This window comes from Winogradskyella sp. 4-2091 (genome assembly GCF_045765065.1).
Lineage (GTDB): Bacteria > Bacteroidota > Bacteroidia > Flavobacteriales > Flavobacteriaceae > Winogradskyella.
Map to the genome: position 1 here is coordinate 1 of NZ_JBJKOD010000012.1, position 57671 is coordinate 57671.

Annotated in this window: 50 protein-coding genes (1 of these 50 running past the window's edge); 33 read left to right on the plus strand and 17 right to left on the minus strand. The window is 32.2% G+C overall.

The annotated features are described in order from the left end of the window. Positions 1-387 precede the first annotated feature (387 nt). From ACJBCC_RS13945 to ACJBCC_RS13960, 4 genes are all read left to right on the plus strand, one after another. Entirely contained in the window at positions 388-1257 is an 870-nt protein-coding gene (locus tag ACJBCC_RS13945) for a hypothetical protein (RefSeq protein ID WP_407557526.1), read from the plus strand. After that, a complete protein-coding gene (locus ACJBCC_RS13950) occupies positions 1254-5624 on the plus strand; it encodes a fibronectin type III domain-containing protein (RefSeq protein WP_407557527.1) in 4371 nt (1456 codons plus the stop codon). The genes ACJBCC_RS13945 and ACJBCC_RS13950 overlap by 4 nt, the downstream gene beginning before the upstream one ends. A gap of 75 nt (positions 5625-5699) precedes the next feature. Beyond that, on the plus strand, positions 5700-6509 hold the full coding sequence (locus ACJBCC_RS13955) for a DUF1853 family protein (protein ID WP_407557528.1): 810 nt from the start codon (positions 5700-5702) through the stop codon (positions 6507-6509). 3 nt (positions 6510-6512) lie between these two features. Next, positions 6513-7082: a pseudouridine synthase gene (locus ACJBCC_RS13960; protein ID WP_407557529.1), complete on the plus strand. Its 570-nt coding sequence runs from the start codon at positions 6513-6515 to the stop codon at positions 7080-7082. Here the strand turns inward: ACJBCC_RS13960 and ACJBCC_RS13965 are convergent. Beyond that, complete coding sequence (locus ACJBCC_RS13965; protein ID WP_299099868.1) at positions 7072-7821, minus strand: hypothetical protein; 750 nt, start codon at positions 7819-7821, stop codon at positions 7072-7074. The two genes, ACJBCC_RS13960 and ACJBCC_RS13965, sit on opposite strands and share 11 nt — an antisense overlap. Positions 7822-7930: 109 nt before the next feature. Beyond that, on the minus strand, positions 7931-9445 hold the full coding sequence (locus ACJBCC_RS13970; RefSeq protein WP_299099866.1) for a DEAD/DEAH box helicase: 1515 nt from the start codon (positions 9443-9445) through the stop codon (positions 7931-7933). A 137-nt stretch (positions 9446-9582) separates the two neighbouring features. On the opposite strand from ACJBCC_RS13970, the gene ACJBCC_RS13975 reads away from it, so the two are divergent. Continuing rightward, positions 9583-10140, plus strand: a complete 558-nt coding sequence (locus ACJBCC_RS13975; RefSeq protein WP_407557530.1) for an ExbD/TolR family protein — start codon at positions 9583-9585, stop codon at positions 10138-10140. 1 nt (position 10141) lies between these two features. Here the strand turns inward: ACJBCC_RS13975 and ACJBCC_RS13980 are convergent, their stop codons facing one another. The 3 genes from ACJBCC_RS13980 to ACJBCC_RS13990 all read right to left on the minus strand — a co-directional run bounded on the left by ACJBCC_RS13980 (position 10142) and on the right by ACJBCC_RS13990 (position 15520). Beyond that, positions 10142-10558: a 3D domain-containing protein gene (locus ACJBCC_RS13980; RefSeq protein WP_407557531.1), complete on the minus strand. Its 417-nt coding sequence runs from the start codon at positions 10556-10558 to the stop codon at positions 10142-10144. A gap of 401 nt (positions 10559-10959) precedes the next feature. Further along, positions 10960-13278 carry a T9SS type A sorting domain-containing protein gene (locus ACJBCC_RS13985; protein ID WP_407557532.1) on the minus strand — a complete coding sequence of 773 codons (2319 nt, stop codon included), beginning with the start codon at positions 13276-13278 and terminating at the stop codon, positions 10960-10962. Between the two features lie 241 nt (positions 13279-13519). Next, entirely contained in the window at positions 13520-15520 is a 2001-nt protein-coding gene (locus tag ACJBCC_RS13990) for a dehydrogenase E1 component subunit alpha/beta (RefSeq protein ID WP_299099857.1), read from the minus strand. 147 nt (positions 15521-15667) lie between these two features. Here ACJBCC_RS13990 and ACJBCC_RS13995 point away from each other — a divergent pair, with 147 nt between their 5' ends. The 5 genes from ACJBCC_RS13995 (at position 15668) to ACJBCC_RS14015 (ending at position 19734) form a co-directional block, all read left to right on the plus strand. Continuing rightward, positions 15668-16618: an isopenicillin N synthase family oxygenase gene (locus ACJBCC_RS13995; RefSeq protein WP_299099855.1), complete on the plus strand. Its 951-nt coding sequence runs from the start codon at positions 15668-15670 to the stop codon at positions 16616-16618. 75 nt (positions 16619-16693) lie between these two features. Further along, on the plus strand, positions 16694-17023 hold the full coding sequence (locus ACJBCC_RS14000) for a translation initiation factor (RefSeq protein WP_299099853.1): 330 nt from the start codon (positions 16694-16696) through the stop codon (positions 17021-17023). Positions 17024-17028: 5 nt separating this feature from the next. Beyond that, positions 17029-17970, plus strand: coding sequence for a DUF1835 domain-containing protein (locus ACJBCC_RS14005; protein ID WP_407557533.1), 942 nt, complete (start codon positions 17029-17031; stop codon positions 17968-17970). Continuing rightward, positions 17960-18832: a nucleoside phosphorylase gene (locus ACJBCC_RS14010; protein ID WP_407557534.1), complete on the plus strand. Its 873-nt coding sequence runs from the start codon at positions 17960-17962 to the stop codon at positions 18830-18832. The genes ACJBCC_RS14005 and ACJBCC_RS14010 overlap by 11 nt, the downstream gene beginning before the upstream one ends. A 47-nt stretch (positions 18833-18879) precedes the next feature. Continuing rightward, on the plus strand, positions 18880-19734 hold the full coding sequence (locus ACJBCC_RS14015; RefSeq protein ID WP_407557535.1) for a substrate-binding domain-containing protein: 855 nt from the start codon (positions 18880-18882) through the stop codon (positions 19732-19734). A gap of 317 nt (positions 19735-20051) precedes the next feature. Here the strand turns inward: ACJBCC_RS14015 and ACJBCC_RS14020 are convergent, their stop codons facing one another. Continuing rightward, positions 20052-20726: a uracil-DNA glycosylase gene (locus tag ACJBCC_RS14020; RefSeq protein WP_407557536.1), complete on the minus strand. Its 675-nt coding sequence runs from the start codon at positions 20724-20726 to the stop codon at positions 20052-20054. A 136-nt stretch (positions 20727-20862) separates the two neighbouring features. On the opposite strand from ACJBCC_RS14020, the gene ACJBCC_RS14025 reads away from it, so the two are divergent. Beyond that, positions 20863-23028: an endonuclease MutS2 gene (locus ACJBCC_RS14025; RefSeq protein ID WP_299099844.1), complete on the plus strand. Its 2166-nt coding sequence runs from the start codon at positions 20863-20865 to the stop codon at positions 23026-23028. Between the two features lie 49 nt (positions 23029-23077). Here ACJBCC_RS14025 and ACJBCC_RS14030 read toward each other — a convergent pair whose 3' ends face one another. Next, complete coding sequence (locus ACJBCC_RS14030) at positions 23078-24700, minus strand: hypothetical protein (RefSeq protein ID WP_407557537.1); 1623 nt, start codon at positions 24698-24700, stop codon at positions 23078-23080. Positions 24701-25098: 398 nt separating this feature from the next. Here ACJBCC_RS14030 and ACJBCC_RS14035 point away from each other — a divergent pair, with 398 nt between their 5' ends. The 3 genes from ACJBCC_RS14035 to ACJBCC_RS14045 all read left to right on the plus strand — a co-directional run bounded on the left by ACJBCC_RS14035 (position 25099) and on the right by ACJBCC_RS14045 (position 29655). Next, entirely contained in the window at positions 25099-26883 is a 1785-nt protein-coding gene (locus ACJBCC_RS14035) for a hypothetical protein (RefSeq protein WP_407557538.1), read from the plus strand. 22 nt (positions 26884-26905) lie between these two features. Next, a complete protein-coding gene (locus ACJBCC_RS14040; protein ID WP_407557539.1) occupies positions 26906-27328 on the plus strand; it encodes a thiol-disulfide oxidoreductase DCC family protein in 423 nt (140 codons plus the stop codon). A 389-nt stretch (positions 27329-27717) separates the two neighbouring features. Further along, a complete protein-coding gene (locus ACJBCC_RS14045) occupies positions 27718-29655 on the plus strand; it encodes a mucoidy inhibitor MuiA family protein (protein WP_407557540.1) in 1938 nt (645 codons plus the stop codon). A 151-nt stretch (positions 29656-29806) separates the two neighbouring features. On the opposite strand, the gene ACJBCC_RS14050 is transcribed toward ACJBCC_RS14045, so the two are convergent. The 5 genes from ACJBCC_RS14050 to aroC form a co-directional block, all read right to left on the minus strand. Then, the gene (locus ACJBCC_RS14050; protein ID WP_407557541.1) at positions 29807-30142 is read right to left on the minus strand and encodes a hypothetical protein; all 336 of its coding nucleotides are present in this window, start codon (positions 30140-30142) and stop codon (positions 29807-29809) included. 18 nt (positions 30143-30160) lie between these two features. Then, a complete protein-coding gene (locus tag ACJBCC_RS14055; RefSeq protein WP_407557542.1) occupies positions 30161-30967 on the minus strand; it encodes a sulfurtransferase in 807 nt (268 codons plus the stop codon). An 87-nt stretch (positions 30968-31054) separates the two neighbouring features. Beyond that, positions 31055-32380, minus strand: coding sequence for a dicarboxylate/amino acid:cation symporter (locus tag ACJBCC_RS14060; protein ID WP_407557543.1), 1326 nt, complete (start codon positions 32378-32380; stop codon positions 31055-31057). Between the two features lie 71 nt (positions 32381-32451). Continuing rightward, the gene (locus ACJBCC_RS14065) at positions 32452-32700 is read right to left on the minus strand and encodes a hypothetical protein (RefSeq protein ID WP_407557544.1); all 249 of its coding nucleotides are present in this window, start codon (positions 32698-32700) and stop codon (positions 32452-32454) included. Between the two features lie 11 nt (positions 32701-32711). Then, positions 32712-33776 carry a chorismate synthase gene (aroC, locus tag ACJBCC_RS14070; RefSeq protein ID WP_299099825.1) on the minus strand — a complete coding sequence of 355 codons (1065 nt, stop codon included), beginning with the start codon at positions 33774-33776 and terminating at the stop codon, positions 32712-32714. Positions 33777-33984: 208 nt separating this feature from the next. Here aroC and ACJBCC_RS14075 point away from each other — a divergent pair, with 208 nt between their 5' ends. Then, positions 33985-34866 (plus strand): UDP-2,3-diacylglucosamine diphosphatase, encoded by an 882-nt coding sequence (locus tag ACJBCC_RS14075; RefSeq protein ID WP_299099823.1) that lies wholly within the window; start codon positions 33985-33987, stop codon positions 34864-34866. Here the strand turns inward: ACJBCC_RS14075 and ACJBCC_RS14080 are convergent. Then, positions 34858-37785, minus strand: a complete 2928-nt coding sequence (locus ACJBCC_RS14080; RefSeq protein WP_407557545.1) for an FAD-binding and (Fe-S)-binding domain-containing protein — start codon at positions 37783-37785, stop codon at positions 34858-34860. The two genes, ACJBCC_RS14075 and ACJBCC_RS14080, sit on opposite strands and share 9 nt — an antisense overlap. 140 nt (positions 37786-37925) lie before the next feature. Between ACJBCC_RS14080 and ACJBCC_RS14085 the strand changes: the two genes are divergently transcribed. Both ACJBCC_RS14085 and ACJBCC_RS14090 read left to right on the plus strand, forming a co-directional pair. Beyond that, positions 37926-38381: a hypothetical protein gene (locus ACJBCC_RS14085; protein ID WP_299099819.1), complete on the plus strand. Its 456-nt coding sequence runs from the start codon at positions 37926-37928 to the stop codon at positions 38379-38381. 65 nt (positions 38382-38446) lie between these two features. After that, positions 38447-40159, plus strand: coding sequence for an FAD/NAD(P)-binding protein (locus tag ACJBCC_RS14090; RefSeq protein ID WP_407557546.1), 1713 nt, complete (start codon positions 38447-38449; stop codon positions 40157-40159). 1 nt (position 40160) lies between these two features. On the opposite strand, the gene ACJBCC_RS14095 is transcribed toward ACJBCC_RS14090, so the two are convergent. Further along, entirely contained in the window at positions 40161-40934 is a 774-nt protein-coding gene (locus tag ACJBCC_RS14095) for a TIGR03915 family putative DNA repair protein (protein WP_407557547.1), read from the minus strand. Continuing rightward, positions 40935-42197, minus strand: a complete 1263-nt coding sequence (locus tag ACJBCC_RS14100) for a putative DNA modification/repair radical SAM protein (RefSeq protein WP_299100584.1) — start codon at positions 42195-42197, stop codon at positions 40935-40937. 231 nt (positions 42198-42428) lie between these two features. Between ACJBCC_RS14100 and ACJBCC_RS14105 the strand changes: the two genes are divergently transcribed. Further along, entirely contained in the window at positions 42429-42998 is a 570-nt protein-coding gene (locus tag ACJBCC_RS14105; protein ID WP_407557548.1) for a hypothetical protein, read from the plus strand. A gap of 84 nt (positions 42999-43082) precedes the next feature. On the opposite strand, the gene ACJBCC_RS14110 is transcribed toward ACJBCC_RS14105, so the two are convergent. Continuing rightward, complete coding sequence (locus ACJBCC_RS14110) at positions 43083-44609, minus strand: GH3 auxin-responsive promoter family protein (protein ID WP_407557549.1); 1527 nt, start codon at positions 44607-44609, stop codon at positions 43083-43085. A 21-nt stretch (positions 44610-44630) separates the two neighbouring features. Then, positions 44631-44948, minus strand: coding sequence for a four-helix bundle copper-binding protein (locus tag ACJBCC_RS14115; RefSeq protein ID WP_407557550.1), 318 nt, complete (start codon positions 44946-44948; stop codon positions 44631-44633). A gap of 202 nt (positions 44949-45150) precedes the next feature. On the opposite strand from ACJBCC_RS14115, the gene ACJBCC_RS14120 reads away from it, so the two are divergent. From ACJBCC_RS14120 to arsB, 15 genes are all read left to right on the plus strand, one after another. Beyond that, positions 45151-45660, plus strand: a complete 510-nt coding sequence (locus ACJBCC_RS14120) for a DUF421 domain-containing protein (protein WP_407557551.1) — start codon at positions 45151-45153, stop codon at positions 45658-45660. A gap of 67 nt (positions 45661-45727) precedes the next feature. After that, positions 45728-46810: a glycine cleavage system aminomethyltransferase GcvT gene (gene gcvT, locus ACJBCC_RS14125; protein ID WP_407557552.1), complete on the plus strand. Its 1083-nt coding sequence runs from the start codon at positions 45728-45730 to the stop codon at positions 46808-46810. Between the two features lie 22 nt (positions 46811-46832). Beyond that, positions 46833-47666 (plus strand): sugar nucleotide-binding protein, encoded by an 834-nt coding sequence (locus ACJBCC_RS14130; RefSeq protein ID WP_407557553.1) that lies wholly within the window; start codon positions 46833-46835, stop codon positions 47664-47666. 71 nt (positions 47667-47737) lie between these two features. Further along, positions 47738-48025 (plus strand): 4a-hydroxytetrahydrobiopterin dehydratase, encoded by a 288-nt coding sequence (locus ACJBCC_RS14135; protein WP_407557554.1) that lies wholly within the window; start codon positions 47738-47740, stop codon positions 48023-48025. A 113-nt stretch (positions 48026-48138) separates the two neighbouring features. Continuing rightward, the gene (locus ACJBCC_RS14140) at positions 48139-48885 is read left to right on the plus strand and encodes a YebC/PmpR family DNA-binding transcriptional regulator (RefSeq protein WP_299099800.1); all 747 of its coding nucleotides are present in this window, start codon (positions 48139-48141) and stop codon (positions 48883-48885) included. Positions 48886-49057: 172 nt separating this feature from the next. Continuing rightward, entirely contained in the window at positions 49058-49657 is a 600-nt protein-coding gene (locus ACJBCC_RS14145; RefSeq protein ID WP_299099798.1) for a GNAT family N-acetyltransferase, read from the plus strand. A 279-nt stretch (positions 49658-49936) separates the two neighbouring features. Beyond that, positions 49937-50707, plus strand: coding sequence for an SDR family NAD(P)-dependent oxidoreductase (locus ACJBCC_RS14150; RefSeq protein WP_299099796.1), 771 nt, complete (start codon positions 49937-49939; stop codon positions 50705-50707). Between the two features lie 52 nt (positions 50708-50759). Then, positions 50760-53078, plus strand: coding sequence for a chondroitinase-B domain-containing protein (locus tag ACJBCC_RS14155; RefSeq protein WP_407557555.1), 2319 nt, complete (start codon positions 50760-50762; stop codon positions 53076-53078). A gap of 14 nt (positions 53079-53092) precedes the next feature. Next, positions 53093-54346: an NRAMP family divalent metal transporter gene (locus ACJBCC_RS14160; RefSeq protein WP_407557556.1), complete on the plus strand. Its 1254-nt coding sequence runs from the start codon at positions 53093-53095 to the stop codon at positions 54344-54346. Between the two features lie 3 nt (positions 54347-54349). Beyond that, entirely contained in the window at positions 54350-55297 is a 948-nt protein-coding gene (locus ACJBCC_RS14165) for a TIM barrel protein (RefSeq protein WP_407557557.1), read from the plus strand. Between the two features lie 14 nt (positions 55298-55311). Next, complete coding sequence (locus tag ACJBCC_RS14170) at positions 55312-55887, plus strand: DUF1080 domain-containing protein (protein WP_407557558.1); 576 nt, start codon at positions 55312-55314, stop codon at positions 55885-55887. A 107-nt stretch (positions 55888-55994) separates the two neighbouring features. Then, positions 55995-56324, plus strand: coding sequence for an ArsR/SmtB family transcription factor (locus tag ACJBCC_RS14175; protein ID WP_407557559.1), 330 nt, complete (start codon positions 55995-55997; stop codon positions 56322-56324). 51 nt (positions 56325-56375) lie between these two features. Then, the gene (locus tag ACJBCC_RS14180) at positions 56376-56843 is read left to right on the plus strand and encodes a DUF6428 family protein (RefSeq protein WP_407557560.1); all 468 of its coding nucleotides are present in this window, start codon (positions 56376-56378) and stop codon (positions 56841-56843) included. Positions 56844-56860: 17 nt separating this feature from the next. Continuing rightward, on the plus strand, positions 56861-57493 hold the full coding sequence (locus ACJBCC_RS14185; RefSeq protein ID WP_407557561.1) for a low molecular weight phosphatase family protein: 633 nt from the start codon (positions 56861-56863) through the stop codon (positions 57491-57493). Between the two features lie 3 nt (positions 57494-57496). Beyond that, positions 57497-57671 carry the beginning of an ACR3 family arsenite efflux transporter gene (gene arsB / locus ACJBCC_RS14190; protein WP_407557562.1) on the plus strand. The gene runs 878 nt beyond the window's last position, so the window shows 175 of its 1053 coding nt (coding positions 1-175); its start codon is at positions 57497-57499; its stop codon lies off the right edge, out of view.

The following is a 57671-nucleotide window of genomic DNA, read 5'->3' on the forward strand; positions in this document are numbered from 1 at the left end:
ATATTTCATATCTACCTATAATGAAGCATTTTAAATTGTGTGTCATTTTTTTTTTAAAACTATAGTTCTCCTAACTGATTTATTCTCATTAATGAGAATTTACATTAATTCCAAGACCTCATTTGTGTAAACACTACAAAACCACAGTATCACTTTTATCGTATATATAAGCATTTCAACAAATATTATTAAAATTCGTATATCTAAATGTGACTTAGTAATTTTTTGTGTCTCAAATATATTGTACGAAAATTACAATATTACCCTAAAATTACACCTAAAAATAATGCTTAAAGTCGTATACCTATTCAGTTTAAAGGATATTTAGTCTATTAATCGATTATTAAATTCTATTACTATCAGAATAGTTAATTTTAAGCGCTCTAAATGAATAAGATAAAATTAATATCGCTTATAAAGATTTGTGCATTTACCGTTTTTTTAGGTAGAGCATATCAATTGTATTTTTTTGGTGGTCCTTATCGCGCATTTTTATGGGATGAAAGTTTACTAACGCCTATTGTAGAAGGTGTTTTTAATTACAAGTGGTTTGATTATGCGACGAGTTCAATAGTAAACAGTTGGATTGACGGGTTTACAAGATTCAACAGTATTGTTTTCTTTCTCGCAGCTATATTCAGTTTGTTTTGGAATCAAATAAAATGGATTAAAATAAAGCGTTTTGTAATGGGCTTGGGATTAATATTATTATTTATTCTGGGTATTTGCATGGTTAAGGATAAAAATTATGATATTCTTCAACTGTTTGAAATGAGTATTCAATTAACAGCTCCATTTTTATTATGGAAAAACATTAACGTGAATCCTAATAATAAAAACTTAATTCGAGGTCTAAAAATAGCGATAGCGCTAACATTCATTCCTCATGGCATGCTAGCAATGGGCTTTCCTTATCGTCCTGGCCATTTCATTGATATGACTATTATGATTCTTGGCACTAATGAAACACAAGCCTCACAATTTTTATTTGTAGTAGGGTTTTTAGACGTTTTATGTGCAGTGTTAGCATTTGTTCCAAAAGTATCAAAGTATGCACTTTGGTATATGATTATTTGGGGTTTTGCTACAGCATTCGCCAGATTAGCTTCTGGTTTTAATATAAATTTTGTTTCACAAACATTACATGGTTCAAGCTATTTAACAATATATAGATTGGCACATGGAATACTTCCCTTAATAGTTCTTTTGTTAGAAAATAAAAGGACTATCACAACCCCTAAAATTCGCATAGCATGAAAAATAATTTACTTTTAACTTGCTTAATACTCTTGCTGAGTATTTCCTTAGGTTTTGCAAACAATGATAAATATCGTATAATGATTATGGATGATCCTTCTACGACTATTACTATTGGGTGGAATCAAATTTCAGGTACTTCACCGATAGTACACTATGATACAGTAGATCATGGAACAAACCATTTACTGTATGCAAATTCTAAAGCTGTAGATAGAACTGTATCTTTTAAAGGTATGGATAATCGTTTTGTACGTTTAACCGGTTTAACTGCAAACACTAATTATTATTTTGTTATTAATGATAGTGACGGTACAAGTCAACGCTTTTGGTTTAGAACAGCTCCAAATGATTTAAGTCGATTGTCATTTATTGCGGGTGGTGATTCAAGAAACAATAGAACACCAAGACAAGATGCCAATACACTTGTTAGTAAATTAAAGCCTCATGCTGTATTCTTTGGTGGTGATATGACAGACTCTAACAGTTCTGGTCAATGGCAAAACTGGTTTGATGATTGGCAATTAACTATTGCAAGTGATGGACGTATGTTTCCGATTGTACCAGCTAGAGGAAATCACGAATCTGATTCTGAAACAATTTATAAATTATTTGATACACCAAATGCAGATTCTTATTATTCAGTAACTTTTGGTAACGATCTTATTAAAGCGTATACACTTAATTCAGAAATTTCTGTTTTAGGAAATCAAAAAACTTGGCTAGAGAATGACTTAAGTACAGCCTCTACTAGTTTAAAATGGAAAATGGCGCAATATCATAAACCGATGCGACCTCATACCGATAATAAGGCAGAAAACAATTATTTATACGATGCTTGGGCACAATTATTTTATGATGAAGGTGTACGTTTAGTAGTAGATTGTGATTCTCATATGGCAAAGACCACATGGCCAGTAGTTCCGTCTGCAGATTCTGGCAATGATGAAGGTTTTGTAGTGGAACAAGTAAACGGTACCGTTTATACTGGAGAAGGATGTTGGGGAGCACCGATACGTGATAATGATGATGATAAAACATGGACTAGAAATTCTGGTAGTTTCAATCAATTTAAACTCATATTCGTTGACGAATTTAAAATTGAATTAAGAACGATTGAAGTTGATAATCCAAGTACAGTCGGCTCAGTGTCTAATACGGATCCATTTACATTACCGGCAAATTTAAATGTTTTTAACCCTCCAACAGGAGATGTAGTAACCATATCTAATTCTCCAGATATTAGTTGTCCGCCTCGAGGTGTTGTTTGTGATGATAATGATCCTACCACTATTTATGATGAAGAAGATGGTAACTGTAACTGTATTGGAGTGGATCAGGCAACTACAACTAATGAAACTTACAGTATTGTAAATAAAGCTGATGATGCAGAAGAATTTATTTCTACAGGAGCTGTAGATATTATTAGTACAGATTTAGAATTGGTAAGTGACGGTGGTTCAGATCAAATTATAGGATTGCGATATAAAGATTTTAATGTACCTAAAGGTGCAACAATTCATCGTGCTTATATTCAATTTCAAACTGATGAGATTAGCACTGACGTTACCAATTTAACATTTCATGGAGAATTAACCGATGATAGTAGCGGCTTTACTACAGCCACAAATAATATTTCTTCAAGATCACTAACTAGCAATTCTGAGACTTGGAATAATGTAGAGACTTGGGATAATATTAGTGAAAAAAGTTATAAACAGCGTTCTCCATATTTACAATCCATTATAACTGAGATCATAACTCAACCAGGCTGGCAAATGGGAAATTCGGTAACATTTGTTATTTCCGGGTCAGGAAAACGTGTAGCTGAATCAAGAAATGGATCAGTAAATGATCATCCAAAATTAATAGTATATTATAATTCTAACTGCCCTATTCTTGACGTTTCACCTAGCGGAATGCCAACATGTGATAGTAATAATGATACATATTCTCAAGATTTAATAGTTAATTATAATGTTGCTCCAAGTACTGGCTCTTTGGTAGTAAATGGTCAAACATTTGCTATAGGTTCAAGTCCTCAGACGGTAACGCTTATAGGATTAACAGCGGATGGAATTGATGTAGATATAAATGCCTATTTTACAGATGAAGCTTGTACTTACAATAAAGAAAGAGGTTTTGAAGCTCCAAGCAAGTGCAGTTTAAATGGCATACCTGACAATGTACCCGATGATAATTCTAACCTAGCCTTACTATCAGAAGCTACGGTATATGGATCAATAAGTAATGGACGTGGAGTACCAACTGATATACTATACGATCCTGTAATTGATGATTATAGAACTGTAACAGCATATAACGAATATGGTGTTAATTATAATGAAAACCTTGGACTTCCCGGAGTTGATGATGGTTTTAAATGGCAAGTTAACTGGCCTAATGTAAAATATATGAATTATATTACATTTGGAGGCTCTTATGCTAATCAAGATCAATCAGATTCTATGTGGATAATTAGTCACAGAAAAGATGGAGTATGGACCATTCTAGATCAAGGTCAAGGTGGTTGGATTGATGATGGTATTTATGAATGGGGAGGACCAAATTTTGATCCAATTGAAGCAGATGCGTTACGTGTTCAAGTCTATAGTGATGGCTCCAATAGCTTAGTAAGCATACATTTAAGAGCTAGAGGTGGTGTTGCAAATAATAACAATGATAGTGCTACAACACCTAAGGCAACACTAATTCAATATTTATCACCTGGTAACAGTTGCGGTGTAAGTCTTCCTGCTAATTCAATCTTATACTGTAATGGGTCATGGATTAATACAGATGGACCAGATTCTAATTCAGAAACAACAAACACAATTATAGCGGATGGTACGTATACTATTTCGGTAGATGAAAATGTTGTAATTAACGACTTAGAAATTTTAAGTGGTGCAAGTATTATTATAGAAGAAGGTGCTAGTTTAACGGTTAAAGGAGACTTAATAAACAATGGAGATTTAATCTTAGAATCTATTTCAACAAAGTATTCAAATTTAATTGTTGAAGGTACTTCTACTGGTAATGTTCAATATAAGCGTCATGTGAATAATGCGGCCGGAACAGGTACTAGTACTAATGCCAATGATCTTATAAGCGCACCTGTAACAGGCCAATCTTTTGGAGATTTTAGAGCTGCTAATTCAAATATTCTATCAGGAAATATAGGAGGTAATTTAGCCTTTTTATTTGGTCCTTTTAGTACAACTACAGATGCTTATATTAATTATTCGCCATCTGATGATAGTAGCACTTTAGATCCAGCAATTGGCTACAGAACAGGGTCAACTAATGGAGATACGTATACATTTGAAGGTATTGTACAAACAGGAAACGTCGATGTTATTATTAATTCTGGTGGTGCTAGCGATTGGAATTTAATTGGAAACCCTTATCCTTCATATATAGATTTTGATACATTTTTCAATCTAAATAAAACTCAATTAGATGTTGGTTCTTACCAAGCTATATATGGTTATGACGGTAGCGCGCATAACGGATGGACAGTTTTAAATAATTTAACTACTGGTCAATTAATTGCGCCAGGACAAGCCTTTTTTGTGAAAAGTAAATCAGGAGGAGGAACCATTTCATTTACTCCTGAAATGCGTACAAGTGGTTCAACTGATGATTTTATTGCAGGTAGAGGAACAAATGCTCATTATGGATATATTAGACTTAACTCTAGTGCAGCTGATTTAAGCTATAGTACAGATTTTTACTTTAATAGTAATGCTACGTCTAGTTTAGATCCAGGTTATGATGCTGCTTTATACAGCAGTACACCTCCAAACTTTTCTATCTATTCTTATTTAGTTGAAAATAATTCTGGAATACCATTTGGTATTCAAGCACTAAGTGAAACAGCAATGAATGATATTTCTATTTCTTTAGGTGTAAGTGCTTCTCAAGGACAAGAGGTTACAATTAGTATTCTACAAACTGATTTACCAGATAGTATTGATATTTATTTAGAAGACACAGCTAATAATACATTTACGTTATTAAATACTAGTGATTATGTCTTCATTGCGGAAACTGATATTTCGGGACCAGGACGTTTTTATTTAAGGACTGAATCACAGGCACTTGGCATTAATCAATCTTTAATAAATGAATTAAAAATAATAACTAATACATCTAACAATACAATTGATATTTTAGGGCAATTAGATACCGATACTAGTTATAATCTATATGATTTACATGGAAGGTTAATTTTAAATGGTAATTTAAATTCAAGATCATCTGAACAGAGTATTGGTGTTAATAATTTAACTACAGGTATTTACATTTTAGAGTTAAATTCAGATTCTGGTTCAAAACGAATACAAAAATTAGTAATAAGATAAGGAATTAGAAAAACGCATAATCAATTAATGATTTTGCGTTTTTGTTTTAATATTAATTCCTACTTTTATTGCTCAATGGGTAAAAAAACTTTTCTTCAATATAAAGGTTATAATCGCACACCTTCACTCTTTTTCGATAACGGTTTTGAGTTATTTAAATCTATAGAATTAAATACTGTTGAAGATAATCTTGCTAAAAATATCAATTTTACAAATCAACGTTTGGGTAAACTGGTTGAAGAATTTGTGTTTTATCAATTAAAGCAATTACCCAATGTTAATTGGCTTACAGAAAACCTTCAAATTCAAAAAGGAAAACAAACTATTGGAGAAATTGACGCTTTATTTATTAGAGAAAATAAATCAATTCATCTAGAGATTGTCTACAAATTCTATTTATACGATAATTCAAAAACATATAACAATCCTCTCTCCTACTGGATTGGCCCGAATAGAAATGATTCATTAGTATACAAATTAGAAAAATTAAAATCAAAGCAGTTTCCTTTACTTTATAAAAATGAAACCAAATTTCAGCTAAAAAAGATTAATATTGATATTGAAGAATTTGAACAGCAGTTATGCTTTAAAGCGCAGTTATTTTTACCATATAATAATCGAGAGTTAAATTTAGAGTTATTAAATAAAGATTGTATTATGGGCTTTTATTGCTCATTTAAAGACATATCTACTTTTAATGAATTAGAATTTTATATTCCAAGTAAGTTAGATTGGCTTATTATTCCTCATAATGAGGTTGAATGGATAACTTATGTGGAAGCTGTTGCAGACATAAAAAAGTTTATTGAGATAAATAAATCACCAATGATTTGGCTTAAACATAATGAATCAACAATTGAAAAATGCTTTATAACGTTTTGGTAAACAATGAATAAAGAAGTCCATTATAAAATTTATAAACCATACGGTTATCTCAGCCAGTTCGTTAATTATCAAAACAAACGAAAATCGAAAAAACTGCTCAGTGATATATTTAACTTACCTGCAAACCTTATGGCTGTAGGTCGTTTAGACGAAAAATCTGAAGGTTTATTGCTTTTAACTACCGATGGAAAATTTAGCAATTACATTACTAGCACTAATATTGAAAAGGAGTATCATGTTATGGTAGATGGTATTATCACTGCAGATATTATTGAAGAACTTAAAAATGGTATTGAAATTTCAGTAGATGGAAAACCTTATAAAACAAAACCTTGTAAAGCCCATATTTTAAATGACACTTCTCATATTTTTGATCGCTTTGTAAGAGACGAGCGGCATGGAATTACAACATGGTTATCTATTACGCTTACCGAAGGAAAATTTAGACAAGTACGCAAAATGACAGCTAAAGTAGGTTTACCGACATTAAGATTAGTAAGAGTCAAGATTGGTAAGTACAAATTAGGAAAAATGCAACCTTCAGAAATTTTAGAAATAAAGGCTAATTATTAGAAGCTGTGTCCTTCTCCTCTTCCTCTTTTTCTTCTGCTTGTTTATTGGTAATAATCATTTTTTCATTATTAAAAATGATTGTCGCTTTTACGCCAGTTAAGAGGTTCCATTCTTTTGAAGAAATTACATTACCCTTATCATCATATACCACAAATTCTGCAGTGTTAGGACCAGAATCACCTTGATTTAAAGCGACAATATCCACTGTGTTTTTACCATCTAATAAATCTACTTCAACCCGTCTATAACTGCTTGTTAATAGTAAATTGTTCTTAATAACTGCACCATTAATTAAAATCTGAACCCGATCTCCATCTGGATATTGGTGATCTCTACAAACAATATTTACAAATTTAGTATCAACATTGTGTTCTCCTAAAAACTGATCTGACATTTCTCTTATGATACCGCCTTTTACAGCTTCCTTGTTCCAACGTTTTTCATAAATCTCACTTGGACTTTTTAACCCATCATTTTCAATCATTGAAAAAGGTTTTTCAGACTCTCTTATAACAAATTTTTCCTGCTCGTCTTTTGTTTTCCCGTCGTTCTTTTTTTCCTCCTCTTCCTTCTTAAGTTTCGGAGCTACGTTAACTTTAATCAATGTTGAATCCTTATCTTTTTTAGATTCTACTGCTGGTATATGAATCGTTTTATTTTTTTTGTCTTTTATCTGACCAAAAACCACAGTACTGAAAAGTAAACTGCATAAAACGAATAAGACTTTAAAGATTTTCACAATGAAAAAATTGATTTTTATTTACTGTTTGATATTAATCAAAAACCATACCTGACTAACAATATATTCAAATTAAGTATATAATAATAGAAATAATAACAAAAAAAAGTTAAAACTTCCCATTAAAACTAATTCTGAGACGTCTATTATATTCTTCAAAAAGCCAATCTTTATAATTTTGAGTACTATTCATAATACAATAACAATATTGTTTTACCCTAAATGCGATTTCATCTTGAAGATCTTTTATTAACTCTCTAGCATCATAAACATCTTCACTGTTATCTATACAAATCTGAGAATGTTGAGCAATAGAACGCTCTATAACTGTAAATGATTTTTTGCCTGAATTTACGACATCTTTATATTCTGCTTTTACATCAAAATTTAATGTAAATGATTTCTTGAACTTAACTTTTAACACGTCTGGCATGGTATATACAAAATCGCGCTCTAATAATTCATCATCAACAATATTTTCAAGATAAAGATCGGGAAATTTAAAAATATGTTGCCAATCAACTGGTTGGTTCCAAGGGCCAAAACGTGCTTCATTATTTCCTAAGTCGATAACTTGAAACGTCTTTCGGTCTTTATAAATTCTACTTCCTCTTCCTATCATTTGAAAATACAAGGTTAATGATCTCGTAGCTCTATTTAGAATTATTGATTCCACTGATGGTTCATCAAACCCTGTCGTTAATATACTTACCGAAGATAAAACAGCATCAGGTGTATGCTTAAACCATTTTAAAATTTCTTTTCGTTCTTGCTTACTTGCTGTATTATCTAGGTGTTGTACGTTGTAACCAGCCTTTTTAAATGTGTAATAAACTTCTTTAGAGGTATAAATTCCGTTATTAAATATTAAAGTTTTTTTACCCTTTGCCATTTCCTCATAAGCAGATAACAGTTTGGTTTGCATTAAACTATTGGTGTAAAGCGCTTCCGAAGATTTTACAGTATAATCACCATTTATACCAATTTTTAACGTCGTAAGTCCAACATCATAACTATAAACTTCAGCATTGGCCAAAAATCCGTTTTTAATCAATGTAGAGATATCATCACCAACAATTAGCTTTTGATAATTATCCTTCATCGGTAGTTTTATATTACTACTTAAAGGCGTAGCCGTAACACCAAGAATAAAGCAATTTTCAAAGAATTTAAATAGTTTTCTAAATGAATTATAGTGGGCTTCATCAATAATTACTAAACCTATATTTTTTAATTCAAAATCATTTTCAGACAATCGGTTATTTAAGGTTTCAACCATGGCAACAAAACACTGATACTCGTCCTGATCTGGTAGTGTTTTAACTTTACTATTTATAACTTTGTTATCTACATTAAAACCAGATAATACATTAGATGTTTGCTTGCACAACTCAATTCTATGGGTTAGGATTACGACCTTTTTTTTATGTTGCTCTACGTATCGTCTAACTATTTCAGAAAAAATAACAGTCTTTCCTCCACCAGTTGGTAACTGATAAAGCAGATTAAAATCTGTAGACTCATTTTGCATAACATCAAAAATGCGATTAAGGTCTTTTATCTGGTAATCATAAAGACTTTTCTCAGTTGCATTTTTTTTTATTATTTCAATTTCTGACGACATAAATTATATTTAGCAAATGTTTAATTTCGCAAAAATAGCACATTGTAAGGGTTTTTATTGTCAATTGTTAACAAGATTTAACAAGATTGGTACTGTTGTTGTGAATGTTAAAGAATTAACATTTAAATCTTTATATTATGAAATCATTTAGAAGACATTCTGCAACGGTCAATGCAGGATCTATGGCAGACATTGCCTTTTTACTATTAATTTTCTTTTTAGTGACTACCACAATTTCTGCCGACAAGGGAATATTACGGCAATTACCTAAAATTTGCGAAACTGGTAACTGTGTTGCCGATATTGCAGAACGAAACCTTTTGCGCATAGGTGTAAATGACAATCAAGAAATAATGATTGATGGCACTATCGCGAAACTCCATGAGATTAAACCAAAAGTTGAAGCCTTTTTAGATAATAATGGTTTAAGTACATGTGATTATTGTGTAGGTTCTAAAGATGCGGAATCTTCTGATCATCCTAAGAAAGCAGTGATCTCATTGAGTCATGCGTCATTAACTAAATATGATAATTTTGTAGCAGTACAAGATGAAATTACAAAAGCCTATTACAAATTGAGAGCGCGCTACGCACAACAAACGTTTAATAAATTACCGGAAGATTTAACAAAGTCTGAATTAAAGTTAGTACAAGAGGCGTATCCATTTATTGTTTCTGAGGTTATGGTAAAATAATCTAATTAGTAATTGAATCCTTTACTGTCAAACAGTATTGGATTCTTACTTTTTTCTTGCCCCATTTTTTTGCTTTACCAACATCATTTCCCATATAAATGTCTATTCGTTTTCTCCAACGCTTATTCATTTTATCTTTAACAGTATATAAACTATCAAAACCCTGAATCTTTACCTTTGTATTATGCACTAAGCCAGAATCGAATAAATCTCTTGAAACAGCAATATATCTTAAACCAGGTTTTAAACTATCTCCAAAAGCAGTAATTGAAGGATTAGAACTCGTTTGATAAGCCAATGAATTATATGCAGTCGCTATAACTTCAATATTCTTTGTCTCACATTGATCCTCCACTCTCCCCAAGCACGCATAGCACAATACAAATGAAAAAAAGGTAATTATAAAATAGCGTTTCATATTATAAAGATACTGAAAATTGTTAAAATTTGTTAAAACATTACTTTGTATTGCATAGTACTGTAACATTTTATTAAATCCGTCGTCTATCTAGTATAACCAATTAAAATCAAAATATTATGAGAACTTTAAACAGCAACCAATTATCTAGTACATCAACAGAATCAAAAAGTTATTCTTGGAACAGCAAAAGACGTTACAGATAATTATTAGTCATCAATCAATCAATCAATCAAAATTATGAAAGCATTATCAAAAATTGTCAATACATCTAATAGTTTAGATGATGACTTGAAAACCATAAAAGTCTAATCTTAAGACATCATTATAAAACATTAAACCAAAAAAAAAGTCAGTTTCTAAATAAAGAAACTGACTTTTCAATTTTAATGAACTAAGCTTTAGTTCTTAATTAACTTTTTAGTTATTGTATTCGTTCCTGAAGTTAACTTCACAAAATATACACCACTTTGATAAGCTGAAACATTAACTTGATTTACAATATTAGATTCTAGATTACCATTTATTATTTCTTGTCCTAAGGTATTAAAAATTGAATATTTAACTTCTGAATTTAAGTTAGTTAACTCAATATTTATCATTTCATTAATAGGATTTGGATATACTTTTATTGCATTACTTAAATCAAAGTCATTAATACCTAACAATTCTTTAGCGTTAAAGGTCACAGACTCTGAAGAAGCAAAATCTCCACCCGAAAGAATTACCGCTGAATTTTCATCTTCTAAGGAATAAGAGCCATTTCCAGTAAAGTTACTACAGCATATACCGTCACCATAAGAATCAAAAATAGTGAAGGTGTAACATGCATTAAGTGCTGGTAAAGTAATTACTTCTTGATTTGTTGAATTATTTGCATAACTAAAAGTTGGCCCACTACTCACTACTGAACCTGAGCTATCTTCTAAACTCCATGTAGTTTCGTAACCATAATTATCAGTTAATATATTAAACGTTACTGTAGAGGTCGTGTAAGAAGGTGAAATATCAAAATTAAAAGTGGAAGCATCATTAGATGTGTTTTCATCTGATGTTGCATTAGGATTAGAAACATTTAATGAAAATGAATGACTACCAGAAGCTAAATCTGAATATGTAGGAGTCGCTATAATTACGCTAGCTCCACTCGCTAAATTCCCTGTCCAATTTATTGTTGTACTAGTTTCTGAATCTAAGTTATACACTACAGTAGCAGACGTTAAATTTAAATTTCCAGGATTAGTCAATGTAATTTCAGGTGAAAAGTCTTCTCCACAGATTTCTGCACTGTTATTAGAACCTGCACTTACAGTAGCATCATTATCATAGGTTTGTAAAGCAGGATATTGACCAATAGATGTCACACCTGAGTTTGATGGATCTAACCAATCTTTTAACCTTGTAGCAGAGGTTGTTCCATAATCCCAAGCAACACCAAATCTTCCATAAAAATCATACTGACCGTTGTTAGATGTGCCATTACATGCAGCAGCACCACCAGAAAGCATACCAATTAATTCTCCGTTTTCATTAAATAAACCAGATCCCGAAGAACCTTGCTCAGTAACTCCTAATTCCCACTCTGTGATATACCACATTTGAGTGTTTGCATTACCATTAAAACTAATTGTATTTCTAGTAGCACCATCATCATCTCTACAAGTTTTTTGAATATCTCCACTAGGATGATGAACACCAAAATTTACATTAGGTGTTACAGAAGTTGAGTTATTCCAACCTGCCCAAACAACATCTGGGTTATTATTAAAAAAACTTGTATCTGTTATTTCAACTAACTCCATATCAGATTGTGAACTATTTGCTCTTAAAACAGAACCACTAACCGTTTGGTCAAAAGTTCCATTAGGGCTACTTGCTGTTGTACTACAAGACGGATTTGGACTTCTCCAATTAAACCTAAATGCCCAACTACCTTCTCCACCACTACAGTGGTTAGCTGTCATAAAATAAGGTGTTCCATCATTATTGGTGTTATTTACTAGCGTACCTGAACAAAAACCAGATCCACCTGTAACCAGCATTCCAGCTGCTTTTTTAACTTCTTCTTTCCTCGTATCTAATTGATACGGATCAGATGCTGGTGAAATATCACAATCAACATCTTGATTACAATTACCTGAATCTCCTAATGATTTTTGGTATGATTCCGCAGTTCTATAACCATGTACAACTGAACCTACAACAATAGAGGCAGTACCTGAAACATTTGCTGGCTGATAATATTCAATTACAGCATGGTCTCCTTCCACTAACCAAGTACCTAGAACATTTTCTTCGTTATTATTATAATGGGAGAAAGGTCTTAATAAATCTGTTTTCTCGCTATTGTAAACATAAAGCTTTGCTCCTTCTGGGACGTTAAACACATCAAACATAAAGTTTAATGAATGTGCATTTTCAGAGGTATAAGACATTCTCCAAATTCTATCTCCATTCTCTAATGTTGTCCATTGACCAACACTATTAAAATTATGACCAACATACAATTGATGTCCAAAACGCCATGGAATTGATTTGTTTTCATCGTTTATTTTATCTTCTTTCTGAAGTTTTTTAAGATCAAAAGATTGTAGTTTATAAGGTTCTAAACTACTTAAATTTTTAAGTTTCCAACTTGGTGGCTTGATATCATCTGGTATTTGCTGAGCAAAAGCTAGTATAGAAACAAATAATAAGGGTAACAGTAATTTTATTTTCATAAGGGTTGTGTTTTGTAAATGCTAAATTTAACCATTTTATAAACTTTATTCTAAAATTTAACAATAATCGGATTTAAGAATTTTATTTTTTTGATCTAATAGAATAAAATGATATACAAGAGCATATTTTTATATGGGCCTAAAAATAATGAATCATGGGAGTCTATCGAGAATATATTATACCTAACTAAAATATTTATCTACCAAAATTGGTTTTTTATCTACTAATACTAATGTGCGCTTAGTAGTCTAGTAATTCTAATAAAGCCGTTTCAAATTTTCCTTTAGCCATATATTGATCTTCTAATTGACCAATAAACGGTATGGGTGTTTCCATACTAGCTACACGTTTTACTGGAGCATCTAAATATTGAAAACATTCTTCCATTAACAGCGCAGATATATCACTAGATATACTGCCAAACAAAGAATCTTCTTGCAATATAATTGCTCGTCCTGTCTTTTTTACTGAGTTTAAAATGGTTTCCTTATCTAAGGGTTGTAGAGTTCTTAGATCAATTAAATCTGCAGAAATGTTTGGATTATTTTCTAAAGTTTCTAGCGCCCAATGTGCAGCAGCACCATAAGTAATAATGGTTACAGCATTACCTAATGATAGCATAGCTGCTTTTCCAAATTCAATGGTATAATAATCGGTTGGCACATTTTGTCTTATACTTCTGTACAACGCTTTATGCTCAAAAAACAATACAGGATTAGGATCATTAATGGCTGTAGCCAACAAACCTTTTGCATCATACGGAAAAGCTGGATACACAACTTTTAATCCAGGTGTTTTTGTAAACCAAGCTTCATTAGTTTGAGAATGAAAAGGACCTGCCGCAACACCTCCACCACATGGCATTCTAAGCACAATGTTCGCTTCTTGTTGCCATCTATAATAAGATTTTGCTAGATAGTTAACAACCGGATTAAAACCAGAAGTTACAAAATCTGCAAATTGCATTTCAACAACAGATTTAATACCTGATATAGATAAACCCATAGCAGTTTCTACAATTGCAGATTCGCAAATTGGTGTGTTTCTAACACGGTCTTTTCCAAAAGCTTCAACAAAGCCTTCTGTGATTTTAAAAACACCTCCATATTCCGCAATATCCTGACCCATAATTACCAGATCATTATGTCTCTCCATAGATTGCTTTAACCCTTGCGAAATAGCATCGATAAACCTTAAATCTTCGACAGAATCATTCGGCTTAAAATTTTCATAATCATAATGTTTAAAAACATCATTTAACTCAGTATTCTCATTAGGTATAATAGCTGGTTCCGCATTTGCAGATTCTAAAGCACTATCAATTTCTGCTTTAATTTCAGCAACGTAAGCATCATCAATTGACGGTGTTAAAATCTTTTTACTGTATAAAAAACTTCTAAAATTCTCAATAGGATCTTTTGCTTCCCAAGCATCCATTAACTCCTTAGGAACATATTTGGTACCACTAGCCTCTTCATGTCCTCTTCTCCTAAACGTTTTAAATTCTATTAAAATTGGCCTTGGTCTTTTTCTTATACTTTCTGCTAATTTTTGAACTTTAGTATATGTTTCTATTACATTATTACCATCCAAAATAAACGATTCAATACCGTATCCTTTTCCTCTATCCGCTAAGTTTCTGCAATGGTATTGCTCGTTGGTTGGCGTAGACAATCCATAACCATTATTCTCAATACAAAATATAACAGGTAATTGCCAAACAGACGCTACATTTAAAGCTTCATGAAAATCGCCTTCACTCGTCCCACCTTCTCCAGTAAAAACAGCTGTAATCTTACCATTATTCTTCAACAAATTAGCCAAGGCTATGCCATCTGCTACTCCCATTTGAGGTCCCAAATGCGATATCATTCCAACAATATTATAGTCTTGTGTTCCAAAATGAAAGGAGCGATCTCTACCTTTTGTAAAACCACTAGCTTTACCTTGCCATTGACAAAATAAACGATGTAAAGGAATTTTTCTAGTTGTAAAAACACCTAGATTTCTATGCATTGGCAGAATATATTCATCTTGTTCTAGAGCCATAGTTACACCAACAGAAATTGCTTCTTGTCCTATACCAGAGAACCATTTAGACACTTTTCCTTGTCGTAATAGAATGAGCATTTTCTCCTCTATTAAACGCGGTTTAAGCATATTATAATAAAGTTCTAATAAGGCTTCAGTATTGAGATTTCTCTTGTCGTAGGTGATGATACTTTTAGTGATTGTTGGCATAAATCGTAATTGATAGTAATGAATCAAATGTAATTAAAATAGATTCAATAAACCACAATAGGCTTTAAATTGTCAATAAAATCGACCTAAAATTTTACACTATTATTGTTAACTTTGTATATTGACAAAAATTTAAATATTAATCCAATGGATAGAATACCTAGCGTAGATTTAAAGGATTTCATTTCTGAAGATCCAAAACGTAAGCAAAAGTTTATAGATGAAATAGGAAAAGCATATGAAGATATAGGTTTCGTTGCCTTAAAAGGCCATTTTTTAGATGACACCTTAGTTGATAATTTATATGACGAAGTAAAGAACTTTTTTAATCTACCAATTGAGGTTAAAGAAAGTTATGAAATTCCTGGTATTGGTGGTCAACGTGGTTACGTATCTTTTGGTAAAGAAAGTGCTAAAGGTAAAAAAGAAGGTGATCTAAAGGAGTTTTGGCATTTTGGTCAATATGTTGAAGATGATGAGGAACGACGTAAAGAATATCCTGAAAATGTTACAGTAAATGAACTAGCAGAGTTTAATACGGTAGGTAAACAAACTTACCAAATGCTAGAAAAAACAGCAAAATACGTATTAAGAGCACTTGCTTTATATTTGAATTTAGAAGAAACTTATTTCGATAATTATATTCATAATGGTAATTCAATTTTAAGACCAATACACTATCCTCCAATTACCAAAGAGCCTAAAAATGCTGTTAGAGCAGCAGCACATGGTGATATTAATTTAATTACTTTATTAATGGGAGCTCAAGGACGTGGATTACAGGTGCAACGTCATGATGGTGAATGGATTGATGCTATTGCTGAGCCAGATGAATTAATGATAAATGTTGGTGATATGTTATCTAGGCATTCTAACAATAAATTAAAATCAACAATACATCGTGTCATAAATCCACCAAGAGAGCTTTGGGGAACATCTCGATATTCTATGCCATTTTTTATGCATCCAATTAGTGAGATGAAATTAGATGTTTTAGAAAGTTGTATTGATGAAGAGAATCCAAAACAATTTGAAGATATTACGGCTGGTGAATTCTTAAATGAACGTTTAATTGAATTAGGACTTATAAAGAAGTAGTATTCAGTCTCAGTTTGTAGTCAAATAATATTAACTGAGACTGAAGACTGAGACTAAAAACAGAAGACTTAAAAAATGGATTTACAAGACCAATTAAAAAATCTGTTTCCAGATCATACACCAGAACCTTCAGACCAATCTAAAGATTCTAAAGATAACCTTTGGTTACAAGATGATCCTATAATCTGTAAATACGAAAAACGAAAAGGCAAACCTATTACCATATTAGAAGGTTATACAGGAGCTACAGAAGATTTTAAAAAATTAGCCAAAGAATTAAAAACTAAACTCAGTGTGGGTGGAAGTTTTAAAGATGATAAAATCATAATTCAAGGTGATTACAGAGATAAAATTATGGCAATGCTAGAAGAAAAAGGATTTAATGTAAAACGAGTTGGAGGCTAATCTATATGACAAAAAATGCATTGCATATCACAAACGGTAACGCACTTACAGACTACTTGAGAGAACTCGATTTTACTGAAGAAATACTCACATGGCAAGAAATACTATGTGAAGGACCAACCATACCAAAAATAGATTCTAAAGAGTTTTTTGATCTTAGACGAGAATTTTTAAAAACTTATTATGATATTGAAGTTAACGAAAAAGAACTTCAAAAAGAGCTAGTAAAGTTAGATCATATTGAACAATATGATGAAATTAATCTTTGGTTCGAGTACGATTTATTTTGCCATATAAATTTACTTGGTGTTATTAATTTATTGCATCAAAAAGAAATTAAAAAACCGTTATACCTTATTTGTAGCGGAAGAATTAAAGGAGAAAACAGTTTAAAAGGGTTAGCTGAATTAAGCTCTGGCCAATTAAAAGCGCACTACGCTAATAAGGTTTTACTTACTCAAGAAGATATAGATTTAGCAATTGCCTTATGGCGAACATATTGCGGTAAAGACCATAACATTTTAAAACCATACATAGTTACAAAGTCTAGCTTTAAATATATGAGCAATTGTCTAAAAGCGCATTTAAAACGTTTTCCAGACCAAAAAAGTGGCTTAGGCACAATAGAAGGAAATATTTTAAAGATTATAAACGAGAATGATATTAAATCTTTAAATCACCTACTTGTGTATTGTCTCAATTATCAAGGTTATTATGGATATGGAGACCTTCAATTAGAACGGAAAATTGAGAAACTTGCACTATTCTATTCAGTGGAAGACGATGGCGTTAAATTGACTAGAAAAGGTCATGAAGCTCTACTAAAACAACATAATTTTGCATCAGAAATAAATAATGACATGGACTATGGTGGTGTAAATCGATTGGCATATCAGTTTAATGTTGAAGAAAATAAATTAATTAAAACAATTAAAAATGTCGATTAAAGATTCAGAATTAATATTAAATCCTGATGGTAGTGTTTATCATTTAAACCTGAAACCTGAAGATATTTCAGATACTATAATCTTTGTCGGTGATCAAGATAGAGTTGAGAAAATCACAAAACATTTTGATAGCATAGAATTTAGTACACAAAAGCGCGAATTTAAAACACAAACAGGTTATTATCAAGACAAACGTATTACTGTTATTTCTACAGGTATTGGTCCAGATAATATTGATATTGTTTTAAATGAATTAGACGCTTTAGTTAATATAGACCTTAAAACTAGGAAACCTAAAACTGAATTATCGAGTCTTAACATTATTAGAATTGGTACATCAGGATCTTTACAAAATGATATTCCTGTAGATGCTTTTTTAATTAGCACACATGCATTAGATATCAATGGTATGTTACACTTTTATCAAATTGAAGGTATTAGTAATCCTGAGATTGAAGATGAATTTATAAAACATACTAATTGGGATAAGAATAAAGCCAGACCAATTATTATTAATAATAGTAAATATCTAGAAAAATATTTTGAGGGCGATAAAATCTTTAAAGGAATGACCGGAACAGCTGGTGGTTTCTACGGCCCTCAAGGCAGAGTTTTACGTTTACCTCTTCAAGATGCTGGTCTTAATTCAAAATTAGATAACTTTAGTTATAAAGATTTTAGAATTACAAATTTTGAAATGGAGACTTCTGTAATTTATGGACTTTCAAAATTGTTAGGTCATGAGGCATTGTCTTTAAATGCGATAATAGCAAATAGAGCAAATGGTGATTTTAGTAAAGACCCTAAAAAAACAGTAGAAAAACTGATAAAATATGCTTTAGAGCGTATTGTTAATATATAAAAAACTTCTTCTTAGTGGAGAAAACACAGAAGCTAGTTCAGCATAAAATGAAAAAAGTAAATATTGGAGGCGTACCAGAACATTTTAATTTCGCCTGGTACTTAACATTGAAAAATGGGGAATACAAAGATCAAGACATCAATTTAAGATGGCACGATTATCATGGAGGAACAGGTGCAATGTGCAAAGCACTTAGGTCTGGAGAAATTGATATGGCAGTGATCTTAACAGAAGGTGTTATAAAGGATATTATTGATGGAAATCCTTCAAAAATTGTTCAAACATTTGTAGAGTCGCCATTAAATTGGGGAATTCATGTGGCTGCAGATTCAAGCTTTAAAACCGTAGAAGATATTAAAGGTAAAAGAGCGGCTATTAGTAGATATGGATCTGGCTCTCATCTTATGGCTTACATCAATGCCAAAAATAATAATTGGGATTTAGAAAAAGATCTCAATTTTGAAGTTATAAAAAACTTAGATGGCGCTGTGAGAGGTCTTACAGAAGGTAAAGCAGATTATTTTATGTGGGAAAAATTTACCACAAAGCCTATTGTAGACGATGGCATATTTAGACGTATTGCAAATTTCCCAACACCTTGGCCTTGTTTTGTTATTGCTGTACGTGAAGACTTTATTGAAAACGATGGAGATACTTTAAAAACTATATTAGACATCATTAATCAAACAACTTCTGAGTTTAAATCAATTCCTAGTATAGATAAAACTATAGCCAATAGATACGAACAAGAATTAGAAGATGTGCAAGAGTGGTTGTCTTTAACTGAGTGGTCGCAAACCGTAATGACTGAAGACACTATAAATAATGTTCAGAACCAATTATTCGATTTAAACATTATTCCTAAAAAAGTAGACTATCTAGATTTAATACATAAAATTTAAAATAATGTATTGATTATTCATTTTTTTCTTTTCATACCGCTTGATTTCTGAGAATAAATCAACTAAATTAAAACTGTTTCTAGCTATATGTTTTAATATTTCAAAAATTTATTTATATTTGAAGTAAGCACATGCTTACAACCAATCAAGTAATTAACCTAATATGATATTAACAATAGCAATTATTCTAGCTTCTCTAGTCGCATTGAATTTTTTGTTATTGGTATTTAGCTGTAACAAAACACCTAAAAAAGCAGATAATAGAATTCCTCCGTATTTAAAGGTAAAGAAAAATGTTACGCTTCAAACTAAACATGCTAAGCTAAAGACCAAACAATTGGATGCTGGCCAACTTGCAGCAACTGGGAGTTAGTTTCACTAAAACATTTATTACCAAACCAATACCCTCTATTCGCACTTAAAGGTGAAGGATGACCGCTTTGTAAAACTATATGTTTTGTAGTGTCTATTAGTTTTATTTTTTTCTTAGCAAATCCGCCCCAAAGTAAAAAAACCACATTGCTTTTTTCATCATTGATTGTTTTAATTACAGCATCTGTAAAAGTTTCCCATCCTTGTTTTTGATGACTACCAGCTTTATGAGCTCTAACTGTTAGTGTGGCATTTAATAATAGAATACCTTGTTTAGTCCAAGGCATTAAGTTACCTCTTTTAGGGTAGGGAATTTTTAAATCGGTTTCAAGTTCTTTAAATATATTGACCAATGAAGGTGGATGCTTTATACCATCATTTACAGAAAAGCATAATCCATTAGCTTGACCAACATCGTGATAAGGGTCTTGACCAATAATAACCACCTTTAGGTCATTAAAATCACATTGATTAAAGGCATTAAAGATTTCAGGTTCTGGCGGAAAACACTCATGATTTTGATATTCATGCGCAACAAAATCCATTAAATCCTTAAAATAAGGTTTATCAAATTCTGGTTGAAGATGTTTTTTCCAGCTATTATCAATTTTTAAGTTCATAAAAGGTTCTAATTAAAATTCAAAAATAAAGAAACATCTATAATAATTATAGATAGAACAAAAGCACTTTGCAGTATTAGGCATATAGCCTCTTTTACCCTAAATTTGTAAGGCTTTAAAAAAGAAAGATAATTACATGATAAATATTCATGAAAAAACACTAAAAGACCTTGAGTTTTTTACAGTTTTAGATCAAATTAGCAGACATACATTAACAGCTCTAGGAAAAGAAGCTGTGCTTGCTATTCTTCCATTTAAGGAAGAAGAACATTTAAAGTTAGAACTGGCGTATGTTAATGAATACCTATCATCTTTTGAAAATGAAAATAGAATTCCTAATCATGGATTTGAAACTATTGCCAAAGAATTAAAATTACTTAAAATAGAGAATACTTATCTCGAGGTTTCTAGCTTACAGAAAATAGTAAGCATGTCACTAACTGTAAATACTATTTTAAAGTTTTTAAAGAAGTTTGAAGAGTATTATCCTAAATTATACACTTACAGCCAGCCTATAGAAATCAATACGACTATAATAGAACAAATTGATGCTGTTGTGGACCGTTTTGGAGATATAAAAGACAACGCTTCTCCCCTTTTATCCAAATTACGTAAATCTATAAATCAACTCAAAGGCAAAATAAATAGTAGTTTTTCTTCGGCTTTAAACACCTATCACAACTTAGATTATTTAGACGACATTAGAGAATCTGTGGTAGAAAACAAACGTGTACTAGCTGTAAAAGCAATGTATCGCAGAAAAGTACGTGGTGCCATAATGGGTGGAAGCAAAACCGGAAGCATTGTTTACATTGAGCCAGAAACTACGTTGCAACATACCAGAGAACTCAACAATTTAGAATATGAGGAAAAAGAAGAGGTCATAAAAATCTTAAAAGAACTAACCGGTTACATTCGTATGTTTTTGCCACTTCTTAAAGATTATCAGTCCTTTTTAACACAAATAGATCTCATTTCTGCCAAAGCAAAATATGCACAAAGCATGGATGCTATTTTACCAGAATTCTCAAAGGAACGCAGTATGCATTTGCGCGATGCTTATCATCCTCTACTCTATTTAAACAATAAAGAAAAAGGTGAAACAACATTTCCGCAAACTATTGGCCTAAAAAAAGATAGCAGAATTATTGTTATCTCTGGCCCAAATGCTGGTGGAAAAAGTATTACACTTAAAACTGTTGGCTTATTACAAACCATGCTACAAAGTGGTATGTTAATTCCTGTCCATGAGCGAAGCTACGTATGTTTATTTGATAGAATTTTAAGTGATATAGGCGATAACCAGTCCATAGAAAATCATTTAAGTACCTACAGCTATCGCTTAAAACAAATGAATTATTTCCTGAAAAAGTGTAATAATAAAACCTTGTTTTTAATAGATGAGTTTGGAACTGGAAGTGATCCCGAATTAGGAGGTGCTTTAGCTGAAACGTTTTTGGAAGTCTTTTACGAGCGTGAGGCTTTTGGAATTATAACTACGCATTATTCAAACCTAAAGTTGCTCGCTAATGAGTTACCTCATATTGAAAATGCCAACATGCTTTTTAATGAGCGTACTCTAGAGCCAATGTACAAATTGGCCGTTGGGCAAGCCGGAAGTTCATTCACTTTTGAAGTCGCACAAAAGAATGGCATTCCGTATAGCCTAATCAATAAATCTAAAAAGAAGATAGAACGTGGCAAAGTTAGGTTTGATGCTACTATAGCAAAGCTACAGAAAGAACGCAGCAAATTAGAACGTACAGAACGTTCACTTAAAGAAAACGAAAAAAAGAAAATTTCAGAAGCAGATAAATTAGAAGAAATTAATGCTAAGGTGCAAAAGAAATTAGAGAACTTTCAAGAGTTATACGATTCTAACCAACGCTTAATTTACTTAGGTCAGAAAGTCAACGACATCTCTGAAAAGTATTTTGAAGACAAAAAGAAGCGCGAATTAATGGCGGAATTATTCCGTTTGGTACAAATAGAAAATTCAAAACGAAAAAAGCTTTCAGCAAAACAAAAACGTGCTGAGAAACATAAAGAACGTCAAGTAAAAGCTGAAGCAGAAAAGAAAGTTGAAGTTATACGAAAAAAGAAAAAAGCGACTAAAAAGAAAGACGTAAAAGTAGAAAAACCAAAACCAATTTTAAAAATTGGGGATCGTGTACGTATGCAAGATGGAAGAGCCATTGGTAGCATAGATTCTATAGAAAAAGGCAAAGCCAATGTTAATTATGGCATGTTTACCACTAACGTTAGCTTAGACCAATTAGAATTGGTTGAGGCTAAAAAATAAAAAAAACGATGGCAATAACGCCATCGTTTTTCAAGAATTGCTAGCAATATTAGTTACAATTCGCTGCAACATCTCTTACCTCGGTTACTGAATCAACAATATTATTTAAATACATGTTACCTTTTATGGTAACCTCTACAAAATCTGAACCTATATTAGTAATTACACCTAAAAAATTTGAAATTTCGAGCTGTGTGGCAATTTCAAATCCAGACATAGACTCTGGGCCTTGGGTATGATTACCTGTTAATCTTAAGCGTTTTACATAAGGCATTTTAACGTTAGAATATGTTTGGTAAGCATCATAAACCAATGAAGCGCTACCTGCTGGTACTGTCACAATTCTATTTGAAAAGAAGGTGTTTGTATCTGAAACCGATTCTTCAGCTGAGACTGTAGATGATGTACTGGCTTCTGTTGAAACTTCCAATCCTGCCGATGCTTCAGCGGTTACAGAACCTCCATTACCAAAAAAACTGGCTCCTGCAGTTGCACTTACAGTAACATCAACATTTGTAGTAACTCTAGAACTTAAACCAATAGTTTCAGAAAATGCATTTGTGTATGTAGTCGTAACGTCTTTTTCAATTCCTACTTGTTGCTCTAGGTTTCCTGATCCGCAATTTTTTAAGGTACTGTTAAAACCAAAAGAGGTTACAACCGCAGGCATAATTGGTTGTAAATATTCGGTATCTAATTGAGTGACTTGCCATTCAATATCTAAACTAATTATTCTAAAATACTGAATGGTACCATTATCGTTAGTGTGCCAATTCATATCAGAACCATTTGCGATCCTTCTCAATGGTTTATTATCAGAAGCACCTCTGATAGTATATAAACCATTAGATTCTTTCTTAACTATAAATTTTAAATCCGCGCCTAAAGAATTAGGATTCGTAGATGGAAAGGAATAAGCACCAGATTGTCTAAATGTTCTTGTTGATTCCCCAATCCTTAAATAACGATTGGTTATAGCAGAATAAACAGCAACTGTATTATCCTCGTTTTGATATTGATATATATAAAATTGCTCACTTGTTATACCTCGATTAAAAGAAGATGTTCGTTCTTCAAGCCTAAGACTTCCATCATCACCACTTCCAGGTTTCCATACAATAGTATTTTCAAAGTTACCACCAGCATCAACTAACTGTAAGTAATAGCGCATATAACCATTAAAATGTAAGTTGTTAGAAACTGCTTCTAAGTTAGAAGCATCAATATCAAATTGGTTTCCATTTTCTTCAAATGAAACTACACTATAAGTTTCAGATAAAATAACGTTATCTGATGGGTTTAAAACTTCAACCTCAAGACCAACACCATCTCTCAGTTCATCAACTGCAATTTCTGTTAAATCATCAATTGAGAGTTTTAGCTGTGCTATGTTTGTAAATGGGTCAACAACCAGCTCTTGGTCATAATTACCTTGTATTGCTGTAGTTGTGATATTAACTTTTACAGGATTATAACCTTTTTTAACCAAGTCTCTTGTGTTTATTAATAAACCTAAGTCTCCTCCATAATTTTCTAAATCGTCTGCACCAATACCGTTAACCTCTTCAATCACACTATCACCAGATCCATCATCCTCTTTACTACACCCAAATACAAAGAGTAGTAAAGTACACATCATAATACATTTTAAATTTTTAATAGCTGTTTTCATAATACATAATTTTGCGAATTGTTTCTGAGTCAAAACTAGAAGTCAAATCCACTAAAATCTAATTTTTGGCATGGACAAAGTATGGACAGCGGAATCGAAATTTTATATATCTACCATGTAGCCCAAAAAATCTAACTAACTGCAAATAATTGATTTTCAATACCTTAACAAGAAAATTAATATCTATTCATATAGACAATACATAGACAAGGTATTAATTAAAATCATTGTGTAGATATTAAGGCTGTCCAAGCCACTTTAATTTTAACTAACTTCGTTACAGCTAATCATTAAATATTTGTGATATGTTTTTTCGGATTATTATTCTTTTATTAGTTTGTTTTTCTTCATCAATATTTGCTCAACGGCAAACAAAAATTGACAGCTTAGAGAAAGCGTTGTCAGAATCAAAAATGGATATAGATAGGTTTCACATCCTTAATCATCTATGGAGTGAAAATATTAATAACAATATTGAGAAATCCTTAATATTCTCTAAGGATATGATAAGCCTAGGTAAAGCACTTAAAATTGATACTATTATTGGATTTGGTATTGAACGAAAAGCTGTAACCTATTCTTATATGAATAAGTTTGACAGCTCTAAAGTATACTTCAACAAAGCATTGAAGATTTATACACGACTTAATGACTACAACAAAATAGCAGGAATTGAACGCAATATTGGACAGGATTATAACATGATTGGAAAATTAGATAGCGCATACCATTATTATGATAAAGCAGAAAAAAATTACTCTAAAGCTAATAACATGGTTGGCATTGCAGATATATACAATTCAAAGTCTATTGTATTCTTAATGAAAGGCTACTACAATTTGGCATTAGAAAAAGCATTAAAGGCTGAAAGTATATACACCACTAAAAAATTGTCTATGGACTTAAACCAAAATCGATTGGTTATTGCGAGTGTATATGGCGAAATGAAGGATACAATAAATGCAATTGACTATCATAAAAAAATATTGAAATACTTTAAAAAGGAGAACCAAAAAAGACAATACGCTAGTACACTAAATTTAATTCTTAGTCTACAAATACCTAACAAAGAAAAAAATGAAGAAAACAACAGGTATATAAATGAATTATCAGAGATTAGTAATTCTCTTAAAGACCAAAGCCTTATTGATGATGCTATAGAAAGAAAAGCACAATTTCTAATAGCGAGCGGTAAAATTGATGAAGCCAAAACAATATACCAATCTATGCTTAGTAACCAATCTATTTTAAATGATAGTTACGCTCTAGCACATTTAAACATGGATCTAGGTAAATGTCTAATATTGCTTAACGAGCATAGTAATGCCATAAAGTATCTAAATAAATCTAAAACAGAAGCAGATAAAAATAACCTTGACGCACTTAAACCAAAAATTCACAAACTATTATCACAAGCGTATCAAGCAACTGAAGAATTTGAAAGTAGTTTAAAATATTACAAAATTTATAAAAATTTGGAAGATAACATTTCCAATACTGAAATAAATAATCGTTTTTCTGAATTGCAAACCATACACGAAACCGAAAAAAAGGAAACAGAAATAGCCTTACAACAAGAAGAAATAAAAAACTTAAATATAAAAGCTGAAAATGACAAATTAATTAAAACACTATATGGAATCGGTATGTTCTCATTACTTGCTATTGCAGGCCTACTCTACTTCGGTTTTAAGCAACGTATGAAGAAAAATAGAATAGAACGCGAAAAACAAGAAGAAATATACAAACAAGAAATCGCCTTTAAAAAGAAAGAATTAGCATCACAAACTCTTCACCTAGTTCAAAAAAGTGCATTCATTCAAGAGCTAAAAGAGAATTTAGAAAAAATAAAAAAATCCCCAGAATTGTTTAAAGTGGAATTCCGGAGACTTGTAATGCTTCTCAAAAAAGAAAGTGCTGAAGATAAAGATTGGGAAGTATTTAAAAGCTATTTTTCTGAAGTACATAATGACTTCGACAATAAAATAAAAACAATTGCAGAGGACATCTCTGAAAAAGAGATTCGTTTAGCATCTTTTCTACGTATGAATTTAACAACCAAAGAAATTGCTTCAATGCTCAATGTTTTACCAGATAGTGTGCTAAAATCAAAATACCGATTAAAGAAGAAGTTAGCCTTAAATAAAGACGTGGATTTAACTGAATTTTTAAATACATTATAGGTATTAGCTTTATCTTTGCACTGTGATAACTCAGATTACAAATAACAAACAACTCATACTATTCGATGGTGTTTGCAACCTTTGCAACAGTAGCGTTTTGTATGTTATTAAGCGAGATTCTAAAAACAATTTTTTATTTGCGCCTTTAGAGAGTAAAATTGGAACTGAGATTATTAAGAAGTTTAATATTGATACGGAGAAAACAGATTCAATACTACTTTATAATCCTGTAAAGGATAAGTTAACCTATAAATCCACAGCTGCACTACTAATTGCAAGTCGTTTAGGTTTTCCTACCAACCTACTATCAATTTTCTTAATTGTACCTGCTTTTATTAGAAATTGGGTTTATAATTATATTGCTAAAAATCGTTATAAATGGTATGGTAAAAAAGACTCTTGTATGATTCCTACTCCAGAGTTGAAATCAAAATTCATAGATTAATTATAGTTCAAAAAAAAAAGCCCTCTCACAACCAAATGAAGGGCTTAATTTAAATTAACAACTTACTTAAAACTAAATTAATTTTACAAAAAATGTAAGCTCAATTCTAAATATTATGAGGGAAAATATGGAATTGTATCATAGCACAAATTTTGATGTAGTAAAGATAAATCTGTCTTGAGAATTGCCGCAATAAAATCGTTGTAAGCCCTCTTAAATATGATTAATTATTAAAACGTGTCAATTATATCTGCCAATAACCTCTAAGTAGTAATTGCCTTACTAACTGAAATAGCCGTTTCACTTCAATAAAGTTTCAACTTACTCATTTCTAATTTACTCAACATGTCATGTTCTTTAATTTTGATTTTAACTAAAAATTCAAGATTATGATTTACCGACTAAAACCAATTAATTTTCTATGTCTATTAGTTTTTATTCTAATAGTTAATCAATTTGGCTATTCGCAACAGCAAAATTCAAAAATTAAAAATGTAACCGTTTATTTAGATGGTGCAGAAATAAATCGTGAAGCTTCAGTAAAACTCAATTCAGGTAAATCCATAATTACTTTAAATAATCTATCACCTTATATAGAAAAAAGTAGTATTCAGATTTCAGGGCTAGATAAGGCTACTATTCTATCCATTAATTATGGAATAAATTATCTAACGAAGAAAAAACCAAGCGATTCTATTGTCTCATTGCAGAATGAACTTAAAAAAATTGAAGAAAAAATTCAATATCAAAATAATCTCATTTCTGGTTATAACGAAGAATTAGGTTTAATTCAGAATAACAAAAAACTTGGTAATGCTAATGAGGTCGTAAGTTTAGAAAAGCTAAAGTCCTTTGCAACTTACTACAGAACGCGTATTACGGAATTAAAAACAGACATTAATACGTCGCGTTCTAAAATTAAAGATATTCAGCAAACCGAAGTAAACATACAACAGCAATTAGCCGAATTTAATGTTGAAGACAAAACGCAGACTGGCGAGATTAAATTAAAACTAAACAGCGAAATTGCCAGCACTTTAAATTTAAAAATAAAGTATAATATTAAGAATGCTGGTTGGTTTCCTATTTATGATCTCAAAGCAGAAAAAATCAATAGTCCTATTAATCTAGAATATAAAGCACATGTGTTTCAAAACTCTGGTTGTGATTGGACAGACGTTAATCTAGTACTCTCCACAAGCGATCCAAATACAAATAATGAAAAACCAATGGTTAATCCTAAATATTTAAACTTTATAAGCGCTTATAGTAACTATTCATCTAATCGTGCAACCAAAAGTTATAATTATAAACACAATCCATTAGTAAAAACAATTTCAGGCATTGTAACTTCCGCCAACGATGGATTACCTATTCCTGGAGTATCAGTAATTGAAAAAGGCACAACAAATGGTGTACAAACCGATTTTGATGGTAAATACACCCTAAAAACAACTAATGGCAAAACAATTGTTTACTCTTATATTGGTATGAATTCTGAAGAATTACCAATACATTCTAGTCTTATGAATGTTGCCTTAGAAAATAGCAATTCTTTAGATGAAGTTGCTGTTATTGGCTACGGAACCGCTACAAAAGAAAATTTTACTGGCGCACAATATAATAATAAAGTACAGCAAATGATTGATCAGGATTTTGATGATAACCCTTATGTTAAACCTACTAATTATACAGCAACAGGAAATATAATTGAAGAAGGCATCACAAACAACAGCTTCAAAATTGATAAAAAACATACCATTCCATCAGATGGCGATATTTCAGTTATTGAAGTAGATAAATTTAGTGTACCTGCTACTTACAACTATTTTGCGGCACCTATTTTAAACGAGAATGTCTTCTTAACAGCCAAAATTGGTAATTGGGAACAATACAATTTGTTACCAGCAGAAGCTAATGTTTATTTTGAAGGGAGTTATTCTGGAAAAACAAATATTAATCCTGCAGCAACTACAGACAGTTTAACAGTTTCACTTGGCGTTGATCCAAATATTGTAGTAAAACGCACACAACTAAACGATTACAAAAAGAGTACTTTTATTGGTAATAATAAGGTGGTTCAAAAAGCTTATGAAATTGAAATTAAAAACAATAAAACATCTAACGTACAGTTAACTCTTTTAGATAGAATACCAAAAAGTCAGAACAAATCTATTAAGATTGATAATGTAGAAACAGGTACATCTATTTACAATGAAGATAAAGGAATTTTAAAATGGAAATTGAATTTAAAAGCGAATGAAACTGAAAAACTAAAACACTCCTATTCCATCAAATTTCCGAAAGGAAAACGCATTAATCTATAAGTAAAATAAAGTCTCAAAACAAAATAGTATCAATTAGAGCCTAGCTTCCGTTAGTTAGGAATGAATCTAATTCTTATGAGAAAAAACAGTCTAATTTCTTTTAAGTGTCTTTAAAAAGATAGAATTACTGTTTTAAGTTTTGAGGCTTTTTTTAAATGGCTTTAAACAAACGCTCTAATGCCTTTAACATATTTTGTTCCGTAATATCAAAATCATCATCAGCAAAAAATAAAACTCTTATATCTTCTAATAACAAATCAATATCCTCCTTACTATAAAGGTGTTGCTCAAGACTAGTTGTAATTTTTTTTAGACCTTGATAATCGTTATCTCTATCAAACTCTTCGTGAATTTCTTGAAAGGTTTCCTTGTCTACTTTAGAAATTATTAATTCACGTTCTTTTTCAGATTCTTTAAAATCAGCATTTGCAGCAAATAATAAAACGTAGGCTACAAGTTCATCTTTAGTCCAATCTATGGTTTTCATATTAAGGGTTATATTATTTTAATCGGTTAAGCTTCCATATTCTGTCCACGATCCATCATAGACTATTAAGTTAATATAATTACAAAGTGTGGCAGCCAAAGCAACAACACAGGCTGTAATACCAGAACCACAACTAAATAACATTGTTCTGTTTTCTATCTCTAAATTACTAAAGATTTCTGATAATTCCTTAATTGGCTTCAAAGTATTACCATTTATCAAATCTGTGAATGGTAAATTCTTAGAATTAGGAATTGTGCCACGTCTTAAGCCTTCTCTAGGTTCATCTACTAAACATTTAAAACGCGCTTCTGACCTTGCATCCACAATTAAAACATTTGGATCCTTAATAAAATGATTTAGTCCATCAAAATTGGTTATTAATTCTGGATTAAAGTCAACATTAATGTTACCTATTTGATAAGTTTCTTCAACATAAGCATTAATAGATAAACCTTTTAAGGTCCATTCTGGTAATCCGCCATCTAAAACAGCAACATTATTGAATCCAAAAACTTTAAATAACCACCAAACTCTAGCACTAGAGTATATGCCTTTATCATCATAGACTACAATACAAGAATCATTGTTGATACCTAGATTTTGAGCTTCATTTTGAAATTGTTCTTTAGAAGGTAAGGTACTAGGAAAAGGTGCAGAAACATCACTGAATTTCTTTTTAATATCGAAAAAACGTGCTTTTAAAATTCGTGAAGAATCAGAATCTATGACTTTATTAATCGTTGCATCTAAAACAATTAAATTTGAAGCCTTTTTATTCTCATTCAGCCAATTAACTGATACTAATGGTGTATTTAAGGTCATAAACTTAATCAACTTTAAAATTTTATTTAGATCCTATAACTTCGCTCAGCAAACGATTTACTATTATTCTTACAAATAATTCGTTACCTACTTTACAGCGTCGTAATTATCATCCCATTCCTTTGGTTTAGGATTATCATGCAGCTTACCTTGAGATTTTGCAACAATCATTGAAACAGTAGCATCTCCTGTTACATTTACAACGGTTCTACACATATCTAAAGGTCTATCTACGGCAAATATTAGCGCTAATCCTATAGGCAATAATTCCGCCGGAAATCCAATAGATTCTAATACAATAACCAACATTACCATTCCTGCACTTGGCACAGCTGCACTACCTATAGAAGCAAGTAAAGCTGTTAAAATAATTACAATTTGGTTAGTAAATGTTAACCCTTCTGGCCAAATCACTTGCATAATAAATACAGCAGCAATACCTTGGTATAAACTTGTACCATCCATATTAACGGTTGCACCAACAGGCAAAACAAAACCAGAAACTTCTTTATCTACACCAAGATGCTCTTCAACTCTTTCCATAGTTACTGGCAACGTTGCAGCACTAGAACTTGTTGAAAATGCTAATAATTGCGCAGGACTCATATTCTTTAAAAACCACATTGGCGATTTTTTGGTAATCGTTTTTATTAAAATTAAATAGAAACCAATCATTAATACCAAACCAAAGACAACGCAAAGCGCATATTGTACTAATTTAAGGAGTATTTCGGTATCATCAAAAGCTATAATAACATTCGCCATTAGAGCAAAAACGGCATAAGGTGCAAAGAGCATTATTAAATCTACCATTTTCATAATGACTTCATTGAGAGAGTCAAAGAAATCAATTAATGGCTTGGCTTTCTTCTCTCCTATTAATAATAAAGAGATTCCAACTAACAAAGCAAAACATATCACTTGGAGCATTTTAGCTTCTCCCATAGCCTGAAAAATATTACTTGGAAAAATATCTACTAAAGCTTGAAGTGGTCCTGCATCTTGCTGCGCACTCGCTTTTGCTAATTTATCAGTTACACCTGCATCATTTTCGTATTTAAGCTTAATCTTTTCTATGGTCGCCTCTGGCATTCCTGCTCCTGGTTTTACCACATTTACAATGGTTAAACCAATAACAATAGCCACTAATGTTGTACCTACATAAATCGCTATGGTACGCAATCCCATGCTTTTTATTTTAGAAATATCTTTTAAGTCTGAAATTCCTTTTATTAATGAAGCTAGAATTAATGGAACAGCAATTAACTTTAGAAGATTGATAAATATCTTACCAAAAGGCGCAATCCAATCTGTTACAAATTGTTGACCACTCATTGAATTCATAACAAATCCAAAGATGATTCCGAGAACCATTCCAATAATTATCTTCCAGTGTAATGCTAGTTTTTTCATGCTTTTAATTTAATTCTTATTCAAAATTGGTGCGATATTGTTTGATTCCGTACTAAACGATCTTTATCCATTTATAATAGATATAATGAAAACATAGTTACAACATAGAAAAATATACCCAATATTCTTACCTGAGAAGCTTGTTCAATTTTTTTATCAAAACCATACTTTTCAAACCTTTCATTTTCCATTTTATTTAAATCATGGGTATTCATAAAACCACCCTTACTTTGAAATGGAAAAAAGAAAAAAGTTAGCCATTCTTCCGTGGTTAATGGAATTTCTTTACGCTTCTTTTTATTTTCCTCTTCTAAACTCAAATAATTAGAAATTACAGACGTGTTACTCTATCTAGCAATAAATAATCTGCTAAAACTAAAGCAGCCATGGCTTCTACAATAGGAACTGCTCTCGGCACAACACAAGGATCGTGTCTTCCTTTTCCTTGCATTTCTACAATCTCGCCAGCACTGTTTAAAGCATCTTGTTTTTGTATAACCGTTGCGACTGGTTTAAAGGCAACTCTAAAATAGATATCCATTCCATTAGAAATTCCTCCTTGAACTCCTCCAGACAAATTAGTTTTTGTAGATCCATCTTCGTTAAACAAATCATTATGCTCGCTTCCCTTCATTTTAGCACCACAAAAACCACTTCCATATTCAAAGCCTTTTACAGCATTTATAGATAACATAGCTTTTCCTAACTCGGCATGTAGTTTATCAAAAACAGGTTCTCCTAAACCAACAGGTACATTTTTAATAACACATGTTATTGTACCACCAATAGTATCGCCTTGCTTTTTAATTTGTTCTACTTTAGAAATCATTTTTTCTGCAGTAGCTTCATCAGGACAGCGAATAATATTAGATTCTATTTTACTAAAATCTAAATCTTGATAAGGTTTATCTATAAAAATATCGCCTACTGAAGACGTAAAAGCGTTAATTTCAATTTTTGGTAAAAATTGTTTTGCAATAGCACCTGCTACAACTCTAGAGGCTGTTTCGCGTGCAGAACTACGGCCTCCTCCTCTATAATCGCGTACACCATATTTTTTATCATACGTATAATCTGCGTGGCTAGGACGATAAACATCTTTTATATGACCGTAATCCTTAGATTTTTGGTTGGTATTATGAATTACGAAACCAATTGGCGTTCCTGTAGTGACACCTTCAAAAACACCAGAATAATACTCTACTGTATCTGGTTCTTTTCGCTGCGTAACAATTTTAGATTGTCCTGGTTTTCTTCGATTTAATTCATTCTGAATAGCTTCAAAATCGAGTTCTATTCCTGCAGGACAGCCATCAATAATGCCTCCAATTGCCTTTCCATGAGACTCACCAAATGTTGTAAGTTTAAATAATTTTCCGATCGTATTTCCTGCCATTGCAACTTATTTTACGCTAATGTAATTGTTATATTATTAAAACGAAAATAGCTTTCTAATTTTCCTGTAATAATGATTAAAAAACTAGATTCAATTCACTTAACATTTAGTTCATTTTTTAATAACAATTAACTCATAATTAAATAATTATGAGTTAACACGAAAATTATAAATATTGAAGTTCTTTGCCATACTAAGATTCAATAATGTGAAAATTAAAAGAAAAGTAGAAATTGCTGTTATATCTGACGTACACCTTGGCACATACGGTTGTCATGCTAAACAGTTATTAACTTACTTAAACAGTATTGATCCTAAAAAATTGATTCTTAATGGCGATATCGTTGATATTTGGCAATTTAAGAAACGTTATTTCCCAAAATCGCATTTATCGGTAATCAAAAAAATAATGGATTTCGCTGCAAACGGAACCGAAGTTATTTACATAACTGGTAATCATGATGAAATGCTGAGAAAGTTTACAGATACCGAAATTGGCAATATTTCAATTGTAAACAAATTGGTTTTAGAACTAGACGACAAGAGAGCATGGTTTTTTCATGGTGATGTCTTTGACATTTCAATTCAGAATGCCAAATGGCTTGCTAAATTAGGTGGCTATGGTTATGATTTATTGATACTAATAAACAGATTTGTAAATTGGTGGTTAGATAAAATAGGAAAAGAACGGTATTCCCTATCTAAGAAAATTAAGAATAGCGTTAAAGGCGCTGTGAAGTATATTAACGATTTTGAAAAAGTCGCTACAGATTTAGCAATTGAAAACGGCTATGATTATGTAATTTGTGGTCATATTCATCAACCGAAAATGCTTTCGGTTGGAAACAAACATGGTAAAACCACTTATTTAAATTCTGGAGATTGGGTAGAAAATTTTACCGCCTTAGAATATCAGTTTAAACGTTGGAAGGTATATAACTACAATCAAGATAAATTGTCTGCCTTCTACACAGATGAAGATCTAAAGGACATGGATTTTAAAGAGCTAATTGCTGCAATCACTATCGTTGAACAGCCAAAATCTAAAAAAAACAAAGATAAAAATAAGGACAAAGACAAACTAAAGTAAAGCGTCTTTTAATATTGAAATTGGATGTTTTGCAACACGACCTGTTCCATCCTTAATTTGATGTCTACAACTGGTTCCGTTTGCCGAAATACACGTGTCTTTTGATGTTTTACGCACAACAGGAAATAAGGTTTGTTCTCCAATTTGCATGCTCACTTCATAATGTTCTTTTTCATAACCAAAACTTCCTGCCATTCCGCAACAACCACTCGGTATAATAGTAACGTTATAGTTTTCTGGTATATTCAAAACATCAAAGCTCGATTTTTGATTTGCTAAAGCCTTTTGATGACAATGACCATGAAATTTAATGGCTTTTGATTCTTTAGTAAATTGTTCAGTTTTTATATTTCCTAATTCAATTTCTTGTTGAATAAATTCCTCAATTAGTAAGGTGTTATTTGCAATAGATTGTGCCGAATCTTTATCATCTACCAATCTTAAATATTCATCTTTAAATGATAAGATGGCAGACGGTTCAATACCAATTAAGGGTGTGTCTTCAGTTATTAAATTTTTGAATTTTGAAACGTTTTCAATCGCCATTTTTTTAGCTTCTGCAACCAATCCTTTAGAGAGCATTGCTCTGCCAGATTCAGCATTAGAAATCATAGAAACTTTATAATTTAAACGATTTAAAAGTTCAATAGCATCGACACCTATTTCGGTATCTAAATGATTTGTGAATTCATCATTAAAAAGAAACACTTCTTTGATGTAATTTTCTTTAACTATTTTATTTTTAGACAATTCAAACTCTTTATATAAACTATTATTTGAAATCAAAGGTAAACTACGTTCTTTCGCAATTCCGCCAACAGATTTTATAATCGAACTTGTAAATCCGTTAGAAAACATAAAATTTGTTAGCTTAGGAACTCTACTCGCATACCCATTAATTTTGTTATTATAAGCAAACAATTTTGTTCTAAAAGGCACACCATTTGCTTGCTGATATTGGTATTGAAACTCCGCTTTTAAAGCCGCCACATTTACACTACTTGGACACTCGCTTGAGCATGCTTTACAACTTAAACATAAATCGAAAACATCCTTTAATTCTTCATGATTAAACTTATTCGCTTTCTCTGAATTCGTTAAAAACTCTCGTAACGCATTTGCTCGTGCTCGTGTGGTATCTTTTTCATCTTTTGTAGCTCTATAACTCGGACACATAGTTCCACCAAACTCAGGTAATTTTCTACAGTCGCCAGAACCATTACATTTTTCTGCTTCACGCAAAATACCTTCAGAACTTGAGAAATCTAATAGGGTTTCAATTTGACGTTCTTCTCTATTAGGCTCGTAACGCAAATTCTCATCCATGGCATAAGCATCCACAATTTTATGAGGATTAAAAATGTTCTGAGGATCGAATACAGATTTAATTTGTTTTAAAATTTCATAATTCGCAGTACCAATCATCAACGGAATAAATTCTGCTCTCACAATACCATCACCATGTTCGCCAGACATAGAACCGTTGTATTTCTTTACAAGTTGAGCTACAGCAGTTGTAATTTCCCTAAAAAGCTGAACGTCTTCCTTTTGTTTTAAATCTAAAATAGGTCTTAAATGCAACTCGCCTGCACCAGCATGTGCATAATAAACAGCGTTTTGATTAAAAGTTGTCATTAGCGCTGTAAACTCTGAAATATAATCTTCCAAATCTTCAAGCGCTACAGCTGTATCTTCAATACAAGCCACAGCCTTTTTATCGCCAATAATGTTACCTAGTAAACCTAAACCTGCTTTCCGTAATTCAAAAGCCTTATTGATATCTGCTCCTCTTAAAACAGGTTGCGCGTAACTCAGATTTAAATGCGATACGGTTTGCAAAAATGCATCTATTTCAAGTTCAAGTAACTTAGACGAATGCGCACTTAACTCACACATTAAAATTGCAACAGGATTTCCTTCTATAAACGTTCTGTTTTGTTGTTGCGTTTTATTGTGCTTTGTCAGATTCAAAATAGAATCATCCATCATTTCACACGCATGCAAATTGTGTTTCATCACATGAGAAACAGACTTCATACAGCGTTCAATACTATTAAAATGTAATGCTACCATAGCGTTTTCAGTAGGTGGCAAATCATCTAATTGCAACGTAATTTCAGTGGTAAACGCAAGCGTACCTTCGCTTCCTGCTAACAAATTACACATGTTAAAACCTAAACTTGAACTTAAAAACACATCAGACTTAATTAACTCATCAATGGCATAACCTGTGTTTCTTCTGTGAATCGTTGGTTTAGGGAAATTATCTTTTATCTGCTTTTGAATAGCTTCTGGCTGTAAAGTGTCATAAATGGTTTTATAAATATGACCTTCAAGCGTGTTTAATTTGGTTTTTTGATGAAATTCTTCAGGTGTCAAATCTGAAAACTCCACTTCACTTCCATCGCTCAAAATGGTTTTAAGGCGAATCACTTTATCTCTTGTTACACCATATTGAATAGATGTGGTTCCAGACGAATTATTTCCAACCATTCCGCCAATCATACAACGATTAGAGGTTGACGTATTCGGCCCAAAAAATAAGCCGAAAGGTTTGAGGTAATTATTCAACTCATCTCTTACCACACCTGGTTGAACTGTTACTGTTTTTTCAGACTCATTAATATCTAAAATTCGCGTAAAATATTTAGAAACATCAACCACAATACCTTCGCCTACACATTGTCCTGCTAATGAAGTTCCTGCTGTTCTTGGTATTAATGACGTGTTATTATTCTTGGCAAAATTTATTAAAGATTTTAAATCCTTTTTATGCTTTGGCAAAGCAACTGCCAAAGGCAATTTTCTATAAACTGAGGCATCTGTTGCGTATAATTTTCGCATTAAATCATCAAAATGTAATTCGCCTTCCAAATCAGAATTTAGCTTTTTAAGCTTCCCAAGGTTTACATTTAGCATATACGTTAATAATTGACGGATTCAAGTTATAAAATTGTCATAAAATCAAAGCTCGTCCTTCAATTTTCACATAATTTTGGCGTTATGAAGAAAAGCAATTTTACAATTGTTAAAACTAAGAATTAAAAAGTAGAATTATTATGAAGAAATTATTTTTATTAAGTACCATTTTTATAGGGTTTACCACAATAGCATCAGCTCAAGAGATTGCAGACAATGCCATAGGGCTAAGAATTGGAGATAGCAATGGTTTTGGAACAGAAATTACATACCAACGTGCTTTAGGAGACAATAATAGATTAGAAGTTGATTTAGGCTGGAGAGATTATTACAATGAAGATGGATTTAAATTAGCAGGTATATACCAGTGGGTTTGGCCTATAGAAGATAGAATCAATTGGTACGCAGGTGCTGGTGGAGGTTTAGGTTCTGCAGGAGACGCATTTCTTTTTGCTGCAGGAGACGTAGGTATTGAATATAATTTTGATGTTCCATTATTAATATCTTTAGACTTTAGACCAGAAATTAGTTTTGGAGATGTACTCAAAGACGACTTAGGATTTGACATTGCTTTGAGTTTAAGATATCAGTTTTAGAACCAAAAGAATAAATAATATCGAAACCACCTTTTTTAGGTGGTTTTTTTATTAACTTTTCCCTCATGAAACAACTTGCTATCATCGGTCTTGGTCCAAGAGGTCTTTATGCTTTAGAGAATGTAATTACAGAATTATCTCAATACGATAAGGAAATTGAAATACTAGTTTTTGAAAACTCAAAAGAGCCAGGTGCTGGCCATGTTTGGTATGAAGGACAACCTAATTCTAACTGGATTAATATAACAGAGCGCGCGCTTACTGGCCTAAGGTGTAGACCAAAACAACATTTTAAAAATGCAACTATTGAAGCATTTCCATCCTATCATAATTGGTGTAATTTTGCTTTAGAACCTCATGAAAACGATACATTTCCACCTAGAAAAAAATTAGGCAAATACCTTAACGAACGTTTTAATTCTATTAAATCCGAAACCGAAAATTTAGACCTTATAAAATATATTTCTGCTGAAATTCAATCCATAATTCATAGTAATGATAAATTAATTCTGAAATCTGAAACAGAATCTTGGCAATGTGATGATGTCCTTCTCACTATTGGTCATCAAACCACAAAAACATCAGACCAAATAAAAGCTTGGCAACAGCATACTGAAAATAATTCTAATTTGCAGGTGTTTGCAGATGCATATCCTGTTACTCAGTTAGAAAGCACCAGAAATACCGAAAACATTACTATTGGGATTAGAGGCTTTGGGTTAGCCATGGTAGATATAATGCGTTATCTCGTTATTAACAACTACGGAAATTTTAAAGTGGTCGATAATTCAACCTTTAAAACGGTTTATTATAAAACGAAAACACAGCACTTAAAACTTATTCCGTTTTCTTTAGATGGCTTGCCATTAGCACCAAAACCGTTGAGTGAAAATATTGATAATTGGTATAAACCAACCAAAAGTGAATTAGAGTTTTTTAAATCAGAAATAGAAGCGATTACACAAACCGACGAAACAGCAACTGATATTAGTTTTATAATAAATCCTATTTCTAAGATTGCATCACGTATTTATAACGATTTAAATCAAAACGCATTCAATCACAGTTTCAGTAATGAAGAATTAGAAAGCATCATTTCTAATTGCTTAAAAGATGCCGATTTTAAACATGAATTACTTCAAGACGAAACAATCGCGGCATATGATTTAATTGAATCCTATGTGAATATGGCTTTAGGAACTGAACCTATTTCACTCGATTTTTGCGTCGGTCAAGTTTGGCGCCATTGCCAACCTACCTTGTACAAAGCCTTTTCTTATGCACAATTAGATAACGAAATTATTGAAGATGTTATCGCATTAGATGAACGTAGTAAACGGTATTCCTATGGTCCACCAATTGAAAGTATGCAGCAAATGTTAGCCTTAGTTGATGCTGAAGTTTTAAGTTTAGAGTTTTTAAAAGACCCAACTATTAATATGATTAATGATGGTTGGCAATTAGAAAATGAAGACAACAAAACCGTTACATGTTCTACAATGATTAACAGTGTTTTGGATGCACCAAAATTATTAGACATTACTTCGCCTTTAGTAAAAAACCTACTGAAAGATGATTTAATTCAACCTATGCATTCAAAATTAGGTATTGAAACCTCTGATGATGCTTACGTTATTACAGCAGACGGTAAACGTGATATTCCTATTGCGGTTTTAGGTCGCTTAGCCAAAGGCAGTGTTATTGGTGTTGATGCTATTTTAGAGTGTTTTGGTCCACGCATTGAAAATTGGGCATCAGCTTACGTCAACAAATTATAGTTTAATTGGGTTGTTTCTCGCTTAAATATTTCCAATAACGTTTTGGGACGTGCCTAATATGAAGTTTCATGTTTTTACGCGATTCAATATTCGTAGCTTTAAAGTAGTCTTGCCATAATTTCTGAAATTCAAATTCTTGCGTGGCAAAAAATTCGGATTCTGTTTTTGTAAAATCAAATCCAGCAGGAAAATCCATGTTTATAATTTCTACATGGTCTAAATCATAGAACAAACCATAAGCTCGTTTTATATCATAAATTACCCATTTTTGGTCCGCATAACGTCTTTTAAAATGTTTTTCAATGAGTGGCAACACATTAAAATCGGGTTCAATACTCGCAAAATAAATGTCGTCTTTGGTTAATTTGAAGCGCACAAAGGCTTCCATTCTGTGCTTTTCGCGTCCAACGGATTTAGCGAGTTGTGCAATTTTTAAAACGGATGGATGCGAGTAATCTTTATCTGCATTCGATTTTTTCTCAAATGCATACCGCATATAATCCAATAAAATATCCTCTACTCCTATTTGCTCACTTAAAAATGCATAGTACAATTGATAACTACCTTTAGAAGATAATTTAGATTTTACGCCTTTCCAGACCCGATTGGCCTTTGCTTCTTCCGTAACAATAGTTTCATTATCTGAGAACAACCCTTGTTGCATTGTAAATTCATTTTGAATACAAACCTGTTTCAATTTATGCTCAAAAACATAGAAAACGGCAGACAGAAAACCATCAAAAGTGCCATCGTAAATTAAATTCTTCGCTATCATCTAACTAAATAAACTTAATTGATTACTTAATGTTTTTTGATACTTACTATTTGAATTCTGAAGAATTAAACCTTTTATTTTTTCGGGTGTTAAATCGCGTTTTTCAAACTGATTGCTATCACACACCATAAAATATTGGGCTCTATTTAAAGCAACACCTATCTTTTTAAGGTGCTCCCAATTTAATCGTCTAAAGCGTCTGGCATTTAAAATCTTGTAAACAGATTTCATACCTAAACCAGGAATTCTAGCGAGCATACGCTTATCTGCAGTATTCACATCCACAGGAAATTCATGTAAATTTCGTAGTGCCCAACTCAGTTTTGGGTCTACATCTAAATCTAAATTTTGATGTTGTTGATTTAAAATTTCACTGACATCAAAACCATAGAAGCGCATGAGCCAATCGGTTTGGTACAATCTATTTTCGCGAAGCATTGGCACAGCACTTCCTATTTGTGGCAAACGATTATCATAACTTATGGGCACGTAACCCGAATAGTAAACACGTTTTAAATTATAATTTTTATAAAAATGATTTGAGGTCTGCATAATCTGAAAATCATTTTCGCCACTCGCACCAATTATCATTTGCGTGCTTTGACCTGCTGGTGCAAATTTTGGTGTGGTTTTAATAATCTTCTTTTCGGCTTTATACTGAATAATTTCATTTTTAACCTTAACCATCGGCTTTATAAAATCTTCACGATTTTTATCTGGTGCTAATTTTTTGAGTCCAGCTTCGGTAGGGATTTCAATATTCACACTCAATCGGTCTGCGTATAATCCTGCTTCGCGCATTAATTCATCTGAAGCACCAGGAATGGATTTTAAATGAATGTATCCGTTGAAGTTTTCTTCCAAACGCAGTTTCTTTGCCACAGCAACTAAGCGTTCCATGGTATAATCTGCACTTTTAAAAATGCCAGAACTGAGAAATAAGCCTTCGATATAATTTCTGCGATAGAAATTAATAGTTAAATCCACCACTTCTTGCACTTTGAAAGCAGCACGTTTAATATCATTACTTTTTCGAGTGACGCAATACGCGCAATCAAAAATGCAATAATTGGTTAATAATATTTTGAGTAACGATACACATCGACCATCTTCGGTATACGAATGACAAATGCCCATGCCTGTGGCATCGCCTAAACCTTTATTGGTGTTGGCGCGTTTACTTCCGCTAGATGAGCACGATACATCATATTTTGCGGCATCTGCGAGTATTTTTAATTTTTCTTGGGTACGTTGAAAAGACAATTCTTTTTCCTCCTTTTTCTTTAAAATTTTTTGAATCACAAAAATACTACATATAAAAGCCACAAACTACTACAATTTGTAGTAAAATAAAATTAACTGTGATTGTGTCTTAATCCTATGAAATGCGTTAAGATTTCTACGATAACCTTTAATCAGAAAAAACAGCAATCCTTACATTGAAGTATTATTAAAACATTCATGATTATAATAGTAATACTAAGTAAACAATATATGAGTGCACAGCACAAAATACCTGAAGACATTAGAACGAACGTAGAAACGGCTCTAGCCTATTATCCGCAATTAGACAATATTAATATAGAATTTAGATTTAAAAAGAATATTAAAAAATCGACAATGCAAGCACGACCAACATTTGGCAGCTTTTTTAAATCTAAAAAGAACAGAAATTACGTTATTCTTATCAGTGAGACATTTAAAATAGCCGATAAAGAATTTTTAACCAGACACATACCAGACGATATTTTTATTGGTTGGATAGGACACGAATTGGGTCATATTATGGACTACCAAGATAGAACTAAAGGGAATCTTATTTGGTTTGGAATTAAATATTTGTTTTCTGAAAATTCTATTATCGAAGCCGAACGTTGTGCTGATAGTTTTGCCGTTGCACAAGGTATGGAAGACTATATTTTAAAAACGAAAGACTTCATTTTAAACCACGCTGACATTACGCAATCGTATAAAGATAGAATTATAAAATATTACCTATCGCCTGAAGAAATTATGGAATTAGTAGCACATAGAGATGCAGAACAAACATTAATTAAAGATTGATAAATCACAACCATTTAAAATTTAAAAACAAAAAGCTATTACTTTCATAATAGCTTTTTTAATGTCTTATTGAGAAGGAATCTATTAAGATTCTTTAATAAACGCTTCCCAATCTGCAAACTTCTCTTCGCCCATAACGCGTTCCATTTTTACTTGTCCACCTTTTTTCTTGTTTCTTTCATTCCAATCATAGAATCGTTCTGGCGAAATGACTTTCACTTTGACGCCATGTAAGGCTTTACTTCGTGCTACCTTATAATTTTTGTTTGCGTTTTTTAAACTTTCATCTAAAGCCTTGGCAATTTCAGAATTATCAACACCTTCTACATCCGAACCTAAATACCAATAATGATAAAACTCATCATCATCGCCTCGTTTCGCACAAATGGTGTATTCTGAAATGGTGGTATCAAATTTTTCTTCCAATTCGCGCATCGCTGCATCCATCTTATTCACTGATAATTGGGAACCAACAGTGTTTAGAAAGAATTTTGTTCGACCTGTAATCTTAATTTCGGCACGTTTAACATCTGTAAATTCTATAGTATCTCCAATTAAATAACGCCAAGCACCACTTACTGTACTGATGATAAGCACATAATCTTGGTCAGTTTCAACCTCTCTCAAAGTTAAAGCAGGTGCTTCGTTAGTTAACGAACCATCTTGATTAATGTATTCTGGTTTAAAAGGTACAAATTCAAAATAAATACCATTATCTGTATTCAATTGCATGGCATCAGTTTCTGGTCGTACTTGTGTGGCAATGTACCCTTCAGATGCTAAATAAGTATCAATAACGGTCACTGGTTTTCCTAATAACGCTTTAAAACTTTTCTCGTAAGGTGCAAAAGCAACACCACCAGAAGTATAGACTTGCAGGTTTGGCCAAATCTCGTGAATGTGGTTTAAGTTGTGATATTCAATTACTTTTTGAAGCATTAATTCTATCCAAGACGGAATACCACTTAAAGCACCAATATCCCAATCTTTAGCACGCTCTGCAATACGTTGCACACGGTCGTCCCAATCATCAATTTGCGAAATTTCTTCGCCAGGTTTATAATATCCTCTAAACCACGACGGAATATTACTTGCGCTAATACCGCTAATTTCGCCTTCTTGATGGTCGTCTTTTTCAATTAAATCGGTAGAACTGCCAAGCATCATAATTTCCTTTTCAAAGAAATCTGCAGGAAGGTCAAAATTATTTAGTGCAAACACCTGTTTAATTCCTGAGCCTCTTATGGCTTCAATCATATCATCCGTAACCGGAATTCGTTTACTAGTTTTCCCAGTTGTACCAGAACTCAATGCAAAATACGATGGATTTCCTGGCCAAGTGACATCAGTTTCGCCATTGTGAAGTTTGTGCCACCATTCGTCATTTATCTTATTGTAATCGTAATAAGGTACTTGCGCTGCAAATGATTTTTGAGGGTTTTCGCTTTCGAGAATAGCTTCAAAATTAAAATGAGTACCAAATTGAGTGTGTTTTGCCCTTTCAAGCAATTCCTTAAGTACTTTTTCTTGTGCTTCTTCGTGAATAATTTCAGAAGTAAATGTGTCTTTCAGCTCAATGACACCTTTAATAATATTTCCTAATATAGCCATAATGTGTTTTTAAAGTTTTTATTACGCTGCGATTTTTCTACATGCTTCTGCACATTTTCTGCACGTTTCAGCACAAGTTTTACAATGTTCATGCTCGTGCTCGCCACAATGGTCTGCACAATACTCGCAAATTTCGGCACATAATAAAGCGTATTGTTTTACAAACGCACTGTCTGAGGTCATTGCCTTTATTAACATTTCGCAAGCATCTGCACATTGAATACAGCATTTAGGACAATCGTTAAAACTTTCTTTGCCTGCCATTTCAGAAAAACAGATTCTACAATCTATAATACATTCTAAATTAGCTTCAATAACGTCTTTATATATAGTCTTCATAATAAATGATTTTAATTATTAATTTCCACTAAGGTCTTCAATATTTAAAGAAGGTTGTATTGCAAATGCTATAAGGTTTAACCCATTTCAGAAAATTTCAATTGTTTAGCCTATAAGAATGATTCAGAGTAATCTTAATACCATTTGAGTCAAGTGAACCTGCCATTTTAAAGCATATTGAGTTGAACTAAAAAAATTAAATATGAAAGAATGGTTTAAATTTTCAACAGATGGTTTTCTAGCCATAATATTAACTGCCATAGGCATCTATATGGCTTTGGTCGTTTTAACACGAATTAGCGGTAAACGAAGCTTTTCTAAAATGTCGAGTTTCGATTTTGCCATGACAGTAGCCATTGGTTCCGTAATGGCAACCGTTATAATTTCTAAATCAGTGTCCTTGCAATATGGCATTAGCGCGTTGGCGATTATATATGCTATACAGATGTTAGTGGCTGCAGCCAGAAGAACAAAATTTGTGCAAGACATAGTAGATAACCAACCAACATTATTAATGAAGGATGGTAAATTATTAGAAACTAATTTAAAGAAATGTAAAGTGACAGAATCTGACATAAAAGCCAAGCTAAGAGAAGCCAATGTGATACAATTATCTGAGGTTAAGGCTGTCGTTTTTGAGTCTACAGGCGACATTTCCGTTTTACATGGCACAAGCGATAAATCTATTGACGAATGGATTATGGATTTTTAGACTAAAGCTTAAAAATTTGTTTAATTTTGCTTTCAAATAATGAAAAATTAAGAAATCTGTATTTATTATGAAAGACACTGCATTATCTTCTACACACCAAGCACTTGGTGCAAAAATGGTTCCTTTTGCTGGTTATAATATGCCAGTTCAATATGAAGGTGTAAACGCTGAACATGAAACGGTTAGAAAAGCCGTTGGTGTTTTTGATGTCTCTCATATGGGCGAATTTTTAATTGAAGGTCCAAATGCTTTAGCTTTAATACAAAAAGTATCGAGTAACGACGCATCTAAATTAGAAGTTGGAAAAGCACAATACAGTTGTTTACCAAATGATGATGGTGGCATTGTGGATGATTTAATAATTTACAAGATTAAAGACGAAACGTATTTATTAGTAGTTAACGCGAGCAATATTGAAAAAGACTGGAACTGGATTTCGTCTAAAAACGATGTTGGTGCTGACATGAAAGATTTAAGCGAAGACTATTCTTTACTTGCCATTCAAGGACCAAAAGCCATTGAAGCGATGCAGTCTTTATCTAGCCACGATTTAGCAGATATAAAATTCTACAACTTTATAGTTGGCGATTTTGCAGGCATTGAGCATGTTATTATTTCGGCAACGGGTTACACAGGAAGTGGTGGATTTGAAATTTATTGCAAAAATTCTGAAGTAAAACAAATTTGGGATAAAGTATTAGAAGCTGGTGCAGATTTCGGAATTAAACCTATTGGTTTAGCTGCAAGAGATACCTTGCGTTTAGAAATGGGTTATTGTTTGTATGGTAATGATATAGATGACACCACGTCGCCAATTGAAGCCGGTTTAGGTTGGGTTTGTAAATTTAATAAAGACTTTACAAATAGCGAGGCTTTAAAAGCTGAAAAAGAGCATACACCAGAACGTAAATTGGTCGCTTTTAAATTAGACGAACGCGGTATTCCTCGCCATGGTTACGATATTGTAGATGGTAGTGGAAAAACTATTGGTACTGTAACTTCTGGCACCATGAGTCCTAGTTTAGGCATTGGTATTGGTTTGGGTTATGTGCCTAAAGTCTTTTCTAAAGTAGATAGCAAAATACATATCCAAGTCCGTAAAAAAGCTATTCCTGCAACGGTTGTTAAATTACCGTTTTTTAAAGGTTAACAGATAGAATGTCGATTGATTAATGAAGAAGGAAACAGCGCAAAAACATCGTATTCTCATATTAGGTGCAAGTGGTTATATTGGCAATGCCATTTACAAAGAATTAGGTCCTTATTTTAGAACCTTTGGCACTTACAGAATTCCGAAAAAGGAATTTGAAAAGAACAAACAATTCTTTCACTACAATGTAGAAGAAGACGATGTTTACGAAATTCTTGAAGCTACAAAACCTTCTATAATTATCTCTGCGCTTCGCGGAAATTTTAACGCACAAGTTATTGCACATCAACATATTGCAGAATATGTTTTAAAGCATAAGTGTAAACTTATATTTTTGTCTTCTGCTAATGTTTTTGATGCGTATAGTCAGTATCCTAGCTACGAATTAGACAAAACATTAAGCCATAGTGTTTACGGACATTTTAAAATAAAGATTGAAAATTTATTATTACGAATGCCCAAAAAGCAAGTCGCCATAATTAGACTTCCTATGGTATTTGGTCCTGCTTCGCCACGATTAGACGAACTGAAACAAGCTATAAAAGACAAGGAAGCTGTAGAAGTGTTTCCTAATCTTATAATGAACGTTATGTTAGACAAAAAATTGACACAACAAATTCATTATATCATCAACAGAAATAAACATGGTGTTTTTCATCTTGGTAGTACAGATTTAGTACATCATGACGATTTTATAAAAGAAATACTAAAACTCATTACAGACAAAAAAGTAGTTACTAAACAGGTATTTACTACTAATGAGGACCGTTATCTAGCGGTTTTACCAAAGTTCAATCTTTTACCTAAACACCTTCAAATTACAAGCGACACGGTTCTTGAAGAATTAAAAAAGTGATTTTAAAATAAAGACTGTGATTTTCTGTAGTGATTATAAATTTTATAGTAATTTTAATAAAAACATAGCGTATGAAATTAGACGAAGATACTATTGAAAAAAAATTATTACACCTTCCAGAATGGGATTATTACGAGAATGCCATTCACACAGAATATGAATTCGATAATTTTAAAGATTGCTTCAGTGCTATGAGTCGAATTGCCTTTGAATGCGAAGCCTTAAATCATCATCCCAATTGGTCTAACACCTATAATATTTTGAAAATCTCACTATCCACACATGATGCAGACGGCGTAACCATAAAAGATTTTAAACTTGCCGAAGCTATTGAAGCTATTGTTGAGGAAGAGGAATAACATTAAATTATATTTACCTTTAATGTTACTTTAAGATTTTCAATATTTTCTTAAATTTGTTTTGCCTTTCAATTGGCAATTTTTTACTTAATAATTTATAACTATTTTTTACTATGGGAAGAGCTTTCGAATTTAGAAAAGCAAGAAAAATGAAGCGTTGGTCTGCCATGAGCAAAGCCTTTACACGTATAGGTAAAGACATTGTAATGGCTGTGAAAGAAGGCGGTCCTGATCCTGGTAGTAATGCACGTTTAAGAGCTGTTATGCAAAATGCTAAGTCGGTAAATATGCCGAAAGCCAATGTAGAACGTGCCATTAAAAAAGCAAGTGAAAAAGGTCAAGGCGATTATAAAATTGTACTATTTGAAGGTTATGCACAACACGGTATTGCTGTTTTAGTTGAAACAGCCACTGACAATAACACACGTACCGTAGCCAATGTAAGGTCTTATTTTAATAAAACAGATGGTAGCTTAGGGACTTCGGGCTCGGTTGTTTTTATGTTTGACCATACTTGTAATTTTAAAATTGAAGACAAAGATTTTGATTTAGAAGAATTAGAATTGGAATTGATTGACTTTGGTGTGGATGAAATTTTTGCAGATACTGATGAAGATGAAAATGGCGAAGAGCAAAAATGTGTTATGATTTATGCACCTTTTGAAAGTTTTGGAGATATTCAATCTTACTTAGAAGCTAATGATATAGAGATTATTTCTTCTGGATTTGACCGTATACCACAAGTCACTAAAAAGATTACACCAGAGCAAGCTGAAGATGTTGAAAAGCTTTTAGAAAAATTAGAAGAGGATGATGACGTGCAAAACGTATATCATACTATGGAAGAAAGTGCAGAATAAAACAATTGCATTTGTTAAACTTAAAAGAGGGCTTCTGCTCTCTTTTTTTTTGTTTTTATAGTAAATCTGACGCGTTTTTTTTGAATTAGATTAAACAAAACTAAAGATTCATTTTTGCTACCTTAGTCCGCGAGCAAATGATATTATATAAATACGATAACAAACTTCTATAATGAAAATCAAACTTCTAAAATCGAATATTCAACTTGAAAACGACAGAGTTTTACTTATACCTTTTGATAATAAAAGAAACGAAGAACTCAAAGATATAATCTTCGATAAAGATATTTGGGAGTTTATGGGAATGAGTATAAACAATGAACAAGGGCTTAAAAACTATATTTCAAAAACAATTAAGGATAAAAACAACCGACTTTGTTATCCTTTTCTAATTATAGATAAGGAAACTAATAAAGTTGCTGGTTGTACAAGATATGGTAATGTAAATTCCGCAAGTAAAAAATGTGAAATCGGCTGGACGTGGTATGGAACAGAATTCCAAGGTACCGGTTTAAACAAAGCGTGTAAATTCGAATTATTAAAATTTGGTTTTGAAACTATTGGATTTAGAAGAATACAATTTAGTACAGACCAAGATAACTTAAGGTCTCAAAAAGCTATAGAAAATCTTGGCGCACAGAAAGAAGGTGTTTTTAGAAATAACTATGTTGCTTCAAACGGAAAAAGTAGAAATGATGTTTATTATAGCATCATCAAAGAAGAATGGAAATCATTGAAAGAGGAAAATTTTTCAGAATTTATAGTGTACTAATTTTCAAATTCAGACATAATTAAAGAAAACATAAACCATTTTATGATACTCGTTTAAAACGCTGAAACATCAAAATTATTAAAACTTACATTAGAGGGCTTCTGCCCTCTTTTTTTGTCCTATTTTAAAATTAACTTCACTTGCTTATTCTATTCCAATTTTACCTCGTATTTTTATAATTCTAAGTTAATTAAGAGTTTATAATCTATATTTTAAACGCATTAACTAATTACATAAATAATTCGCATCAAAGCTTCTATTTTATAATAATGATATAACATGAGTGTATTAGAAAAATTTCAACTTAACGGAAAAACCGCATTAGTCACTGGTTGTAAAAGAGGTATTGGAAAAGCGATGGCTATTGCACTTGCAGATGCAGGTGCTGATATAATTGGAGTTAGCGCTACTTTAGAAAAATCAGGAAGTGAAGTAGAAAAAGAAATCACAAAACTCGGCAGAAAATTTACAGCGTATACTTGTGATTTTAGCGACCGAAAAGCACTCTACGCGTTCATTAAAGCACTAAAAACAGATATTCCTATTATAGATATTTTAGTAAACAATGCAGGCACTATAAAACGCGCTCCTGCAGCAGAGCACAGCGATGAACTTTGGGACCACGTAGTTGAAGTCAACCAAACAGCACAATTTATTCTTACAAGAGAAATAGGAAAAGACATGATTGCGAGACAAGCTGGTAAAATTGTGTTCACTGCTTCGCTATTAACGTTTCAAGGCGGAATTACGGTTCCTGGTTATGCAGCAAGCAAAGGTGCTATTGGCCAAATGACTATGGCGTTCTCTAACGAATGGGCTTCAAAAGGCATAAATGTTAATGCTATTGCTCCTGGCTATATAAGTACAGATAATACAGAGGCGTTGAGAAAAGACCTAGACCGTTCAGAATCTATTCTCTCTAGAATTCCTGCAGAACGTTGGGGAAAACCTGAAGATTTCGCAGGACCAATAGTGTTTCTATGCTCAGAAGCTTCAAGTTACATGAATGGTAGTATCCTAACTGTAGATGGTGGTTGGATGGGACGATGACAGCACTCAAAACAAGATAAATCTCTACAAATTATATCTAATAAACTAAATAATGAAATACAATCTAATAATAGCCTTAACAACGCTTTTACTGTTTTCTTGCAACGATAAAAACAAAGTTGACGACGAGGTTTTAATCAAAAATATAGCAGAACTTCAAAACGCTATATCACAAGCTGAACCAGGAAGCACAATCATTTTAGCTAATGGTATTTGGAAAGATACCCAAATAAAATTCTATGGCTTAGGTACTGAAGAAGCACCAATTACGCTAAAAGCTGAAACGCCAGGCGAAGTATTTATTGAAGGCCAATCATTTTTGCATTTAGGTGGTACATATCTTAATGTTGAAGGTTTATATTTTAGAAATGGCTATTCTCCCGAAAGTTCTATCATCAAATACATGATTAGTAAGGATAGTATTGCCAACCACACTAGAGTTACAAATACAGTGATTGAAGGGTTTACAAAACCAAACCGTTCTACAAACGACCGTTGGGTAGAGTTTTATGGTAAACACAATCAATTAGACCATTGTTATATTTCTGGAAAATCTAATGATGGCGAAACGATTAGAGTCTTTTTTACAGGTAATGAACATATAAATAACCATCATCAAATAGTGAATAATTATTTTGGCCCACGACCAAGGAAAGGTGGTCCAAGAGCAGAAACCATAAGGGTTGGCGATAGTAAAACAAGATTAACACCTGGTTACGTTAACGTCTCTAACAATTATTTTGATGCTTGTAATGGCGAAGTTGAAATCATTTCAGATAAAACAAATTACAATGCATTTACTAACAATATTTTCTATAAATGCGAAGGCTCATTAGTGCTAAGGCATAGCAATTATGCCAATGTAGATGCTAACATTTTTATTGGTGGCGACGATTCGGATTTTTACGGAGGAATAAGAGCTGTAAATACAGGTCATTGGATTACCAACAACTATTTCTACAAAATAAGAGGCGAACAATTTAGAAGTCCTCTTGCCATAATGAATGGCATTCCTATGACGCCTTTAAATCGCTACAAACAAGTCGCAGATGTGGTTGTAGCTTATAATACTTGGGTAGATTGTAAATCGCCATTTCAAATTGGTGTTGGCCAAAATTTAGCAAGTGCAGATGTTTTACCAAAAAGTGAAATTCGTTCTGCGCCTCCTATTAGAACAACTATAGCGAATAACCTTATTTATAATACAAAATCAGATTCGGCACCTTTGGTCAATCATGATGACATGAGCGGAATTCTGTTTAAAAGCAATGCTTTGGATAATAATGCTAGTGTTTTTTCAGAATTTGATGTGTTTCAAAATGAAACCATAAAAATGAAGAAAATCAATGATTGGTTATATGCACCTGAAACTTCCAATAATCAAGCTTTAGATAGCGTATTTAATGGTTATGACTTTGTAAGAATTAAAAATGACTTATTCGGCTCATCTCGAAGTGATAACAGTAAAGTTGGAGCAATTAATCAATTAACGGCTGCTGAAAACTTCAAAATAGATAAAAGTCTATATGGACCAGATTGGTTTTCAACCGAAAAAGAAATTTCAAAACCTAATATTTACAATGCTTCATCAAAACCAGGCGAGCTTTCAAAATTAATTCTTCAAGCACAATCAGGCGATATTATTGAGCTCACTGATACTGAATATTCAGTAAATACATCTCTTAAAATTGATAAGGAGATAGCGCTTCGAGCTAATGGAGAAAATAATGTTGAAATTATTTATAAAGGAAAAGAACAAACTCCTTTGTTTGAAATGAATCCTAAAGGGAATCTTAAGCTTCAAAATATTAGTATTAAAGGACAAGGCAATCAACTCGCATTTGCACCTCTCTCTGAAAATATGGCTTCAGCATATTATCTATTTATCGACGATTGTAGTATTGACAATTTCAACTACATCTTAAAAGCTTCAAAAGGGTCTTTTGCAGATAGTATCAACTTCAACAAAACCATTATTAAAAACAGTAAAAACGGCTTTGTATTAGCTGCTGATGAAAAAGGCGATTATAATGCAGAAATGGTTACTTTCAATAATTGTGAATTCAATAATATCAGCCAAAATCTGATTCATTTTTACAGAGGTGGTTATGATGAATCTACTATTGGTGGTGTTTTAACGCTTTCTAATAACCTATTTACAAATTGTGGTAAAACAGAAAAATCTGAGTTGTTGATTAAAACACCAGGTATTATCAATGTTCATATTTCTGATAATACATTTAAGGATAATCCTGTAAAACTTGTCGCTTTACTTTGGGGCGAAAAGAATAATCATCATAAAAATAATACGGTCATTAATTCTGGAGAAATTAAAGTTGAAGACCAACAAAAACTAGAAATCCTGTACTAATAACCAACGACTCAATGAATACGATTAAAACAATTCTCAAAAATCTTGGTCCTGGTCTTCTATTTGCTAGTATGGCAATCGGTACATCACATTTAGTTCTTTCTACAAAAGCAGGTGCTCAATATGGCTGGATAATGGTTATCCCAATTATTTTGGCCAACCTTTTAAAATATCCATTTTTTGAATTTGGCATTAGATACACCAACGTAACTGGTAAAAGTATAATTGAAGGCTATAGTAATCGAGGAAAAGGCTATTTATGGTTGTATGCCTTTATAACGTTAGCAACTAGTATTGCTAGTCCTGCTGCATTATGTTCCATTGCTGCAGGTCTTTTAATTAATATTTTAGGTATTCATGATGTTGCCATAACCACAGTGGCTTTAGGTTTATTTGTTTTTAATAGTATCATTTTAATTATTGGAAAATATAAATTGCTAGAAACCACATTAAAGTTTTTAATTCCTATATTATTTGGCGCTTTACTAGTAACCACAGTACTTGTAATAAATAAAGGGCAAATCTCTCCTATTGCTAATTTTAATGCACCAGAAATATTTAACGAAACTGGCATATTATTTTTAATTGTGTTAATCGGTTGGATGCCAACAGCTGTTGAAGGTAGTAGCTGGCTGAGTCTTTGGAGTGCTGAAAAGTATAAAGTAGACCATAAAAAACCACCATTAAAGGAAGCTTTGCAAGAATTTAATTTAGGTTATATATTGACCGCTGTTTTAGCCATTTTCTTTTTAACCATTGGTTGTATGACACTTTATGCCTCTGGAACTGAATTAAGCGGCAACGCAACCATTTTTGCAGACCAAGTGATTAACTTGTTTTCTACCCATATTGGCAATTGGGCTTATGTCTTTATCGCTATTTCTGCATTTGCTACTATGTACAGCACCTGTTTAACACAACATGATGCTATTGCAAGAGTGAGTGTAGATATTATTGGCTTATTAGTTGACGAACACGAAAAATTTAAAGGACGAAAATACTACGCTTCTAGCATTATAATTATAGCCGTAATGAGCATTGTTGTTCTTTATGCATTTGGTGCAAACATGGGATTAATTTTAGCCGTAGCCACTGCAACTTCTTTTGTACTTGCGCCTATTGTTGGTTATATGAATTTAAAAAATGTTTTAAGTAATGAAGTTCCAGTTAATCAAAAACCAAAACGAGGGTTACAATTCTTAACCTACTTAGGCATACTGTTTTTATCACTTCTTTCCATTTATTATGGTTGGATTCTAATATTTTAATACATGAATTTATCTAGAAGAAAATTTATTAAAAAAGCTGGAATTACCGTTGCAGCAATGCCCTTTGCGCCTTTGTTAATAAATATGTCTAGCGGAATTGCAGATGATAAACCTTTAGATATTCATCTTTTCTCAAAACATTTACAGTTTTTAGATATTAAAGAAGCTGCCGAAGTCGCTGCCGAACTAGGCTTTAATGGACTAGACTTAACCGTTAGACCAAAAGGTCATGTTTTACCAGAAGATGTACTTACTGACTTACCAAAAGCCATTAAATACATTAAATCTGTAGGGTCTACTTGTAAAATGATTACAACGGCAATTACTGATATTAATAAGTCTTACGACTTAGATATTATAAAAACAGCTGCACAACAAGATGTGCAATACTATAGAATGAATTGGTATAAATATCATGAAGCATTAACCATGGAAGAATCCATAGCAATCTACCAAGAACAGATTAAAAACCTAGGAGAAATTAACAAACAACACAATATTATAGGCTGTTACCAAAACCATGCAGGCACTAAAGTTGGCGCATCGTACTGGGAAATAAATCAAATATTAGATAGCGTAGACTTAGACTATTTTGGTGTGCAATACGATATTCGTCATGCCATGGTAGATGGTGGATTATCTTGGGAGAATGGATTAAAACTTTTAAATGATAAAATTCAGACCATTGTTTTAAAAGATTATAAATGGGCAAAAGTTGATGGAAAATACAAAGTAATAAATGTACCCATTGGAGAAGGTATGGTAGATTTTAATAAGTACTTTAAACTATTAAAATCTTATGGATTAAATCCACCAACATCCTTACACCTAGAATATTCTTTAGGAGGTGCAGAAAAAGGACGAACCGACATTAAAGTGGATAAAAAAGTAGTTTTTGATGCCATGAAATCGGATTTAAAAATGGTTCAAAAACTCTGGAAAGAAGCTTAATAAAACGTGTAATTATGATTAACATTTCAGCGTTTAAAATTACCGTATGCATTAGTTTATTTTTCTTAGTTTTAGCATGCGACCAATCAGAAAACTTGTTTCTAGAAAATGAAAATAATTGGTCATCTTATGGAGAAGCGAAATGGGAATTTTTAAATAAAATTCTAACTGGTAAAATTAAAAATGGAGAAGGCTATCTTATTACAAAACAAAAATATAACAATTTTGAATTAAAGTTAGAGTTTAAACCAGATAGCACAATTAATTCTGGTGTTTTTATACGTTGTAATAGCGAAAATATGAATCCTAAAACATGTTATGAACTTAATATTTGGGATATACATCCTGACCAAACAAATAGAACAGGTGCTATTGTCGCTAAAGCAAATCCTTTAGCAAATGTAACCACAATTAACCAATGGAATACTTACAGAATTTTAGCTAAAGAAAGCCAACTAAAAGTTTGGATTAATGACACCCTAACAATTGATGCTATGGATAGTTTTTCGGCGACTGGTTATATTGGTTTACAAGCCAAAGGCAACGGAAAAGTAAGTTTTAGAAATATCAAAATTACCACGCTCAATTAAATTTACAACCACTTCCCTATTCTCTTAATGTATTCACAAAAAGATTAAAATTGTTTTGTATTAAGAATATTAATCGTAATATTGCAATGAACAAATAAAACAATCTTATGGGTTTAGCAAAAACGGAAATATTTACAGATTTACAAAACGAAATCGCTGTAATCGCCAAAGCCTTTGGTCATCCTGCTCGTGTGGCAATTTTGCAACATTTATTTAAAATGGATACCTGTGTATGTGGCGATTTGGTTAGCGAAATCGGATTAGCACAACCCACCATTTCTCAGCATTTAAAAGAGCTCAAACTCTTAGGATTAATTAAAGGAAATGTAGAAGGTACAAGCGTTTGCTATTGTATAAACTCAGAAAATTGGACTAAAATGAAAGCAATTATATCGCAGTTTTTAGACCAAGACCTTTCAAATAAAAATTGCTGTTAAAAAATTTACATTCATTAATCGCATTATTGCAATAAACAAATACAATATATTATGAAACTATCAGAAATTAAAAACAAGCTAAAAGCATTAGAAACCATAGCGTTTCAATTACCAAATGGTGAATTAGTTCCTAATCATTTTCATGTTACTGAAGTTGGAAAAATCACAAAAAACTTTATCGATTGTGGAGGAACCGTTAGAAACGAAGAGGTGGTTAACTTTCAATTATGGAATGCCAATGACTACGACCACAGATTGCATCCTGAAAAATTATTATCAATCATTGAACTTTCTGAAAACGTATTAGGCATCGAAGATTTAGAAATCGAAGTAGAATACCAAGGCGATACTATTGGTAAATTTGGGTTAGATTTTGACGGTAAAAACTTCTTACTAACCAACAAACAAACAGATTGTTTAGCCAAAGATAAATGTGGAATTCCTGCAGAAAAACCAAAATTACAATTTAGAGATCTAACTGAAGAACCTTGTTGTACACCAGATGGCAACTGTTGTTAACCTTTAAATAATTTAAAATGATAACCACAAAATCCAACCTATTTTCTGAAATAGAAATTGCTATACTAAGCTTAAACACAGACACCATTTCTGAAGAAAGAAAATTAATATTACAACCCTTAGTAGCATTTATTCAAGATAAGGTTACTAACAAAAAAGACGTACGCATCAATTTTATTTGTACGCACAATTCACGTAGAAGTCATTTATCGCAAGTTTGGGCACAAACCTTGGCACATTACTTCAGCATACAAAATGTATTTTGCTATTCTGGCGGAACTGAAGCTACTGCACTTTTTCCTATGGTTGCGCAAACATTAGAGAACTCTGGTTTTGAAATCAAGACCCTTTCTGAAGGTAAAAACCCAGTTTACAGTATAAAATATGATCAAAATGAGCATCCTATTATTGGTTTTTCTAAGAAATTAAATGATGACTTTAATCCAAAATCAGAATTCGCAGCGATCATGACCTGTGATTCTGCAAACGAAACCTGCCCTTTTGTATCTGGTGCCGAAAAGCGTATTCCAATTACGTTTGAAGACCCAAAAGCCTTTGATAATACACCACAGCAAGCGGAAAAATACCAGGAAAGAAGTCTTCAAATTGCCACTGAATTATTTTATATTTTTTCACAAATCAACGCATAAATAATGAAAAAGAAATTAAGTTTTTTAGATAGTTATTTAACGGTTTGGATATTCGCTGCAATGGCTATTGGTGTCGGAATTGGTTATTTTTTCCCTTCATTTCCAGAAATTGTAAATTCTTTTAGTAGTGGAAGCACCAATATTCCTATTGCCATTGGGCTAATTGTTATGATGTATC

What these genes read in the sequence shown, in the direction of transcription:
- ACJBCC_RS13945 (WP_407557526.1), top strand. Translation starts at nt 388, where the DNA reads ATGAATAAGATAAAATTAATATCGCTTATAAAGATTTGTGCATTTACC.
- ACJBCC_RS13950 (WP_407557527.1), top strand. Translation starts at nt 1,254, where the DNA reads ATGAAAAATAATTTACTTTTAACTTGCTTAATACTCTTGCTGAGTATT.
- ACJBCC_RS13955 (WP_407557528.1), top strand. Translation starts at nt 5,700, where the DNA reads ATGGGTAAAAAAACTTTTCTTCAATATAAAGGTTATAATCGCACACCT.
- ACJBCC_RS13960 (WP_407557529.1), top strand. Translation starts at nt 6,513, where the DNA reads ATGAATAAAGAAGTCCATTATAAAATTTATAAACCATACGGTTATCTC.
- ACJBCC_RS13970 (WP_299099866.1), bottom strand. Translation starts at nt 9,445, where the DNA reads ATGTCGTCAGAAATTGAAATAATAAAAAAAAATGCAACTGAGAAAAGT.
- ACJBCC_RS13975 (WP_407557530.1), top strand. Translation starts at nt 9,583, where the DNA reads ATGAAATCATTTAGAAGACATTCTGCAACGGTCAATGCAGGATCTATG.
- ACJBCC_RS13980 (WP_407557531.1), bottom strand. Translation starts at nt 10,558, where the DNA reads ATGAAACGCTATTTTATAATTACCTTTTTTTCATTTGTATTGTGCTAT.
- ACJBCC_RS13985 (WP_407557532.1), bottom strand. Translation starts at nt 13,278, where the DNA reads ATGAAAATAAAATTACTGTTACCCTTATTATTTGTTTCTATACTAGCT.
- ACJBCC_RS13990 (WP_299099857.1), bottom strand. Translation starts at nt 15,520, where the DNA reads ATGCCAACAATCACTAAAAGTATCATCACCTACGACAAGAGAAATCTC.
- ACJBCC_RS13995 (WP_299099855.1), top strand. Translation starts at nt 15,668, where the DNA reads ATGGATAGAATACCTAGCGTAGATTTAAAGGATTTCATTTCTGAAGAT.
- ACJBCC_RS14000 (WP_299099853.1), top strand. Translation starts at nt 16,694, where the DNA reads ATGGATTTACAAGACCAATTAAAAAATCTGTTTCCAGATCATACACCA.
- ACJBCC_RS14005 (WP_407557533.1), top strand. Translation starts at nt 17,029, where the DNA reads ATGACAAAAAATGCATTGCATATCACAAACGGTAACGCACTTACAGAC.
- ACJBCC_RS14010 (WP_407557534.1), top strand. Translation starts at nt 17,960, where the DNA reads ATGTCGATTAAAGATTCAGAATTAATATTAAATCCTGATGGTAGTGTT.
- ACJBCC_RS14015 (WP_407557535.1), top strand. Translation starts at nt 18,880, where the DNA reads ATGAAAAAAGTAAATATTGGAGGCGTACCAGAACATTTTAATTTCGCC.
- ACJBCC_RS14020 (WP_407557536.1), bottom strand. Translation starts at nt 20,726, where the DNA reads ATGAACTTAAAAATTGATAATAGCTGGAAAAAACATCTTCAACCAGAA.
- ACJBCC_RS14025 (WP_299099844.1), top strand. Translation starts at nt 20,863, where the DNA reads ATGATAAATATTCATGAAAAAACACTAAAAGACCTTGAGTTTTTTACA.
- ACJBCC_RS14030 (WP_407557537.1), bottom strand. Translation starts at nt 24,700, where the DNA reads ATGAAAACAGCTATTAAAAATTTAAAATGTATTATGATGTGTACTTTA.
- ACJBCC_RS14045 (WP_407557540.1), top strand. Translation starts at nt 27,718, where the DNA reads ATGATTTACCGACTAAAACCAATTAATTTTCTATGTCTATTAGTTTTT.
- ACJBCC_RS14050 (WP_407557541.1), bottom strand. Translation starts at nt 30,142, where the DNA reads ATGAAAACCATAGATTGGACTAAAGATGAACTTGTAGCCTACGTTTTA.
- ACJBCC_RS14055 (WP_407557542.1), bottom strand. Translation starts at nt 30,967, where the DNA reads ATGACCTTAAATACACCATTAGTATCAGTTAATTGGCTGAATGAGAAT.
- ACJBCC_RS14060 (WP_407557543.1), bottom strand. Translation starts at nt 32,380, where the DNA reads ATGAAAAAACTAGCATTACACTGGAAGATAATTATTGGAATGGTTCTC.
- aroC (WP_299099825.1), bottom strand. Translation starts at nt 33,776, where the DNA reads ATGGCAGGAAATACGATCGGAAAATTATTTAAACTTACAACATTTGGT.
- ACJBCC_RS14080 (WP_407557545.1), bottom strand. Translation starts at nt 37,785, where the DNA reads ATGCTAAATGTAAACCTTGGGAAGCTTAAAAAGCTAAATTCTGATTTG.
- ACJBCC_RS14085 (WP_299099819.1), top strand. Translation starts at nt 37,926, where the DNA reads ATGAAGAAATTATTTTTATTAAGTACCATTTTTATAGGGTTTACCACA.
- ACJBCC_RS14090 (WP_407557546.1), top strand. Translation starts at nt 38,447, where the DNA reads ATGAAACAACTTGCTATCATCGGTCTTGGTCCAAGAGGTCTTTATGCT.
- ACJBCC_RS14095 (WP_407557547.1), bottom strand. Translation starts at nt 40,934, where the DNA reads ATGATAGCGAAGAATTTAATTTACGATGGCACTTTTGATGGTTTTCTG.
- ACJBCC_RS14105 (WP_407557548.1), top strand. Translation starts at nt 42,429, where the DNA reads ATGAGTGCACAGCACAAAATACCTGAAGACATTAGAACGAACGTAGAA.
- ACJBCC_RS14110 (WP_407557549.1), bottom strand. Translation starts at nt 44,609, where the DNA reads ATGGCTATATTAGGAAATATTATTAAAGGTGTCATTGAGCTGAAAGAC.
- ACJBCC_RS14115 (WP_407557550.1), bottom strand. Translation starts at nt 44,948, where the DNA reads ATGAAGACTATATATAAAGACGTTATTGAAGCTAATTTAGAATGTATT.
- ACJBCC_RS14120 (WP_407557551.1), top strand. Translation starts at nt 45,151, where the DNA reads ATGAAAGAATGGTTTAAATTTTCAACAGATGGTTTTCTAGCCATAATA.
- gcvT (WP_407557552.1), top strand. Translation starts at nt 45,728, where the DNA reads ATGAAAGACACTGCATTATCTTCTACACACCAAGCACTTGGTGCAAAA.
- ACJBCC_RS14130 (WP_407557553.1), top strand. Translation starts at nt 46,833, where the DNA reads ATGAAGAAGGAAACAGCGCAAAAACATCGTATTCTCATATTAGGTGCA.
- ACJBCC_RS14135 (WP_407557554.1), top strand. Translation starts at nt 47,738, where the DNA reads ATGAAATTAGACGAAGATACTATTGAAAAAAAATTATTACACCTTCCA.
- ACJBCC_RS14140 (WP_299099800.1), top strand. Translation starts at nt 48,139, where the DNA reads ATGGGAAGAGCTTTCGAATTTAGAAAAGCAAGAAAAATGAAGCGTTGG.
- ACJBCC_RS14145 (WP_299099798.1), top strand. Translation starts at nt 49,058, where the DNA reads ATGAAAATCAAACTTCTAAAATCGAATATTCAACTTGAAAACGACAGA.
- ACJBCC_RS14150 (WP_299099796.1), top strand. Translation starts at nt 49,937, where the DNA reads ATGAGTGTATTAGAAAAATTTCAACTTAACGGAAAAACCGCATTAGTC.
- ACJBCC_RS14155 (WP_407557555.1), top strand. Translation starts at nt 50,760, where the DNA reads ATGAAATACAATCTAATAATAGCCTTAACAACGCTTTTACTGTTTTCT.
- ACJBCC_RS14160 (WP_407557556.1), top strand. Translation starts at nt 53,093, where the DNA reads ATGAATACGATTAAAACAATTCTCAAAAATCTTGGTCCTGGTCTTCTA.
- ACJBCC_RS14165 (WP_407557557.1), top strand. Translation starts at nt 54,350, where the DNA reads ATGAATTTATCTAGAAGAAAATTTATTAAAAAAGCTGGAATTACCGTT.
- ACJBCC_RS14170 (WP_407557558.1), top strand. Translation starts at nt 55,312, where the DNA reads ATGATTAACATTTCAGCGTTTAAAATTACCGTATGCATTAGTTTATTT.
- ACJBCC_RS14175 (WP_407557559.1), top strand. Translation starts at nt 55,995, where the DNA reads ATGGGTTTAGCAAAAACGGAAATATTTACAGATTTACAAAACGAAATC.
- ACJBCC_RS14180 (WP_407557560.1), top strand. Translation starts at nt 56,376, where the DNA reads ATGAAACTATCAGAAATTAAAAACAAGCTAAAAGCATTAGAAACCATA.
- ACJBCC_RS14185 (WP_407557561.1), top strand. Translation starts at nt 56,861, where the DNA reads ATGATAACCACAAAATCCAACCTATTTTCTGAAATAGAAATTGCTATA.